58 protein-coding genes and 1 tRNA gene are annotated in these 57,671 nt (G+C 42.1%); 42 read left to right on the forward strand and 17 right to left on the reverse strand.

The window, feature by feature from the left end; translation table 11 throughout:
- Positions 1-251: 251 nt before the first annotated feature.
- The 9 genes from APA_RS04255 to APA_RS04295 all read left to right on the forward strand — a co-directional run bounded on the left by APA_RS04255 (position 252) and on the right by APA_RS04295 (position 8,183).
- On the forward strand, positions 252-3,191 hold the full coding sequence (locus APA_RS04255) for a cyclic nucleotide-binding domain-containing protein (RefSeq protein ID WP_201321079.1): 2,940 nt from the start codon (positions 252-254) through the stop codon (positions 3,189-3,191).
- Positions 3,192-3,302: 111 nt separating this feature from the next.
- Complete coding sequence (locus APA_RS04260) at positions 3,303-4,982, forward strand: FHA domain-containing protein (protein WP_201321080.1); 1,680 nt, start codon at positions 3,303-3,305, stop codon at positions 4,980-4,982.
- Between the two features lie 131 nt (positions 4,983-5,113).
- Positions 5,114-6,373, forward strand: a complete 1,260-nt coding sequence (locus APA_RS04265; RefSeq protein ID WP_201321081.1) for a late competence development ComFB family protein — start codon at positions 5,114-5,116, stop codon at positions 6,371-6,373.
- A complete protein-coding gene (locus tag APA_RS25680; RefSeq protein ID WP_374101341.1) occupies positions 6,373-6,462 on the forward strand; it encodes a DUF4351 domain-containing protein in 90 nt (29 codons plus the stop codon). Before APA_RS04265 ends, APA_RS25680 begins: the two co-directional genes overlap by 1 nt.
- Positions 6,463-6,522: 60 nt before the next feature.
- Positions 6,523-6,897: a hypothetical protein gene (locus tag APA_RS04275; RefSeq protein WP_201321082.1), complete on the forward strand. Its 375-nt coding sequence runs from the start codon at positions 6,523-6,525 to the stop codon at positions 6,895-6,897.
- 5 nt (positions 6,898-6,902) lie between these two features.
- Positions 6,903-7,289, forward strand: a complete 387-nt coding sequence (locus tag APA_RS04280) for a caspase family protein (RefSeq protein ID WP_201321083.1) — start codon at positions 6,903-6,905, stop codon at positions 7,287-7,289.
- Positions 7,181-7,594, forward strand: a complete 414-nt coding sequence (locus APA_RS04285) for an SUMF1/EgtB/PvdO family nonheme iron enzyme (protein ID WP_201321084.1) — start codon at positions 7,181-7,183, stop codon at positions 7,592-7,594. Before APA_RS04280 ends, APA_RS04285 begins: the two co-directional genes overlap by 109 nt.
- A 116-nt stretch (positions 7,595-7,710) precedes the next feature.
- A complete protein-coding gene (locus APA_RS04290; RefSeq protein WP_201321085.1) occupies positions 7,711-7,893 on the forward strand; it encodes a hypothetical protein in 183 nt (60 codons plus the stop codon).
- Positions 7,881-8,183: a type II toxin-antitoxin system RelE/ParE family toxin gene (locus APA_RS04295; protein WP_201321086.1), complete on the forward strand. Its 303-nt coding sequence runs from the start codon at positions 7,881-7,883 to the stop codon at positions 8,181-8,183. The genes APA_RS04290 and APA_RS04295 overlap by 13 nt, the downstream gene beginning before the upstream one ends.
- Before the next feature lie 215 nt (positions 8,184-8,398).
- Here APA_RS04295 and APA_RS04300 read toward each other — a convergent pair whose 3' ends face one another.
- On the reverse strand, positions 8,399-9,106 hold the full coding sequence (locus APA_RS04300) for a Uma2 family endonuclease (RefSeq protein WP_201321087.1): 708 nt from the start codon (positions 9,104-9,106) through the stop codon (positions 8,399-8,401).
- 104 nt (positions 9,107-9,210) lie between these two features.
- Between APA_RS04300 and APA_RS25050 the strand changes: the two genes are divergently transcribed.
- The 3 genes from APA_RS25050 (at position 9,211) to APA_RS04315 (ending at position 12,610) form a co-directional block, all read left to right on the forward strand.
- A complete protein-coding gene (locus tag APA_RS25050; RefSeq protein WP_236579399.1) occupies positions 9,211-9,369 on the forward strand; it encodes a hypothetical protein in 159 nt (52 codons plus the stop codon).
- 94 nt (positions 9,370-9,463) lie between these two features.
- Complete coding sequence (malQ, locus tag APA_RS04310) at positions 9,464-10,993, forward strand: 4-alpha-glucanotransferase (RefSeq protein ID WP_201321088.1); 1,530 nt, start codon at positions 9,464-9,466, stop codon at positions 10,991-10,993.
- 270 nt (positions 10,994-11,263) lie between these two features.
- Positions 11,264-12,610, forward strand: a complete 1,347-nt coding sequence (locus tag APA_RS04315) for a hemolysin family protein (protein ID WP_201321089.1) — start codon at positions 11,264-11,266, stop codon at positions 12,608-12,610.
- 93 nt (positions 12,611-12,703) lie between these two features.
- Here the strand turns inward: APA_RS04315 and APA_RS04320 are convergent, their stop codons facing one another.
- Positions 12,704-13,363, reverse strand: a complete 660-nt coding sequence (locus APA_RS04320) for a cadmium resistance transporter (protein WP_201321090.1) — start codon at positions 13,361-13,363, stop codon at positions 12,704-12,706.
- A gap of 98 nt (positions 13,364-13,461) precedes the next feature.
- Between APA_RS04320 and APA_RS04325 the strand changes: the two genes are divergently transcribed.
- The 4 genes from APA_RS04325 (at position 13,462) to APA_RS04340 (ending at position 15,577) form a co-directional block, all read left to right on the forward strand.
- Positions 13,462-13,653, forward strand: coding sequence for a hypothetical protein (locus APA_RS04325; RefSeq protein ID WP_201321091.1), 192 nt, complete (start codon positions 13,462-13,464; stop codon positions 13,651-13,653).
- 8 nt (positions 13,654-13,661) lie between these two features.
- Positions 13,662-14,396: a cadmium resistance transporter gene (locus APA_RS04330; RefSeq protein WP_201321092.1), complete on the forward strand. Its 735-nt coding sequence runs from the start codon at positions 13,662-13,664 to the stop codon at positions 14,394-14,396.
- 46 nt (positions 14,397-14,442) lie between these two features.
- On the forward strand, positions 14,443-15,003 hold the full coding sequence (locus tag APA_RS04335; protein ID WP_201321093.1) for a hypothetical protein: 561 nt from the start codon (positions 14,443-14,445) through the stop codon (positions 15,001-15,003).
- Positions 15,004-15,148: 145 nt separating this feature from the next.
- Entirely contained in the window at positions 15,149-15,577 is a 429-nt protein-coding gene (locus APA_RS04340) for a YidH family protein (protein ID WP_201321094.1), read from the forward strand.
- A 23-nt stretch (positions 15,578-15,600) separates the two neighbouring features.
- Here APA_RS04340 and APA_RS04345 read toward each other — a convergent pair whose 3' ends face one another.
- The gene (locus tag APA_RS04345; protein WP_201321095.1) at positions 15,601-16,512 is read right to left on the reverse strand and encodes a LysR substrate-binding domain-containing protein; all 912 of its coding nucleotides are present in this window, start codon (positions 16,510-16,512) and stop codon (positions 15,601-15,603) included.
- A gap of 180 nt (positions 16,513-16,692) precedes the next feature.
- Here APA_RS04345 and APA_RS04350 point away from each other — a divergent pair, with 180 nt between their 5' ends.
- Positions 16,693-17,322, forward strand: a complete 630-nt coding sequence (locus tag APA_RS04350; RefSeq protein ID WP_201321096.1) for a cadmium resistance transporter — start codon at positions 16,693-16,695, stop codon at positions 17,320-17,322.
- Positions 17,323-17,458: 136 nt separating this feature from the next.
- Here APA_RS04350 and APA_RS04355 read toward each other — a convergent pair whose 3' ends face one another.
- The 6 genes from APA_RS04355 to APA_RS04380 form a co-directional block, all read right to left on the reverse strand.
- Positions 17,459-18,370: a hypothetical protein gene (locus APA_RS04355; RefSeq protein WP_201321097.1), complete on the reverse strand. Its 912-nt coding sequence runs from the start codon at positions 18,368-18,370 to the stop codon at positions 17,459-17,461.
- Positions 18,371-18,617: 247 nt separating this feature from the next.
- Complete coding sequence (locus APA_RS04360) at positions 18,618-18,812, reverse strand: phosphatase PAP2 family protein (RefSeq protein WP_236579400.1); 195 nt, start codon at positions 18,810-18,812, stop codon at positions 18,618-18,620.
- A 10-nt stretch (positions 18,813-18,822) separates the two neighbouring features.
- On the reverse strand, positions 18,823-19,617 hold the full coding sequence (locus tag APA_RS04365) for a sulfite exporter TauE/SafE family protein (RefSeq protein ID WP_201321098.1): 795 nt from the start codon (positions 19,615-19,617) through the stop codon (positions 18,823-18,825).
- Between the two features lie 61 nt (positions 19,618-19,678).
- Entirely contained in the window at positions 19,679-20,173 is a 495-nt protein-coding gene (locus tag APA_RS04370) for a hypothetical protein (RefSeq protein WP_236579401.1), read from the reverse strand.
- A 126-nt stretch (positions 20,174-20,299) separates the two neighbouring features.
- A complete protein-coding gene (locus tag APA_RS04375) occupies positions 20,300-21,274 on the reverse strand; it encodes a sulfurtransferase (protein ID WP_201321099.1) in 975 nt (324 codons plus the stop codon).
- A 183-nt stretch (positions 21,275-21,457) separates the two neighbouring features.
- Positions 21,458-22,243 carry a prohibitin family protein gene (locus APA_RS04380; protein WP_374101342.1) on the reverse strand — a complete coding sequence of 262 codons (786 nt, stop codon included), beginning with the start codon at positions 22,241-22,243 and terminating at the stop codon, positions 21,458-21,460.
- A 240-nt stretch (positions 22,244-22,483) separates the two neighbouring features.
- Here APA_RS04380 and APA_RS04385 point away from each other — a divergent pair, with 240 nt between their 5' ends.
- Positions 22,484-23,491: a sulfate/molybdate ABC transporter ATP-binding protein gene (locus APA_RS04385; protein WP_201321100.1), complete on the forward strand. Its 1,008-nt coding sequence runs from the start codon at positions 22,484-22,486 to the stop codon at positions 23,489-23,491.
- Positions 23,492-23,536: 45 nt separating this feature from the next.
- Here APA_RS04385 and APA_RS04390 read toward each other — a convergent pair whose 3' ends face one another.
- Positions 23,537-24,106 carry a Crp/Fnr family transcriptional regulator gene (locus tag APA_RS04390; RefSeq protein WP_201321101.1) on the reverse strand — a complete coding sequence of 190 codons (570 nt, stop codon included), beginning with the start codon at positions 24,104-24,106 and terminating at the stop codon, positions 23,537-23,539.
- Positions 24,107-24,238: 132 nt separating this feature from the next.
- Between APA_RS04390 and cysK the strand changes: the two genes are divergently transcribed.
- From cysK to APA_RS04425, 7 genes are all read left to right on the forward strand, one after another.
- Positions 24,239-25,210: a cysteine synthase A gene (cysK, locus tag APA_RS04395; RefSeq protein ID WP_201321102.1), complete on the forward strand. Its 972-nt coding sequence runs from the start codon at positions 24,239-24,241 to the stop codon at positions 25,208-25,210.
- 67 nt (positions 25,211-25,277) lie between these two features.
- Positions 25,278-25,712, forward strand: coding sequence for an Rrf2 family transcriptional regulator (locus APA_RS04400; RefSeq protein WP_201321103.1), 435 nt, complete (start codon positions 25,278-25,280; stop codon positions 25,710-25,712).
- Positions 25,713-25,858: 146 nt separating this feature from the next.
- Positions 25,859-27,022, forward strand: a complete 1,164-nt coding sequence (locus tag APA_RS04405; protein ID WP_201321104.1) for a sulfate ABC transporter substrate-binding protein — start codon at positions 25,859-25,861, stop codon at positions 27,020-27,022.
- A gap of 190 nt (positions 27,023-27,212) precedes the next feature.
- Positions 27,213-28,073 (forward strand): sulfate ABC transporter permease subunit CysT, encoded by an 861-nt coding sequence (gene cysT / locus APA_RS04410; protein WP_201321105.1) that lies wholly within the window; start codon positions 27,213-27,215, stop codon positions 28,071-28,073.
- Positions 28,066-28,947, forward strand: a complete 882-nt coding sequence (cysW, locus tag APA_RS04415) for a sulfate ABC transporter permease subunit CysW (RefSeq protein WP_201321106.1) — start codon at positions 28,066-28,068, stop codon at positions 28,945-28,947. The genes cysT and cysW overlap by 8 nt, the downstream gene beginning before the upstream one ends.
- 75 nt (positions 28,948-29,022) lie before the next feature.
- Positions 29,023-29,292 carry an NIL domain-containing protein gene (locus APA_RS04420; RefSeq protein WP_201321107.1) on the forward strand — a complete coding sequence of 90 codons (270 nt, stop codon included), beginning with the start codon at positions 29,023-29,025 and terminating at the stop codon, positions 29,290-29,292.
- 88 nt (positions 29,293-29,380) lie between these two features.
- Positions 29,381-29,451, forward strand: a tRNA-Cys gene (locus APA_RS04425).
- A 43-nt stretch (positions 29,452-29,494) separates the two neighbouring features.
- On the opposite strand, the gene APA_RS04430 is transcribed toward APA_RS04425, so the two are convergent.
- A complete protein-coding gene (locus tag APA_RS04430; protein ID WP_201321108.1) occupies positions 29,495-30,439 on the reverse strand; it encodes a LysR family transcriptional regulator in 945 nt (314 codons plus the stop codon).
- Positions 30,440-30,555: 116 nt separating this feature from the next.
- Between APA_RS04430 and APA_RS04435 the strand changes: the two genes are divergently transcribed.
- The 6 genes from APA_RS04435 to APA_RS04460 all read left to right on the forward strand — a co-directional run bounded on the left by APA_RS04435 (position 30,556) and on the right by APA_RS04460 (position 37,055).
- Positions 30,556-31,029, forward strand: a complete 474-nt coding sequence (locus tag APA_RS04435; RefSeq protein ID WP_201321109.1) for a phosphate-starvation-inducible PsiE family protein — start codon at positions 30,556-30,558, stop codon at positions 31,027-31,029.
- 153 nt (positions 31,030-31,182) lie between these two features.
- Positions 31,183-31,302 carry a photosystem II reaction center X protein gene (locus APA_RS04440; protein WP_201321110.1) on the forward strand — a complete coding sequence of 40 codons (120 nt, stop codon included), beginning with the start codon at positions 31,183-31,185 and terminating at the stop codon, positions 31,300-31,302.
- A 193-nt stretch (positions 31,303-31,495) separates the two neighbouring features.
- Positions 31,496-32,245: a Ycf66 family protein gene (locus APA_RS04445; RefSeq protein ID WP_201321111.1), complete on the forward strand. Its 750-nt coding sequence runs from the start codon at positions 31,496-31,498 to the stop codon at positions 32,243-32,245.
- Between the two features lie 245 nt (positions 32,246-32,490).
- Positions 32,491-34,119 (forward strand): serine/threonine-protein kinase, encoded by a 1,629-nt coding sequence (locus APA_RS04450; protein WP_201321112.1) that lies wholly within the window; start codon positions 32,491-32,493, stop codon positions 34,117-34,119.
- A 66-nt stretch (positions 34,120-34,185) separates the two neighbouring features.
- Positions 34,186-35,571, forward strand: a complete 1,386-nt coding sequence (locus tag APA_RS04455) for an FAD-binding oxidoreductase (RefSeq protein WP_201321113.1) — start codon at positions 34,186-34,188, stop codon at positions 35,569-35,571.
- A 95-nt stretch (positions 35,572-35,666) separates the two neighbouring features.
- On the forward strand, positions 35,667-37,055 hold the full coding sequence (locus APA_RS04460) for a (Fe-S)-binding protein (protein WP_201321114.1): 1,389 nt from the start codon (positions 35,667-35,669) through the stop codon (positions 37,053-37,055).
- Positions 37,056-37,307: 252 nt separating this feature from the next.
- Here the strand turns inward: APA_RS04460 and APA_RS04465 are convergent, their stop codons facing one another.
- From APA_RS04465 to grpE, 3 genes are all read right to left on the reverse strand, one after another.
- The gene (locus APA_RS04465; protein ID WP_201321115.1) at positions 37,308-39,611 is read right to left on the reverse strand and encodes a serine/threonine-protein kinase; all 2,304 of its coding nucleotides are present in this window, start codon (positions 39,609-39,611) and stop codon (positions 37,308-37,310) included.
- A gap of 197 nt (positions 39,612-39,808) precedes the next feature.
- The gene (locus tag APA_RS04470) at positions 39,809-41,161 is read right to left on the reverse strand and encodes a methylglyoxal synthase (protein ID WP_201321116.1); all 1,353 of its coding nucleotides are present in this window, start codon (positions 41,159-41,161) and stop codon (positions 39,809-39,811) included.
- Positions 41,162-41,275: 114 nt separating this feature from the next.
- Positions 41,276-41,956, reverse strand: a complete 681-nt coding sequence (gene grpE / locus APA_RS04475; protein ID WP_201321117.1) for a nucleotide exchange factor GrpE — start codon at positions 41,954-41,956, stop codon at positions 41,276-41,278.
- A gap of 60 nt (positions 41,957-42,016) precedes the next feature.
- Here grpE and APA_RS04480 point away from each other — a divergent pair, with 60 nt between their 5' ends.
- Positions 42,017-42,676: a DUF2834 domain-containing protein gene (locus APA_RS04480; RefSeq protein ID WP_201321118.1), complete on the forward strand. Its 660-nt coding sequence runs from the start codon at positions 42,017-42,019 to the stop codon at positions 42,674-42,676.
- 23 nt (positions 42,677-42,699) lie between these two features.
- On the opposite strand, the gene APA_RS04485 is transcribed toward APA_RS04480, so the two are convergent.
- Entirely contained in the window at positions 42,700-43,557 is an 858-nt protein-coding gene (locus APA_RS04485; protein WP_201321119.1) for a fructosamine kinase family protein, read from the reverse strand.
- Between the two features lie 338 nt (positions 43,558-43,895).
- On the opposite strand from APA_RS04485, the gene APA_RS04490 reads away from it, so the two are divergent.
- From APA_RS04490 to APA_RS04505, 4 genes are all read left to right on the forward strand, one after another.
- Positions 43,896-44,198 carry a hypothetical protein gene (locus APA_RS04490; RefSeq protein WP_201321120.1) on the forward strand — a complete coding sequence of 101 codons (303 nt, stop codon included), beginning with the start codon at positions 43,896-43,898 and terminating at the stop codon, positions 44,196-44,198.
- A 128-nt stretch (positions 44,199-44,326) separates the two neighbouring features.
- Positions 44,327-44,674, forward strand: coding sequence for a lipopolysaccharide assembly protein LapA domain-containing protein (locus APA_RS04495; RefSeq protein WP_201321121.1), 348 nt, complete (start codon positions 44,327-44,329; stop codon positions 44,672-44,674).
- Positions 44,675-44,776: 102 nt separating this feature from the next.
- Complete coding sequence (locus APA_RS04500) at positions 44,777-45,598, forward strand: segregation/condensation protein A (RefSeq protein WP_201321122.1); 822 nt, start codon at positions 44,777-44,779, stop codon at positions 45,596-45,598.
- An 86-nt stretch (positions 45,599-45,684) separates the two neighbouring features.
- Entirely contained in the window at positions 45,685-46,164 is a 480-nt protein-coding gene (locus APA_RS04505; RefSeq protein ID WP_236579404.1) for a PPC domain-containing protein, read from the forward strand.
- A 63-nt stretch (positions 46,165-46,227) separates the two neighbouring features.
- Here APA_RS04505 and APA_RS04510 read toward each other — a convergent pair whose 3' ends face one another.
- The gene (locus APA_RS04510; RefSeq protein ID WP_201321123.1) at positions 46,228-47,280 is read right to left on the reverse strand and encodes an RNA ligase; all 1,053 of its coding nucleotides are present in this window, start codon (positions 47,278-47,280) and stop codon (positions 46,228-46,230) included.
- Positions 47,281-47,410: 130 nt separating this feature from the next.
- On the opposite strand from APA_RS04510, the gene APA_RS04515 reads away from it, so the two are divergent.
- Both APA_RS04515 and APA_RS04520 read left to right on the forward strand, forming a co-directional pair.
- Positions 47,411-48,067, forward strand: coding sequence for a response regulator transcription factor (locus APA_RS04515; RefSeq protein ID WP_201321124.1), 657 nt, complete (start codon positions 47,411-47,413; stop codon positions 48,065-48,067).
- 112 nt (positions 48,068-48,179) lie between these two features.
- On the forward strand, positions 48,180-48,632 hold the full coding sequence (locus tag APA_RS04520) for a hypothetical protein (protein WP_201321125.1): 453 nt from the start codon (positions 48,180-48,182) through the stop codon (positions 48,630-48,632).
- A gap of 132 nt (positions 48,633-48,764) precedes the next feature.
- Here APA_RS04520 and ctpC read toward each other — a convergent pair whose 3' ends face one another.
- Positions 48,765-50,030 (reverse strand): carboxyl-terminal processing protease CtpC, encoded by a 1,266-nt coding sequence (gene ctpC / locus APA_RS04525; RefSeq protein WP_201321126.1) that lies wholly within the window; start codon positions 50,028-50,030, stop codon positions 48,765-48,767.
- Between the two features lie 766 nt (positions 50,031-50,796).
- Here ctpC and APA_RS04530 point away from each other — a divergent pair.
- From APA_RS04530 to APA_RS04545, 4 genes are all read left to right on the forward strand, one after another.
- Complete coding sequence (locus APA_RS04530; protein WP_374101343.1) at positions 50,797-52,134, forward strand: ammonium transporter; 1,338 nt, start codon at positions 50,797-50,799, stop codon at positions 52,132-52,134.
- 311 nt (positions 52,135-52,445) lie between these two features.
- Positions 52,446-53,978, forward strand: coding sequence for an ammonium transporter (locus tag APA_RS04535; RefSeq protein WP_201321127.1), 1,533 nt, complete (start codon positions 52,446-52,448; stop codon positions 53,976-53,978).
- Between the two features lie 141 nt (positions 53,979-54,119).
- A complete protein-coding gene (gene sir, locus APA_RS04540) occupies positions 54,120-56,045 on the forward strand; it encodes a sulfite reductase, ferredoxin dependent (RefSeq protein WP_201321128.1) in 1,926 nt (641 codons plus the stop codon).
- A gap of 157 nt (positions 56,046-56,202) precedes the next feature.
- A complete protein-coding gene (locus tag APA_RS04545) occupies positions 56,203-57,621 on the forward strand; it encodes an aminotransferase class I/II-fold pyridoxal phosphate-dependent enzyme (protein WP_201321129.1) in 1,419 nt (472 codons plus the stop codon).
- Positions 57,622-57,671 lie beyond the last annotated feature (50 nt).

Here is a 57,671-nt window from a genome sequence, read left to right on the forward strand (position 1 = left end):
CCCCACCAATTCTGGTTTTATATTTGGTACTTTATTTATTCACTTGTCCCTTACTTGTCTAGGACTACCTTGATATTTTTTGTAAGGAACAAAATGCTATACAACATATTCTAAATCAAAGGTTATTTTTAGTTATATTTAGTTACATTTTTGGGCAGTATCTGGGCTAAGGCGCATAACGATAAGTAAATACATCTACATGCTATGAGGATGAAATTAAGTACAAGAAATCATTGACAGGAGATCGCTTCATGTTCCAGAAAATCTCGGAAAAGCAGATGCATTACGTTCGATGGCTACTCGCGATCGGATGGCTAATTCTCATCTTTTCGATGTTTTATGACCCCATCTCCTACCATTTGACCGATCCCAACGATCCAAATATGTTATTTAGTCCATTTCGGATCAAAAAAGAGTTGGGATGCGTGCAATTTCAGGGTACTTGCGATAATCTCGAACCTTACGCTATGGGGGCAAGATTTTTTTGGGGCATAATTGTCCCGCTTATTATTTGTATAGTTTTAGTATTCGGACATGAGGCATGGAGGCGGATCTGTCCGTTAATGTTTATTACACAAATTCCTAGAGCCTTAGGATGGCAACGCCGTCGTCGTGTTGTTGATCCGCTAACTAATACTGTCCGCTCCGAACCTGTAACGATCGCTAAAAATTCATGGCTGGGGCGCAATTCTCTATATGTGCAGTTTGGGCTGTTATTTCTTGGCTTGAATGTGCGCTTACTATTCGTTAACTCCGATCGCCTTGCCCTCGGCATCTTTTTGTGTCTGACCATCCTAGCGGCTTTGACTATAGGATTTCTCTATGGCGGCAAATCTTGGTGTCATTATTTTTGTCCGATGGCTCCAGTCCAAGTAATATACACGGGACCGCGCGGCTTACTGGCAAGCGAAGCTCACCAAAATCAAGAATCTGGGATTACCCAATCGATGTGTCGCACTGTCGATCAAGTAGGCAAAGAAAAAAGTGCCTGTGTAAGCTGCCAGTCACCTTGCTTTGATATTGATGCCGAGCGATCCTATTGGGATGGCATCAATCGTAGCGATCGCAAATTGCTCTATTATGGCTATCTCGGCTTAGTGATTGGGTTTTACGCTTACTTCACTTTATATTCTGGCAATCCCAACTTCTTAGCTGGCGGCGTATGGGACGAAACCAATCAATTTGCCATGCTTTTTCAGCCAGGTTTTTATATCTCAGGGCAGGCAATTCCCATACCCAAAATTTTTGCAGTTCCTTTAACCTTGACGACTTCAACCCTAATTACCTATGTAATTGGAAGACGATTAGAACGCGCTTACAAACGTTATAGCAAGTACCGCAACCTTGTCTTAACTGCCTCTCAAATCCAACACCGCGCCTTTACACTATGCGCGTTTATTTCCTTTAATCTGCTGTTTTGGATGGGAGTAAACCCCACATTAGGCTGGCTACCAGCCTTTGAACAACAGTTTATTGGCTGGATGGCTGTGATTGCTTCGACCATGTGGTTTTATAGAACCTTTGGGCGCACTTCGCAGATGTATGCTCGCGAGAGTTTGGCTACAAGTTTACGCCGCCAACTCAGCAAGTTAGCCTTTGATTTTTCTAAAGTTTTAGAAGGGCGATCGCTTAAAGATCTTAAACCAGATGAAGTCTATGTCTTGGCGAAAACCCTACCCGAACTCACCCATGAAAAACGGGTACAAATGTATAAAGATGTCCTCAAAGAGTCTCTGAGTGCAGGCAATATGAATTCCTCCAGCAGGCTGGAAGTATTCGACCTAATGCGACAGCAGTTAGATATTAATGAGGAAGAGCACAATCAGATTCTTGGAGATATGGGAATTAACGATGCTCAAATGCTCAGTACTTCCAGACAAATTATCCAAGAAAATGAATCTCGACTGGGTAAGTATCGCCGCTCCTTAGAACTGATGTTGCGAGAGTTCGTTGAGAGTAATTTACCTTTAAACAAATTGATGCAACTTAAAGAGGAACAAATTTTAGTTTTTCGGCAAGAATATACTGTCACGGTGCAAGAAGAGACGGCAATTTTAGCTAGTATTTGTGAGCAAGGAAGTCTTTTAGACTCAATTGCAAAAGATGCCTATCAAAAGCTTAAGACGCTCGCTCGCTACGCGCATATTCTGCAAAGAGCACCTAATTTACCAACAGATGTAATTAGTTTGCTGGTTTTCAAATTTCAACAACAGCAGCGATCGCTAGTCATTAAGCTCCTACGTATTCTCGAAATTTTCGGTGATGCGCCTGAAGCCTATAAAATTGCTAACGATCTCGCATCTCTTACCCATAAAGGTCTAGCAGCAAATATTTTGCTCGATTTACTCCAAGACGAAACTGAGAATCCCCCTTGGCACGATCGACTACCGCCTAAAGCGATCAAAATTTTTAACTCGATCAAGGCTCTTACGGAATTTCACTTACCTCCAATAAGTAGAGAATCAGTCTTTACTGTATTAGTTCAATTAATGGAAGATCCTGATACTTTAGTGAAAGCGGGTAGTCTGTATGCTTTAAAGCAAATTGATATACTGAAAGCGACAGAAGAAGCCCAGCATATTTTGAGAGATCCCCATTCTCATGCATTGTTATCTGAAGAAGCAAAAACCTTTGTTACTATTAGACAACCTGCTTCTAAAAGTAAATCACAAAATATATCCAACAAAATATCAAGCGATAACTTAGCAACCAATTTATTAAGCTCTGAGGATAATCAAGTTCTCGATACCTTTGACAAGCTATTGCTATTATTCCGTAACAGTCTATTTCGTCCTCTCCAAACCGATGCCCTTGCAGAAATAGCGAGACAATCAGAGATCAGGATTTATAACACTGGTGATGCGATCTATCAAACGGGCGATTTACCTAAGACAATCTGGGCGATAGTCGATGGTTCCATCGAGATTCGTTCTACGGGTGGCGATCGCCGTCAGTTCTTCAAAAAAATTACGTCCAATCAAACGATTGGACAATTGGAAGTACTAACCCAAACTCCCTTTGCAAATTTAGCGATCGCCACATCACCCCATACCTTGCTCTTAGTGATTAATGCCAAAGTGTTTATGCAAGCACTAAGTGAAGATCCACTATATACAAAACATTTACTAATTTCTGTCAGTACTTCCCTCCAAAGTATGCTTTCGTCACAAATGTCTGTAAATCGACAATAACGATCATTTCCGCTCTAGAAGTTCGGATGTTTAGCGCAAAGTGCCAAACATCCGAACTTCTAGAGCATCACCTTATTACTTGGTTTAAAGATTATTGTTTCAGGAACCTTCATGCTAAAACTTAGAATTTTCAATGTGCGAATTCCTCAAGAACTAGAACCAATTCACCTATCAACTGAAATCAGTAAAAAAAATGATTTTCTAGTTGGTCGTGCGCCTTATTGTGATGTAATCCTCGATAATGCGACCGTTAGCCGCGAACATGGCAAAATTTCTTTTGAAGCACATCAATATCACTTTATCGATCTGAACAGTACTAATGGAGTGCAAATCAACGATCTACAAATCAAACCGTTGCATGCTATTCAACTCTCAGCGACAGATACTATTCAACTAGGCGACTTTGCGATTCTAATCGAAGAAATTGCACCCCCTTATTTGCTAACAAAATCTTCAGAAGAGGAAGAAGATCCCACCGAGTCATCGGTTGCCCACTTAAATAGCCCAGTTAACGCAGACAAAGATCGCGATCTTGCAGAGATTGCTAAAGCACCAGCAGAACCAAGTCAATATATGCCACTTGCCACGCTTGACCCCAGCCAAATCGCTCGCTGGACAAAGGGAACTCTCACCTTGGAATGCTTCAAAATCATTGAAGAAACCGCCGATGTGAAGACCTTTTGCTTTGGCACTACTCCTCCCCATCTCTTTACCTACAAAGCGGGACAGTTTATTACACTGGAACTAGAAATCGATGGTGTAGAAGTATTGCGTTCCTATTCCATCTCGTCATCACCGTCCCGCCCCCATTCCCTAGAAATTACCGTAAAGCGAGTTCCTTCTGCTAATCCTGAAGATCCCGCTATTCCTGCGGGGCTGGCTTCTAATTGGCTGCATGACAATCTAAAAATTGGTAGTCAGATTCAAGCAAGTGGGGCATTTGGCAAGTTCTCTTGTTTTGAGTATCCTTCTCAAAAGTTATTGTTTCTCTCGGCTGGCAGTGGCATTACCCCAATGATGTCGATGTCACGTTGGATTTATGACACACACTCAGACTGTGATGTGGTATTTTTTCATTGTTCGCGAAGTCCCGAAGATATTATCTATCGCCAAGAATTAGAAATGATGGCAGTGCGATCGCCTAAGTTTCATCTAGCCGTAACGATTACTCGCTCCACTCCTCAACAATCGTGGATGGGAATGCGTGGCAGACTGACACCAGCCATGCTGGAAATGATTGCCCCCGATTGGCGCGATCGCACTGTATTTGTCTGTGGGCCCGAAAGCTTCATGCAAAGCACGAAATCTTTGTTAGAAGGAATCGGCTTTCCGATGCAGCAATATCATGAAGAGAGTTTTGGCGGTGCGAAAAAGTCACCAAAATCAGCTAAAGATGAACCCTTAGCAAGCGAACCTTCTCCTGCTTTTGGAATCAAGGCTTGGCTTGGCAAGTTACAAACACCTCAAGAAATAAGTCCCGCCGCTAGTCGCTCGCCAAACACTCCTAAAGCCAGTAAAACTTCAGTTGCCACAGTGATTTTTACTAAATCAGGGAAAGAAATCCCCAGTGATGGCGAAGAATCGATCCTAGAAATTGCCGAGCAAGCAGGGGTCAAAATCCGTAATAGTTGCCGTGTTGGTAGTTGTGGTAGTTGTAAGAAAGTTAAGCTAGAGGGAGAAGTCAAAATGGAAGGTTACGATCCAGAAGCCCTCGAACCGTCAGAAGTAGATGCAGGTTATATCCTCTGCTGTGTCGCTTTTCCCAAAGGCAAAGTTGCGATCGATGTTTAATAGACCTGTAGGTTAATAAGGTAGTATAAAATCAATGGCAAAGGCGTAGATCAAAAATCTAGTCAAGTGACCTGATGGGAGCATTTATATATAAGGGCTATCAAACATAAAATTTCTAGTAGCAAAAACTTATGACTAGCCTCAAAAATGTCCTTGAGGAAATCGTTGTCCTAGAAGTACAAGAACAACTCAAGCACCTCAGCCAACCCGCTCGCGAAGCAATTAACCTTAGCGAGGTAGCTGCGTTTGCGCTAAATCGATTGCCAGTACTTTATGCAAGTACAAGCCGAGGATGGTTGCAGCAACGTAAACGCGCTCACAATGAACTCCAGCAGCAGACTGTCAGCTCTGTTCAGCAGGCTTTATTAGGAGTGAATCGCGATCCATTGCGAAAATCGACCAGAATTGCAGCTAGTAAAGTCGAGACACCTGCTCATATTCTGACTAGATTACAAAAACTTTTTAGCAAACCTACTTTGCAATGGCATCAAGTGCCACAGGCTTTTCAGGAAGCACTCACTCTAGTCAGTCATACACCAGAATATGTAAGTTTGAGCATTAACGATCGCAATCGATTACGAGAAATAAAAGGTTATTTACATCGTAAAGACGTTCATCAGCATGAGCATCGAGATTGGCATAACAACGTTGAGTTACCGAATCCTGAACTTAACTCCTATATCCTTTCGGCTTCTTATTTCCTGACCAATGTTTTAGAAGATTTAGCGAAACAAGAAGTAAAAAATCAATTGATTCATATGGCAAATGTTTTACCGCGTAAAGTTGGTGTTGATGATGTATGTGCATATGTACTGAATCGCCTACCTGCATTGTATGCCACCACTGAACAAGGCGTGATCTGGCAAACTCAAAAAGCAAAAGAGCAGCTATCCAGTCAGATAGAATCAACTGTAATTCAATCACTGATGACCTTGGGCAAAACACCACGTCGTTTAGTCGATCCGATTCCATTACTCAAATTTGAAGGAGAATGTGAACAAGCTATTAGCGAGCTACGCCTAATTTTTCAGAGAGAAGATATTACTTGGCAGAATATTGCAACCCTAGCTGAATATGCGATCGACCATGAGAGGCAAGGGATGACTTATTGGCGGCAGCAGTGGCGAATGCTGGGACAAATTTATAGTGAAATGTACTTAAAGCCTGGAGATGCTGAGCTATCTCTTAGCCATACCGCAGACGGGGAAGTCTTGACTGTGCGAGCGCATACTAAAGAAGCTTTCGGTTGGCTAGCGGATAATCCTAAAAATTTAGGCATCAGTACCTTGCGTCTTTTTCCTGCGGTTGCTGAGATTGAGCTTTACGGCTTTTTCTTAGATTTTTCCATTAACTACACACGCGAAGAAATGGCAGCCGATGGGATTATATAATCACACACAAATTTTTAGAAAATCTTGCTGAGGCAGTTTTGGATTTTGAGAGTTTGGCTGATTTAGAAGCTTGGTTAAATAAGAAATAGGTTTTTGTAGGTTCTAAATGCCACAATAAATTTAATAGTAATTGGTAGCAGCAAAAATTCATGACTCAAGATGCTGGTTTCGAGATGATTACGATCGCAGTGGAGCCTTATGAGGATCAAACTCAGACGGGTAGCTCTGTTGCTAATCCGAGAGGTTGGGGCGGTGAGGCTCAATCCAGCAAGAATATCAAGCAAGAAAAGACCTTGACTGTTGCTGAACTCGAACAAAAGATGTCGGGCTTTTTGCAGATGGTGGGGCGGGTTTTTAGTAGCGCGGAGAAGGAGGCGAAGAAGACTGCGGGAATGTGCCTCGATGAAATTGAGCTGTCGGTGGAGATTGGGGCTGAGGGCGAAATTCGGTTGATCGGTAGTGGCGCTAAGGCTAGTGGCAAGAGTGCGATCAAGCTCAAGTTTAAACGGGTGACGGAAGATTAGAGTTTATGGCGAATTTGGCGATAGCGATCGGGGTAAATCAATATGATTTTTTGCATCCTTTAAAGTATGCGAAAAATGACGCGCTGCATATTTGTCAGTTTTTAGGAAATGAGGCAAAGTTTGATCGCATTTTCTGTTTTTCCGATGATTCGCCCGATCTGGATGGCAAGACTACCAAGCCTTTTCGCAACAATTTGCTGAAGGTATTTAAGGAGCTTTTTGCTCAGCCATTTCTCCATGAAAGCGATAACTTTTGGTTCTTTTTTGCGGGACATGGCATTTTATGCGATGGGATCGATTATCTGATGCCGAGCGATGGCGATCCCGAACCTATGCGGGAAGCAATAATCTTGATGAAGTTGGCTGGTATGACAATAATAGTGGCAATGTAACTCATCCAGTGGGGCAGAAAAAGGCTAATGAGCTTGGTATTTATGACATGAGTGGCAATGTCTGGGAATGGTGCTTAGATGAGTGGCACGATAGTTATGCCGATAAACCAGAAAATCTTAAAAAACAGGGAAATCAAGCATGGGGCGATCTCAATTTAGATGATAATCGTTATCGTCTGCTGCGCGGTGATTCTTGGAGCAGCTACGGTGATGGGAACTGTCGCTCGGCGGGTCGCTACTGGTACATCGCTAGTGAACTGAGCAGCCTCGTTGGTTTTCGCCTGCTTATCGTTTCTTCTTCGTGAGGGCTTCATTTCCCCTTTGTTCATTTCCCCTCTTGCCCTTTGCATTCCCCCTTTCGCCTTTGGCGATCGAATTTTTTGCAATATACTTGAAATCATCAAACGAGAGATGCAATAAGATGACAATTAAAGAAAAAGTTCTAAATGCAGTCACCGAACTTCCTCAAAATGTTGACTTTGAGGAGATATTAGAGCGTCTTTATTTTCTCTACAAAGTAGAGACAGGATTGCAACAAGTTCAGGCAGGAGACACACTTACCCACTCACAAGCCATGCTCAGTCTAAAAACATGGCACAAATAAACTGGACAAAACAAGCACTCGGAGATTTAGAAGCGATCGGCGATTATATTGCTCGCGACTCACCTGCAATTGCCCAAGTATTCGTAAATCGCATAATTAATTCCATAGTTCAACTAGAAACCTTTCCCCTTTCTGGTCGAATCGTACCAGAATCAGGACGCGAATCCATTCGCGAAATAATTTTTCGCAATTACCGCATTGTCTATTCTTTAGAGAATGACACAATCTATATTCTGACAATATTTCACGCTTCAAAATCGCTAACAAATTTAACCGATGACATCAATTGATAAATGAAGACAAAATTCGTAGCTCATTGATCTGCAAATGCTAAACCCTCTTCGCTTTCACCGATAAATTGTCCCTGCGTTGTGAGGTGTTGGGCAGTGCATTCCCAAATCAAAGGAATCTGAGAATTTATAAATTGTTGCGGGAATGCACTGCCCCTACACGATTTTGATTTTACCGATAAATTGTCCCTGCGTTGTGAGATTGAGGGCAGAGCCTATTCGTCTATCTCTACCCCTAGTTGACGTAATTTTTCAGCAAGGCGATTAGCTCTCTGGCTCTCCTGCTCAGCTCTTTGACTCTCCTGCTCAGCTCTCTGCTCTGCTTCTTGAATGGCTGTATCTAACTCTTCAAGGGTTCGCAGCTTTGCACCATTATCGAGACGATAGAAACTAATTAGATATTCATCAGCCTCTAATCTCAGTTGCAGTACCTGACTGCAATGGTCGGTAATTGGCTCATATATACCTGCTGCATTGAGACGATAACCACGCAGTTGTTCAGTTATCCATTCACCATAGGGGTCAAGTAGCCAATATTTCGTGACACCTAGTTGCTCATAGAGGGTTTTCTTGAAGTTGAGATCGGTATCCTTGGTTCCTGCGGATGTCACTTCGATGATAATTGCTGGGTTTTGCATCCCTTCCCAGATCTTGTAATTGCCATAAAGTTTCTTAGTGATGTCAAAGACTACCATCACATCAGGGGCAACTCTTGCCTTAGGATTCCCTTCTATATAGTAGAGAAATTGATCGGCAAAGACGACCGCTTGCTGATTTTGTAAATATAGACGCAACAATCCGAAGGTGAAGAGGATTGCTGAAACATGCTGTTGGGTTTCCGCCAATGGTTCTCCATCTGAACTGGGATAGATGATTTCTGGGGTAGTGCTAGACAGCGATCGCTCTTCGGTGATGGCTACCATAGTTAACTCTTGGCTAAGGGTTTATATAGAATTATAGACTAACAGCTAATAGCCTCTAGCTATTTTAATTAAATCGCTTCCATTCTCTGATTGCTATAATCACCTTGTCGCGCTGCCTAGGAAAACATCATGACTCAAGCGATCGCACCTCCCAATCTCTAAATGGAGTTCTCAAATTAGAAATGACTCTATTTGTTAGTGATACTCTTACTTCACCATTATTACCAGAATTTGCCTGTCCTTTAGTCCAGATTTTTGAATAAGTTTGCTTGAGGAGTTTGCAGATGAGCATATGCTCGTTTGCAAACTTTTCTACACAAGGCGGTAAAGTAAAGCTAGATCTAAAAATTTGTGTTTATGGCTTTTCAACGTTCTAGTGGAATTTTGTTACATCCAACCTCACTACCCAGTAAATTTGGGATTGGGGATTTAGGAGAGACGGCTTATCAGTTCATTGAGTTTTTATCGCGCAGTGGTCAAAAGCTATGGCAAGTGCTGCCCCTTGGCCCCACAGGATACGGTAACTCTCCCTATATGAGCTTTAGCGCGATCTCAGGTAGTCTTTATCTGATCAGCCCCGAACTTTTAGCAAAGCAATATTTACTTAAAGAAGAGGATTGGGCAGATATCCCTGAATTTAATCAAGATCGCGTTGATTTTGAGGCTGTGATGCCATATAAGCGAAAATTGCTTGAGATAGCCTTCATTCGCTTCAAACAAGGATACGTCGATCAAGATCTCAAGAATCATCACGATCTGTATCTATTGCAAGAGCAGTTCAAAAAGTTTTGCCACGAAGAAGCCGATTGGCTCGAAGACTACGTGCTATTCATGGCTTTGCATGAACAAAATCCTAAAATCCTTTGGAATAATTGGGAACCTGCGATCGCCAGACGGGAACCCCAAGCATTAAAACAAAAGCGCGAAGAATTGCACGACCAAATTGAGTTCCAACGATTTGTGCAATTCATCTTTTTTGATCAATGGTTGAAGCTCAAGCAATATGCCAATATGCGAAACATTCAAATTATTGGCGATATTCCCATCTATGTATCGCACAATAGCTCTGATGTCTGGGCTAATCCTAAAAACTTTGTCCTCGATCCTGAAACCTATGAAGTCGCCCAAATGGCAGGAGTCCCACCCGACTACTTCAGCGCCACAGGTCAACTATGGGGCAATCCAGTCTATAACTGGGAATATCTCCAAGAAACTCACTTTGCATGGTGGATCGATCGCTTCAGATTTTTAAATCGTTATGTAGATATTATTCGCATCGATCACTTTCGAGGCTTTGAAGCTTTTTGGCAAGTCCCCGCAGGTGAGGAAACTGCCATCAATGGCGAATGGGAAACAGCCCCAGGAACTGAGCTATTTACAAAGCTGAATGAGGTGATGGGTGAGTTACCAATTCTTGCCGAAGATTTGGGTGTAATCACTCCTGAAGTTGATAAGTTGCGCGATGATTTTGGGTTTCCTGGGATGCGCGTCCTCATGTTTGCATTTGGTGGTGGCTCTGACAATTTCCATTTGCCCCACAACTATGTCCGCAATTGTGCAGTTTATACAGGAACCCATGACAATGATACGGCTGTGGGCTGGTGGCAGCGAGCAAGTAGATCCGAAAAAGAATTGTTCTACAAATATATAGTAGGTTTTGCCGCAGGTGAGCCGATTAACTGGGTGCTAATCCGTATGGCGATGGCAGCAGTATCGGTAATTGCTATCGTGCCTTTACAAGATATCCTTGGCTTAGATAACAGTGGACGCATGAATACCCCAGGGACAGCCACAGGAAATTGGGGTTGGCGCTATAGCGATCCCAATTTACTCAATCAAGATCTTAGCGATCGCCTACTCGAAATTACCCAACTCTATAGCCGCTAGAAAAAAGGGTTTTGCAGCGCCTACGGCGCTAAGTAGATTCCTTAAAGCCCAGAAGTGTGAGTCGCCCGCGTAGCGGGCGACTCACACTTCTGGGCTTGGGTTTTAATTATGCTGAGCTACTTACAAAATCCGAAATTGGTTGTGAAATTAGAATTTTTGACCTTTATTATTAGTCTTAAGAAACTTGACACAAAATTTGGTATGAGAATATATATCTAGTATTAATAAATTTCACAAACGATTCCTATAAAGTCGTTCTGCCCCAAAACAATGTCTTCCGTCGCTTCTGAAGCTTTACTCATCATTTTACTAATTCTTGTCAATGGTGTTTTTTCGATGTCCGAGCTAGCGATCGTATCTGCTCGCAAAGTGCGCCTAGAGCAATGGGCAAAGGAAGGAAATGCGAAAGCCAGAGCAGCTTTAAGACTGATCGCTTCACCCACAAATTTCTTGTCAACCGTTCAGATTGGGATTACCTTAATCGGAATTTTAAGCGGTGCATTGGGTGGTGCAACCGTAGCCCAAACCTTGCAGCAGTCTTTCGAGACGGTTCCTTTGCTCCAACCCTATAGCAAAACCCTCAGCTTTGCGATCGTGGTCGGTATCATTACTTACCTGTCTCTAGTAGTTGGCGAGCTTGTCCCTAAGCGCCTAGCGATGAGCAATGCCGAACGGATTGCCTGTGCAGTTGCCCCGCCTATGCGATTTCTTGCCAATATTGGTACTCCAGTTGTTTATTTGCTCAGCATTTCAACCGAAGCTTTACTTGGCATATTAGGAATACAGGTAATTGAAGAGTCGCAAGTTACAGAAGAAGAGATCAAGGTGATGATTGCTCAGGGAGCCGAGTCGGGCATGTTTGAGGAGGCAGAACATGACATGGTTGAGCGTGTATTTCGTTTAGGCGATCGCCCGATTAAATCTCTGATGACTCCACGCACAGAAATCGACTGGCTCGATGTTGATGCACCTTTTGAAGAAACTCTGCGTGAAGTTTTAGAAAGTGGTCACTCAAGATTTCCTGTAGCGAGAGAAAACCTTGATGATTGTGTTGGCATTGTCGAGATCAAAGCGTTTCTTAATGCCAGTCTGCATGGCAATCCGCTCGATTTAGTCAAAGTCAGTAGTCCTCCTTTATATGTTGCTGAGACTGCCAGTGCTTTGAGTGTCTTGGAGCAGTTTAAACAATCTGGCGATCGCGTAGCAATGGTGACTGATGAGTATGGTGGTGTTGAGGGGCTCGTAACCCTTACGGATCTACTCGAAGCGATTGTGGGGGATCTGCCATCGAATGATCGTCAAGGTGATCCCGATGCTATGCAAAGAGAAGATGGTTCTTGGCTAATCGATGGCATGATTTCTAGCGATCGTCTCAAAGAGATTCTCGAAGTCGAAGAGCTACCCTATGAAAAAGAGCATAACTACCATACTCTTGGCGGGCTGATGATGACTTATCTCCGACATATTCCCCTAGTTGGCGAACACTTCACTTGGGATCGAATGCGCTTTGAAGTCGTGGATATGGACGGCAACCGCGTAGATAAAGTGCTAGTTAATTTATCGCCGCCAATAGTACCCACCGACGAAGAACCAAGAAGTAATTCTAAACGAACATAAAAAATACCTGCAAAGAAAAGACATGCATTGCATGTCTTTTCTTTGTTTATAGACTGCTTACTCCCTTCCCAGTGAAGAATAAAGGGTGAGGTCTTATACAGGAATTATTAAACGGTAGGATTCATTCTTGACAATAATTGATAGCCCTAGCCAAATTAGGACAAATGGAGCGATTTTACGTCCATAGCGAGCGATGAGAACAGAAATACCAGGGAAACGGGTGAGATTATAAGAACAGAAACACCAGAAACCGATAGTCATATAACACATGGTCAAAATTACACCGAGACTAGGTAGGCTGCTACTGGCAAATAGGGGAATATAGACAGCGACATTGTTGCCACCATTAGAGACATGGACGGCGGTGACTCGATGGGTTTTGGGATCGCGGATTGTAGACCATAAAGATTGCTTAATCCGAGGTCTACCAACTTCTGTATGGATTTTTTCTACTTCTTCAATTACATCGCTATTGTCATCATCTTCTTTACTCATTAATTGATGAATTCCAATCATGATTGGCAATACACCAAGTAAACCAACCCACATATCAGAAACTATCATCCCCATAAAAAAGCCAACCAGACTAACGCTGATTAGAATTGTCAATCCAAGGAATTCGCCAACTACGACATGGCGAGGGCGAAAAGTACGACTGACTCTTCCAAAAAAGGAAGTGAGGTATATATTGTCATCAAAGGTAGTTGCTAAGGCTACTGCTGCTCCTGTGGCGATCGCACTCTCTAAATTCATATGTCTCTCTACAACTGATTTATTTCTTTGAGTTCATCGTATCGATTCCTTCTCATAGAAACAAATATTGTTTCTTGTTAAAACGATAACTACAGATTATGACCAAAAACTTAACTAAGGTGGCGCGTTGCACCACCTTAGTTAAGTGTAGCTATTTGATTACTTCAAGTTATCGGTTTGAAAAGAAAGAATATTTGATTTTATTGATGGCGATCGCTATATTCAGTTCATTCCCAATAAAAACTGCAAATCAAATAGATTCCATCATTTTAACGCGAGAATTCCGTTAATTAGCAATATGAACGCAATACTAACTTCCATCCCCACTGCTCTAACAGCTTTTATCGCCACAAACCTCGATGATGTACTTATTCTGTTGCTATTCTTCTCCCAAGTAAGTACCACATTTCGCAAACGGCATATTGTGCTTGGGCAGTATCTCGGTTTTGGAGCGCTGGTGGTGGCGAGTTTGTCAGGTTATTTTGGTGGACTATTGATGCCTCGCGACTGGATTGGCATGTTAGGGATTTTGCCGATCGCCATTGGATTAAATCGCCTATTTATTCCTGAAAATGAAGAAACCGAATCAGAAGAGAATCAACTAGAACCAACAAATTCTTGGTTTTCTAATCTACTTTCCCCGCAAGTTTATAGCGTCGCCGCAGTCACTTTTGCTAATGGTGGTGACAATGTGGGAATTTATGTTCCTCTTTTTGCCAGCGCGACATGGGAAAGCTTGATTGTAATCCTGAGCGTATTTTTCTCAATGGTGGGCGTATGGTGTTACACCGCCTATCGATTAATCCAAGTCCCTACGATCGCTGATGCCCTCAGCCGCTATGGAAATTTACTGGTTCCTTTTGTATTAATTAGCTTAGGTATCCTCATCATGATCGATAGCCACACCCTCGAAAATCGAGGTTTAGCAGTCCTCAGTTTGCTCATTGGCGGATTGGTTGTCTTGAATCTCGGTCGAAATATTGCTGAACTGAACGCGCTAAATGCCGAAGAGCCACTTTCTCCTCAATCCTAGCTTTTGTCCAGAAAAATCCCAAAATAAGAAATATCAAGAGAAAACTATGAAAATGATTCAAACCCTTATTGTTGCTTTAGTAATGCTGCTTAATTTAGCGATCGCCCAACCATCTTTCGCAGATAAGCCACCTGTAACTAGCAATCCTGACTATATCTCTATTACTGAAGAACTTGCCAAGGCAACCGATCCCACGGAAATTGCTAAGCTCCAATTTGAGAAATACATCATCGAGACAGGCGAATCTTTTGCTGAATGCCGCAATCTCACTGCTAACAAACTAGTGGTTTATGGAAAGAAATCAAAACTCGATCAGTCCACCTTTGACAATGCGCTCTATGTATTGCCTAGCGGCAAAACTACTAATGAAGATTGGAACTGTCAAGGAATTTACTTGCCAACTGGCTTAAATAATGATGGCTTACCTGTGGCAGTAAAACTGGTAACTGGCACTCAATTAGTCGCAAAGTCTAATCCTGAAACTGGTGCTGTGGAAATCAATATTCCTGCTGCTAAAGTTTTCAAAGCTGGTGAAGTAAATTGGGCTATTCCTGACAATGCTGAAGCAATTGCAGCGATGCAACTACCTCAAGCACCCTTAGATTAATTTCACGCTTTCAAACCGTAATTTAAATCGAGCAAATCTCCTGTATGAAAGGATTTTAACCCTTTTATATGGGAGATTTTTGCTATATAATTCAGAGGGTACATTCTTGCTAAACAAAACATATCGTAGATCCCAAAATTCAATAATGCAGCTATTATTTAAACCCAAGCAAGATCTAGAAGAAACAGCCTTGTTAGGAAAGAAAAATCCTAACCGCGTGCGCGATCATTTAGCAAACGAAAGAACTTATTTGTCATGGATGCGAATGGCGATCGCCCTACTAGGTGTCGGTGTGATCGTTGTTCGTCTTCGCATTTTGCGTCCACCAATGCAATCTTCTCCGGGTAATGGTTGGAAATTAGGATTAGCCTTTGCCATCATTGGAATGCTGACTGTGTGGTTATCAACTCACCATTATTTTGCTGTACGTCACGATATCGATGCCGATACATTCGAGCCACCCGATCGCTGGGTTGTGTTGTTTAGTCTAGCGATTACGCTCATCGGTGCAGGGGTGATCTATTATGTGTTTGCCGCGCCTTTAGAACAAATGGGGGTACTCATTCCTGATTAGCGATCTCTCTAGCTTATTGATGATTACTGGCGTAAAATCTCACCGAACACTTTTGATATACGAGTTTGAAAGCGTTGGTTATGTTGGAGTTTTAGGAATGGACGGGTGATCTCCAAAGGCTGAAGGCGATCGCGATCTAAAACTTTGACAGGACGTAAAGTTCCTAATTGAAACTCTTTTTGTACCATCAGTTCTGAAATTGCCGCCGCCCGCACACTGCTTTCCAGCGCTGCTTTCACCATTTCGCCACTACTTAGCACTAACATAATTTCCAGATCTGCTAGATTTACTTCCCAACTCACCAAAGCTTGTTCAAATACCTGTTGCGTCCCCGAACCTGATTCACGCATTATCCATGCAGTTTGACTGAGTTCATCAACTGTGACTTCGGCGATCTCGTACCAAGGATGTGCTTGACCAACTACGATCAACAGGCGATCGCTACCAATTTCTTCTTGTTCTAAAGTTTTCTGTAATGAAGATTTGACATCGGCTTCAATCAAGCCTAGATCGAATAAACCTGCTGCGGTTCCATCACAAATTTCTTCAGTATTAGCAAGCGTACATTTGATTTTGATATTCGGGTACTGCTCCTGAAATTGGCTGATTTTTGCGGGTAGCCAATAATTGCCGATAGTTAAACTTGTACCGAGCTTGAGTTCGCCACGCTGCAAGTCATTTAACTCACGCAAGCCACGCTCCATTAATTTAATGCGATCTAGAATATCCTTGGCTTCTGTTTGCAATAATATTCCTGCTTCGGTGATTTCAATATGGCGACCGATACGATGAAACAGTTTTACGCCATACCACGCCTCTAGACTCTGAACAGCAGCACTGACAGCAGGTTGGGTGATATATAGTTCTTCGGAAGCGCGAGTGAAATGTAAATGTTCGGCAACTGCTAAAAAAATGCGTAATTGTTCGAGCGTCATTCAGCTCCTAAAATCATGGATAGATCGATGAAAATCAATCTTACATCACTCTTAAACAACGCAAATTCACCGTAATTTATTGCCAAGAAGGTGTTAGCAGCACTAGCACTTTCTCTATTTTGGCAAACTGGCGATAAAATGGATTTCAATTCTTATTATCGATTTGTCTGAGGTAAAAATATGGAATGGTTTGTCGGTACTGTGGCGATCGCAATTACCGCGTTCACCGCCACTAATATCGATGACATTCTAATTTTGACGATTTTTTTTGCACAGGTTGACAATAAATTTCGTCCACGTCACATTCTCATCGGGCAATATCTTGGCTTTGCACTGGTGATTCTGGCGAGTTTACCTGGGTATTTCGGCGGTTTAATTATTGACCACAAATGGATTGGTTTATTAGGGCTATTACCGATCTCGATTGGAGTTAAGGATCTGTTCCAGAAGCAGGAAGAGATAATGGTACAAAGTTGCGCTGTTCCTGAACAAGGGAAATCGTCTTTGATTGCACCGCAGACCTATCATGTGGCGGCAGTTACTTTCGCTAATGGAGGCGATAATATTGGCATTTATATTCCTTTGTTTGCCAGTAGTAATGCAGTTTCGCTCTCGATCACGATTGCTACTTTTTTGATTTTGATCGCGGTTTGGTGCTATACCGCCTATCAATTTAGTACGCATCCTGTGATCGCCAAATTCCTTACACAATACAGTGATGCGATCGTGCCTTTTGTCTTAATTGCACTAGGTATTTACATCCTCTACGAAAGCAAAACGTACCAATTACTTCCTTTTGTTAAATTATGATTCTTTAGGAATTACAATTTTTCACTTTTGTAAGTTCGCAGATAAAGGCTTTTAAGCTGGGATTTTCTGGGGAAAGCTTTAACAATTGTATTGGCATATTCCATCTGTTTAGCGTAATATTAATGAGCCTCTTGCTCTAGCAACTCTCATCTTCGGATTTGCGAACAGCATCTTCTTCTGGTAACCCGATAAATTTATTTAAATTGTTAACAAATTCCAAGGCTGTCTGGTGATCTTTAATATCGCCTAAGATATACTCATCTTCATAGTTTACTGTGAGTCTGGGAACAAAAGATATGCTGCTATTTTTATCAAGTGAATTAGGTAAAAGATCGACTTTAGTAATATCTGTAAATGCATACTGTTTAACTTTTACATCAAAAAGTGCCCTGTTTGTGTAGGTAAGCTGCATTTCTAATTTATTCAATAATAATTTCTCATAATAAAAAGGAAGTGATATAGCTATAATCAAATTCCATAATCCAAATAGAAGAAGAAATACAAACAAAAAAAATAAAAAATTGTTGTAAAAACTATTGTCATAGCTATAGCGATCATAAGAGTTACTGAAAGATACTTTCTTTGAATACAAAAAATTATTTATGGATTCAAAAGTGCTTTTGCACTCATCTTGATAGTCAAAATTATATGTAAATAAATCATCTTTCTGAAATGATTTAATAACAGTAAATACAACCTTAAATGAGTTTAAGTTTTTAGTCGTACTTACATACAAATCAGCCTTCAAGATTCCTTTAATTTTAACTGAGTTATTTTGTGAAAATTTGGAAGCCCCCGATCTAAGAATCTTGCAATTAACTTCTGTGTTTTTTAAACGATCACAATCAATTTTAATAACTCCAATCTTAGAAAAATACCTAAAAGAAAATGTAGACAGACTTAAGGCTATCATTCCAATCCCCAAGAAACCTGTGAGCAAAGAATATTTAAACTTATTCCATAAGTTTAGTGATGAAAAAAGTATCTTTGCATCGCTCTGTTTTTTTAAAACTAAAATATTTTCGTTTATTTGCTTATTAACTTGCATTGTTATGTCTTTATGCTATTTTCATTTACGATTTATAGTAAAGATAAAAAAAATGCAAATACAAATCAAATGCTGCATTTCCGAGAGGTGATAGCTAGGGGAATGATCCGCTAAAACGTGATCACTGTATTTGCATTTTTTTGTCGGCATGAAATGTGCATTTCAGCACCCATCCCTAATTGAGTTCTCGGGTTGAACTTTGGTAAACATAGGGTTGAAAATTATCTGAGAAACGTGCCTAGTCTACCTATAGCTTAACATTCACCTTGGTTAAGTAACCACCAGCGATCGCCCAAAAGATTGCCAATAAATAGCCACCGAGAATATCACTGGGATAATGCACACCCAAGTATAGACTTGTCCAAGTGATCTCGATCGCCAACATCACACCACAAAACAAAAATAGCGATTGCCAATGACATAGATTAAAAAACTGGTTCAAAAATCAGGCACTAAGCAGCATGGATTAATTTCCAGCTAACTGTAAGTAAAATCGCGAAAATCAGATAGCGTAAAGCTCTTTGTGGCGCTAGTTGGCAGAGTTTAGAACCTAACAACACCCCAGGGACAGAACCAATCCAAATTGGAATGACAATATGCCAAGCCACCGTACCGAGGCTGAGATGTCCTAAGGATGTAAAACCTAGCAAAATTGCCGCTTGAGTAATGTCTGTACCAACTAGTTTACGCGAATCTAGTTTAAAGAATGTCATCAACACCAAAGCAAACAATGAACCAGAGGAAACACTGGTCAAGCCAACCATGCAACCTAAAACCAAACCGATGATGACCGTCTTAATTTTGCCATTGGTAGTTTCTAAATCAAAGTTAGGAAACGATAGCAGAGATAGATTTGGCGCAAAAGTCGCCAGTCCTAATTGAATTAAACCTGCGATCGTCACGAATAAAATCATTGTGCCGATGGAAGGTAACAAAAATGAATCCAAGCTCCATCCATAGGACTGAATTAAATGGAGAATCATTACTCCTAACAATGCCCCTGGGACACTACCAAAGGCTAACCATTTCACTACCCGAAAATCAAGGGTTCCTTGTTTCCAATGACTGATGCTTGCCACTGCCTTCATCATCGTAGCCGCCACAATATCCGAACCCACCGCGATCGCCGCAGGAACATTAAACACAAAAATCAACATTGGTGTAATTAAGGAAGCACCGCCAATCCCCGTTAAACCAACTACTGTACCAACGATAAAACTAAAGCCAGTGAGCAAAAAGTAATTCATAAAATAGAAGTCTTTAAATTTTTGATTTTTTATAAAAATGCTTTCAATTTTTGAGCCAGATTTAGTTTTGAGGATTCATAAAGGCAAGACTAAATTTCTCGTCAATCGGTAAAATCGCACTGAGATCTAGAACATGAAAATAAACTAGCGCCACAATTACGACTGTGTAAGCTGTGGAAGTAAGTACTCCAGAAAAAATTTCCTGCTTGAAACTACGATTCTTTACCGTACTTTGCAGCATATTCTTTGCCCCCATCTGCATCAGTATGATCCCGACTAGATTTGATAGCCAATAACCCGCGATCGCCGCAGGGAAAAACCACTCAGAATGCCAAAAACTAATTACATAGCCAAATCCATAGGCGATCGGGAGATTAATAATCAAGTCATTCCACCAGCAAAGCGGCGACAGCAAATAACCCACCGTCAGCAAAACTCCACCTTTGATTTTCTGCAAAATGCTTACAGAAAAGGGATTTGTAGAATTTAACTCTGGCGATATGGCGATCTCTAGACTTTTCGGAGAAACGATTTCGAGATTTTGTAAGTCTTGCATAAATCTACGATAATTACATGTACTTACCGTATTTTATACTGGCGGTGACAGCTTTTGTCTAAAATAAAAAATAAGGATGACGCTATGCGCCACCCTTATTCATAAAGATTTAAAGATTTATTGAAACTAGGCAGGACGTTCTGCGCCAGTTTCTACAGGTAGATCCGATTGGCTATACTCTGTCCATGAGCCTTCATAAATGCGGACTTTCGGATAACCAAGCAGATGCTTCAGCACCACATATTGCAACGAAGCTTCTCTTCCAGTGGTGCATGTAACGATAATATCCTTGGATTTATCAATTTTCTTGTCAGCCAAAATCTTTTCGATTTCGCTCAAAGGCTTTAGTTTATGGGGATTCTGAGGATCGGTAAAGGTCGGCCAAGGAATATTACGTGCCCCAGGAATATGTCCATTGCGAACAAAATATTTCTCTTCTCCAGCAAAGGCTTTAGGAGGTCTAGGATCGATGAAAACTGCTGCTTTTTTATCGAGTAAATCCTTTACTTGAGCAAGGTTAACACGAATATTTTTATTGTCGCTGACGCTTAATTTTCCAGTCTTATATTTTGGGAAAGCTTGAGTTAATTCGGCATTTGTCTGTTTATAGCCACTCAAGCCACCATCAAGTACCGCAACAGAATTTTTAAATCCAATCCGTTCCAATGCATAGGCGATTTGACTAGATCCCAATACATCCCGACCATCGGAATAAATGAGTACTTTGCTTTTATCAGTTACACCCGCTTTGGAGAGATAACCCGCTAATTTATCGGAATCAACTAGCTGCACTGGTAGACCATCTTTGGGCTGACGCACTAGATTATCGGCAATATGAACGGCATTAGGCAGGTGTCCCGTGAAATAGTCAATGGGACTCCAACGGACATCAAGGATACGTAAGTCAGGATCATTCGCATTGGCGCTTACCCAGCTAGGTGAGACAAACTCGATCTTAGTCTGGGAATTTTGGGCGGCAAGAGGGCTTAGGTAGAAAAAGGCGATCGCCACAACCATAGACATGATGGCGGCGATAAAAGCGAGAGGTTTAAACCCAAATCTAAGCGACTTTGCTCTAGAGGTTTTGCGGATTATAGTCATGGCATTTAAGTTATAAGGAATGACAAAAGCTCGATACGGCTTTTAATCTACTGCAATATCATGTAGATACCGTAATTTATATGCTAACATCCTAAACGAAAATAAAAACAATAAACTTATGAGAAAATATTTTTAGCTTTTACCAAAGTTGAAAACAGTCATTCTATCCCTACACAAAAATATTTACGGAATATTTTTTTCAATCAAGCGATTGATATCTAATACTTTTGAAGTGCTTTCACCAACAACTAAAGGTAAATTGCCATTCCATTTATCGATCGCTTGTTTTTGCAATAATTCAGGCGATAGAGTTTCGCGTAAGATTCTTTGAGCTTCACCTTCACCCCGCGCTAAATTTACTCTCGCTTCCGCCTCTTTAATCGCTTTGAGGGCAACAAAATCCGCCCGTTTAGCATCCTGTTCCGCAATTTGCTTAGCTTCCACCGCATCGCTGAATCGTTTAGAAAAATGCACATGCACCAGAGAAATATCATCGACCGCAATGTGATAATCCGATAGCCTTGAAGTCAAAAGCGTATCCACCTGATTTTTGACATTTCCCCGTTTGGTAATGATTTCTTCGGCTGTATATTCTGCCATCACCGCCTTTAACACTTCTTCTACAGCAGGATCGATGATGCGATCGATAATCGCGACTTTATCACCGATTTCTTGAAAGATCACATTCGCCTGAGCAGGAATAATATGCCAATTCAACGCCACATCCGTAAATACTTCTTGTAAATCCTTAGAAGAAGCCTCGGCTGATATTTCTTGTTTCTGGACGCGGACACTCAATTTTTTCACAGTTTGGGCGATCGGGATAATCGGATGAAGCCCTTCATCCAGAATTTGCGATTGCACTTGACCAAATTGCATCAGTACACCACGTTCGCCAGCATTTACGATCGTAAAAAAGCAGCACACCAAAGCGGTGAATATCATCAAGGCAGCAACTAGCTGAAACATCGCAAAGTCAGCATTTTTGCGATCGCTTTTCTTAACACTTTGCCGATTAATTTGGCTATTTATTTGATTATCAGGCGATCTCAGATCGCTCATAGCATCGCTCTCAGGTACTTTCATTTGTGTGCTAATCAAATTAATTTACTGTAGTCTACCGTATAATCTACGGTAACTACATAGACATAACGTATTTTTAATGCTAGAAATATTTTAAGTTACTCAATTTTGATCATGTGAGGCACAATGAGCATTCTGGTTCAAGATATTTCTAAGAATTTTGGTGATTTTCAGGCAGTCGATCGCGTTAGTTTAGAAGTGGAAAGCGATTCATTGGTGGCGCTGCTTGGCCCTTCAGGTTCAGGGAAATCAACGCTATTGCGGATTATGGCGGGTTTAGAAACGCCCGATCGCGGTCAGGTATGGATCGAAAATGAAGATGCTACTTTCCATTCAGTGCAAGATCGTCAGATTGGATTTGTGTTTCAGCACTATGCCTTGTTTAAGCATTTGACGATTCGCCAAAATATTGGGTTTGGGTTGAATATTCGTAAAGTTTCCAAATCTCAAACCAAACAGAAGGTTGACGAACTTCTCGAACTGATTCAACTTAAGGGATTAGGCGATCGCTATCCATCCCAACTATCAGGCGGTCAGCGTCAAAGAGTTGCATTGGCGCGATCTCTAGCTGCCCAACCCAAAACTCTATTATTAGATGAACCATTCGGCGCTTTGGATGCCAAAGTTCGCAAAGAACTTCGCACATGGCTTAGAGATCTCCACGATCAAGTCCATGTGACTACAATATTTGTTACCCATGACCAAGAAGAAGCTATGGAAATTGCCGATCGCGTGGTGATTATGAACAAAGGCAAAGTCGAGCAGATTGGTACTCCAGCCGAAATTTATGACAATCCTGCTACCGAATTTGTGATGCGCTTCATCGGAGAAACCAATATTATCTCTAGTGCACGTCGCCACTTCCCCCATCTAGGAATTGAAGATCATCACCAAGTATTTCTCCGTCCCCACGATCTTGCGATTAAATCCGAACCAGAAGAAACCTTTGCTCCTGCAACTGTCAGCTATGCTTTCAATCTCGGTTGGGAAGGTCAAGCGGAATTAGTGTTGCCAGACAACCAAAAATTGATTGTCAAATTGGATCGAGATCGCTTTGATCATCTGGGTTTACATCCCCAAAAAGAAGTCTACGTCAAGCCTCTAAAAACTAGAGTATTCTCTGAAGTTGCTTGATTTCGATTCTAGAAAAATAAAAAGCACCCGTAAGGGTGCTTTTTATTAAATTTCATAATGCCATTGGTCAGCACTCTCAGCAAGAAATAGTAACTTACGCCCTTTTCGGGATATAAAACCAACCTTTTCTAAATCATTAATAATGCGTGTCACCGTCACACGAGTTGAACCAATTAAATCCGCAAGTTCTTGATGTGTTAACTGTAACCCAATTAATCTACCGTGGCGATCGTCTTCACCGAAACGATAAGTTAACCAACCTAGTAATTGTCGCAACGCATCATCCTTTGCACGGCAGTGGGAAATCTTTAATAAAAATTCCTTAGTCTGACTATGACGAATAATTTCATCCACATAGTCGCCCCACTGCGATCGCGGAACGTCAGTTAATTGCACATCAGTTAAACACTCCATTTCGTAGGGACGTAAGTTGGTTAGTTCGCTACCAATCACATCGCCATTTGCCCACAACCCAGAGCAAATAACCTGTCCATCCTCTGTCCAAGTAAGCGATCGCACCACACCTGACTCAATTTTCCAGATAAAGCTGTCGCGACGAGGTAGCATTTCACGGCGCTTGTAAACACGAGAAGTTGTTGTTTCGAGATAAATCATCACATACCCAGTCGGAAAACCGTAGATTTTATTTGTATTAGGTTGAAAAGTATTGTATCTTATTAAGTACGGTATTCCCATCAAGATACCGTACTTTTTATTTTTCTTGATTTTCTTTATACCTAACCCACTATGAAAATTGCTCAAAGTATTACCCAGTTGATTGGCGGTACTCCTCTCGTTGCACTGAATAAAATTCCGCAAAGAGATGGATCTCTAGCCAAAATTGTCGTCAAATTAGAAAGCCTAAATCCCACTTCTTCGGTGAAGGATCGAATCGGACTAGCGATGATCGAAGATGCAGAAGAAAAGGGGTTAATTAGTCACGCTAAAACGATTTTGGTAGAACCAACTTCTGGTAATACAGGAATTGCTTTAGCGATGGTGGCTGCCGCTAAGGGCTATCGTTTGATTTTAACAATGCCCGAAACAATGAGTTTAGAGCGTCGTGCCATGCTGCGAGCTTTTGGTGCTGAGCTAGAGTTAACGCCCGCAAGTGAAGGAATGCGTGGCGCTATTCGCAGAGCAGGAGAAATTACGGCTTCTACTTCTAATGCCTACATGTTGCAACAGTTTAACAATCCTGCAAATCCTGCAGTCCATCGCCGCACTACGGCTGAGGAAATTTGGAATGATACTGATGGGCAGGTGGATATTGTGATTGCTGGCGTAGGCACTGGCGGAACGATTACGGGTGTCGCTGAGGTGATTAAGCAACGTAAACCTAGCTTTAAGGCGATCGCAGTTGAACCTTTGAATAGTCCCGTTCTCGCTGGCGGTGTCCCAGGCGCTCATAAGATTCAGGGTATTGGTGCAGGATTTGTCCCTGAAATTTTGCGAACAGATTTGATTGATGAAGTAATTGGCATCTCCGATGAACAGTCCATGATCTATGCTCGTCGTCTTGCCCGTGAAGAAGGTTTGCTATCAGGAATTTCTTCGGGTGCAGCATTGGCGGCGGCGATCGCAGTTGGTAAACGAGAAGAAAATCGTGATCGCCTAATTGTTGTGATCTTGCCAAGTTTTGGAGAGAGATATCTCAGTACAGCACTCTTTCAGAATCCTGATTTTGTCGCTACAGCAACAGCTTCAACTATTCACTAAAGCGCAGGACGGGCAGAGCAAAGCCCTGCCAATCTACAACAACAAATTCTGTAATTTTTTAAATTCTATGGAACTATCCTGTAAGGTTGACTACGCCTGTATTGCCCTGCTGGAACTAGCAACTCGTCACAAACTGGGCAAACCAACCTCTGTTAGTGAAATTGCAATCAGTCAACACATTCCCATTCGCTATCTCGATCAAGTCATGGCAATGCTGAGGCGATCGGGACTTATTAAGAGTCAACGCGGCGCAAAAGGAGGCTATCATCTTGCCCGTGAACCTTGGCAAATCAAGCTTACAGATGTCGTTGCCGCTTTGGATGGTGAACCGATTCAAGAGCAACAAAATCCTGAATCTCTCACAGCCGAAAAAGCCGCAGTTATTGATATGTGGGAAATTGCCAAGGTTGCTTCTTTCGATATTTTGCATAAACATACCCTTGAGGATTTGTTAAGAAAATGTGAGGTAAAACGACAAGCAGATGTCATGTTTTACATCTAGGTCTAAATGCCTCCCTTATAATCTACTAATACCCAACAGATAAACCGTAGATTTTATTTGTATCTTACGAAAAAGTATTGTATGGTATTTAAATACGGTAATCCCACCAAGATATCGTAGATTAATTTTTTTGGAGATATAAGCTCATGAGTTCAAGACAACATTCTTTAAGCACTTCCAAATCAGCGTTCAAGGCGATCGCCAGCCTATTTAGCAGTATATTCAGTCATAAATGGGGACGTAAATTTGTCTCTTTCTTCTTAGCAGGTGCATTAATCAGCGTCACGATGGCATCTTGCACAGCAACTACCGACAAACCCACAGCAGCCACTAGCCCAGCCGCTCAAACTAAACCAGCAGGCGAGCCCAAAAAGGATGTTGAACTAACCCTTGTTTCCTTTGCTGTAACTAAGCAGGCGCATGAAGCAATCATTCCGAAGTTTGTCGAAAAGTGGCAAAAAGAACAAAATCAAAAAGTTACTTTTAAACAAAGTTATGGTGGTTCGGGTTCTCAAACCCGTGCAGTTATCGATGGTTTAGAAGCTGATGTCGTCCACCTCGCCCTTGCTGCGGATACCAGCAAAATTGAAAAAGCAGGATTGATCGATAAAGGTTGGGAACAGGAATATCCTAACGATGGAATTGTCTCTAAATCTATTCCAGTACTAGTGACCCGCGATGGCAACCCTAAAGGTATTAAGGACTGGTCGGATTTAGAAAAGAATGGCATTAGCTTAATCACCGCCGATCCTAAAACTTCAGGTGTAGCGCGTTGGAACTTCCTCGCTTTGTGGAATGCCGCAGTCAAAAAAGGCGGTAGCGATGAAAAAGCTCTAGAAGCATTGACAAAAGTATATACAAATGTGCCAATTTTGACCAAAGATGCCAGAGAAGCAACCGATGCTTTCTTTAAGCAAGGGCAAGGCGATGCATTGATCAACTATGAAAACGAGATCGTTCTTGCATCGCAAAAAGGTCAGAAGGTCAACTACGTAATTCCTGATGTCAATTTTTCCATCGACAATCCGATCGCTATTGTTGACAAGAACGTGGCAAAGCACGGCACAAAAGAAGTTGCGGAAGCTTTTGTAAAGTTCCTCTATTCTCCTGAAGCCCAAACTGAATTTGCTAAGGTCGGTTTCCGTCCAGTAGATGAGACTGTCGCTAAAGAAAAACAATTTGTCGAGCTTTACCCTAAAGTAAAAGATCTTTCAACTGTTAAAGATCTTGGTGGCTGGGATGCAATTAACAAGAAATTTTTTGCTGATGGTGCAGCTTTTGACCAAATTCAATCAAAAATCAAGCGTTAGAGATTAAATTAATTTCACATTGATTTCACATAGACAAGAGGCTTACAGCAATTTGTTTTCAAACCCACCACAAATAAAAATATAAAACCCATTGCGGGGCTTCGCCCTGCGACCCTTTTTGTAGCAGGTTTGATCGACAACTACTGTAAGCTCCTTGCTTAATACAAGCTTTTTCAAAATTAAAGACAACATGGTAACGACACCTTCTTCTCTACCTGAAAGAAAGCAAAAAGCTAATCCTATTCTGAATTTCCTTGGCAAAATACCTTGGGCATGGGTAATTACTTTTACTTATCTTGCATTTTTGCTGATTTTACCGATCGCCGCGTTGCTTACAAAAGCTGCCAGCGAACCATTCGAGAGCTTCTGGAAAACTGCCACTAGTCCACTCGCTCTATCTAGCTATGAGATTACCTTCGTAACCGCCTTTGCCGCCGCCGCCGTTAATGGTATCTTCGGAACTTTGATTGCGTGGGTTTTAGTGCGTTACGATTTCTTTGGCAAAAGGTTTCTAGAAGCTGTAGTTGATTTACCCTTTGCGCTACCAACCGCAGTCGCTGGTTTGACCTTAGCTACTGTCTATAGTGAAAAAGGCTGGATTGGCTCACTAGTTGCCCCATTCGGCATCAAAATTTCCTTCACTCGTTTGGGCGTTTGGATTGCGATGATGTTTATATCCCTCCCTTTCATCGTGCGAACTGTTCAACCCGTCCTCACCGAATTAGAAAAAGAAATTGAAGAAGCAGCATGGTCATTGGGAGCTACCAAATTCCAAACCTTTGTACAGGTAATTCTGCCGCCACTAACACCTGCGATCTTGACAGGGGTTGCCCTCGGATTCTCCCGTGCGGTTGGTGAATATGGTTCTACTGTAATTATTGCTTCTAACACTCCATTTAAAGATCTGATTACCCCAATTTTGATCTTTCAACGCCTCGAACAATATGATTATGTGGGCGCAACGGTTATTGGGGTAGTGATGTTGGGTATTTCCTTTGTCAGTTTACTTGCCATTAACCTATTACAAGCATGGAGCAAACGTTATGGCTAATTTAAATTCTGCTCTTGGCGATCGCCCAAGCAATTTACCCGAACCAATCAAAATCACTCAAAAGAAAAGTTGGGTTCCGACTATCTTAATTGTGATCGCTTTTATTTATCTGACCCTAGTACTATTTTTACCTGCCGCGAATGTTTTTGTGACCGCTTTCAGTAAAGGTTTTGAGCCAATATTAAAAGCTATGGGTCGTTCTGATTTCCAAAACGCAATCAAATTAACAGTTAGTTTAGCGGTGATTGCCTTACCTCTAAATACGATTTTTGGATTAAGTGCAGCTTGGGCGATCGCCCGCAACAAATTCCCTGGGAAGGCTTTCTTACTGAGTATCATCGATTTGCCATTCTCGATATCACCTGTAGTTGCGGGTTTGATGATTGTCCTGCTCTATGGAAGATTGGGCTGGTTCGGATCGTGGCTAGAATCCCATGACATCAAAATCATATTTGCATTCCCTGGGATGCTACTCGCCACCATATTCGTAAGTATGCCTTTTATTGCTCGTGAAGTAATTCCTGTGCTTGAAGAAATGGGTACTGACCAAGAAGAAGCAGCACGTACCCTTGGCGCAAACGATTGGCAAATCTTTTGGCGAGTGGTTGTCCCAAATATTCGTTGGGGCTTACTTTATGGTTTGGTTTTAACCAATGCCAGAGCCATGGGCGAATTTGGGGCAGTATCTGTAGTTTCAGGAAATATCGCTAGTAAGACTCAGAGCTTACCTTTATTTGTTGAAGAATCTTACAAGCAATATGAAACCGAAGTAGCATATTCTGCCGCCGTACTACTAGCATTGTTAGCAGTCGTAACCCTTGTACTGAAAGAGATTTTGGAACGCAGAACTCATAATTCTAATTCTCGTGAATAATAGCAATTTAAAGAATGGCATTGCCATTCTTTAAATCTCAAAAAGATTAAACATTAATAAAAAGGAGGTTTGATGATGACTGTCGATACACGTTCTATAACACTGGATATCAAGATTCGTATTCCCGAAGAATTGCACAGCGAACCCGTGATTTCAAACTTAATTTTGCAACATGGGGTAACGGCAAACATTGTTTCCGCAACTCTGGGTATAAATGCTGGCAGTGGTTGGTTTCACCTCAGTCTTAGAGGTAATCAAGCCCAAATCCAAACCGCGATTACCTATCTCAACGATCTAGATATTGAGATTTGGCAAGATCGTACTGATACAAATACATCCCTTTAATTTGATGCAGAATCTTTGCTAAGAAGTGATTAGTTGCAAATAAAATTTGCAACTAATCACTTTAGTTTGTTATAATCGTTCTCCGTTCGGCGGCATGGCCAAGTGGTAAGGCAGGGGTCTGCAAAACCCTCACCCCCAGTTCGAATCTGGGTGCCGCCTTTTCCAAAAAAGATTGATTGCTAGGCAATCAATCTTTTTTTTATTACCAAGTAGTAGCTTCGGCAATTTGTTTGCCCTCGGTTTGTAAATATTCTAAGAAGGCTTGCGCGACTACCGATAGCTGCTTACCAGCAAGATGAATGACATACCAGTTGCAAGGAATTGGAAAATTCTCCACATCTAAAATCGCAATCTGACCAGAAGCCCCCTCTAGCGCGATCGTATGTCGCGACAAAACTGAGATTCCTAAACCACCTGCGATCGCCTGTTTAATTGCCTCATTGCTAGAAAGCTCCATTTTGACTTTCGGAGTAATTTTGTGTTCATCAAACAACTTCTTAACATATCCCCTTGTCCCAGAGCCAGACTCCCGCGTGATAAACGGCTCATCAGCTAACTTTTGAATGGGAATATTTTTTTCGTTCGCCAAAGGGTGATCGTGATTTGCAAGAACGACTAATGGGTTTGACAAAAACTGATGAGACTTTACATCAGGTTCATCGGGAACTTGACTAAGTATATATAAATCATCTTTATTTTCAGCTAGCCTTTCTAGAATGCCGCTATGGTTAGTTACCTTCAACGATATTTCTACCCCCGGATAACGCTGACAAAAAGGTCCGAGTAACCGCGGGATAACATATTTTGCAGTTGTGACTACTGTAATCTTTAAATATCCCTGTTTTAGTCCCTTCATATCGGCAACACTCATCTCAAATTGGGATATGCGACCGAAAATCTCTTGGCAAGTTGCAAACAACTCCTTGCCAGCCTGAGTTAAAAAAAGTTTTTTGCCAACCTGCTCAAACAAAGGCATTCCAATTGCCTTTGTCAAATGCTTAATCTGCATCGAAACAGTGGGTTGTGTTAGAAATAGCTCCTCAGCCGCACGGGTATAGCTGCCGTGTCGAGCTGCCACTTCAAAGACCTGCAACTGATGCAAGGTGATATGAGTAGCTAATTGAGCATCAGATAAGCGGTAACTCATATGAGTGATAAAAGCATAGATTATGTTCTATGATTTTATCACTCATGTATACTTTTAGTCTATGCATTTAATCTATATAATCTTTGCTATAGCAATTACGTGGTGTGGATATAGCAATGAGATTAAGGCAACAAGTTACAAATTTATTTCGCTTTTTGGCGATCGCCTTTACAGATGAAAGCTTTTTAAAAGCAATTAGAAGAGTCGAAAATATTGTTTCTAAAATAATGGCGATCGCCTTAGTGTTCATTATTTTTATTGCCCTATTCGACTTGTTGCGCCTATTAACCTTTGATCTATTTGTTATTGAACCAAAGGGAACATTCACCGTTCCTTTACTCAAAATATTTGGAATGTTTCTGAATGTGCTAATTGCGCTCGAACTCATGGAAAATGTGACAGCCTACCTACGTCACCATACGATCCAATTAGAGCTAGTAATTGTCACCGCCTTGACTGCGGTTGCTCGTAAAGTAGTTATCTTTGATAGCAAAGCTGATGGTGAAATTGCAGGGCTAGCGATCGCAGTGCTTTCTCTATCAATCAGCTACTGGATCGTCCGTAGCCAAAGCAAAATTCACAAACATTAATGGCACTCCAAATAAAAACCAAAAATGTGGTGGCGGGCGTAGCCCGCCACCACATTTTTGGTTTTTAATGCGAAAAGCTGACTCCATAGCTTTTTAAGCTAAAATTATGTTAAGAATTTAATTTGTATATCAAAACTTTACCTACATATCTATATGACACAATCATTAACTAATTTTCTAGGCAGCCTTGTCGCAGGTGGCGTAGTTCTTGGTCTGATCTTCGCAGCAGTGTTGCTCGTTAGCCAAAAGGATCGCATCATCCGCCGAGGTTAATCAAAACCCAAAAGACAAGAGGCGGCGCTTTGCGTTGCCTCTTGTCTTTTGAGTTTAAATTAGATAAATTTGCGCTAGGGCAAAGCGCTGTATTGTTATACTGAATGACGTAGATAGACTGAAAGCACTGGACTATTTATACATTCAGTGTTCGGGTCAAAAAATGCAGGTACTTTAGGAGAAATATAGAGCCATGATCAACATCGGTGGCAACCCGCTAATGATTCTTTTGGCAATTGTTGCCGCTTTAGGAGGCGTGGGTTTATATTTTGTGCGGAACTTTCGCCCTGAACTAGCCCGCGACCACGACATTTTCTTCTCAGCGATCGCCTTAGTCTATGGCATCATCTTGCTAGCTTTTAATTTTCGGATGGAAATTACCACACAGCTAGCGCAAGTCCTAGTTGTCGGTTTTGCTGGTTGGTTTGCCGTAGAGTCCTTAGTACTACGCCAAGCTCTAGCCAATCAAGCCCGCAGAGCACCTTCCAGTCCTCTTGTTGATGATGATGAACCCATAGGTTCTGATTATCGAGTTGAGATTGATCCCACACGTGAAATTGCGCCTCGCCGCGATCGCGATCCTTCGCGTAGGATGCGCGGTTCTATTTCTAACAGTGCTGAAGCAAGCGAGCTTCGTGGGGACACCACCGATACTCGACGTTCACGCCGCCCAAAACGCAGTAGTGCTGACTCCAATGGCAATGACTCAGTGATTGATATTGACGAAAGTGATATCCGTCCTGTTAGCCCCAAGCGTCGCCCACGACCTAGCGATGATAATATAGGTGGAGAACGTCCCAGAAATCGTAATGGCGAATCTGAGAACTTTGGTAATAGTGAATCTGGCAAAGACAGTGCTGCTGCATCTGGACGCAGACGAAGACCATCAGGTCGTACTTCCCCATATGCCAATAGCGATGGAACAAATACTGACGATTTTTAGATTTATTTGCTAGAGTTAATCACAAATATACTTTTGATATTTATCCAGATACACTTAAATTAAAGTTTCCTAAATAACTTAACAAGAGTTGCAATCTTTCGATGCAACTCATGCAAGTTTCAAAAAATCTCCAGAATTTTTGAAATTGATATAAGCTATGAGTCTCCGTAGGTCAGTCACATATTAAACTGTTACTATCCCTACAACTTGATTTGATCAACCATCACTTGGGCTTTCGATCAACCGTGAGTTATTGCGTTAATCCGAACTGTGCTAATCCGAATAATGAACCATTTGCCATTAATTGCGCTGCTTGTGGTTCTAATTTAAAGCTGCGAAATCGTTACCGAGCTAGTCGTCCACTAGGTAAAGGTGGATTTGGAGCAACATTTTTGGCTGCTGATGAGGGTCTTCCTGGATTCCCATCTTGCGTAGTTAAGCAATTGCGCCCTAACACACAATCCGCCAGTGTGATGAAAATGGCGCGAGAATTATTTGAGAGGGAAGCTTTTACCCTTGGCAAAATCGGTAGTCATCCGCAAATTCCGCGCTTACTAGATTATTTTGAAGAAGATAGTAATTTTTATCTGGTTCAAGAATTTGTCGATGGGGAAACTTTAAAGCAAGAATTTGAGCGGCGGGGTGCATTCAATGAAATTGAAATCCGAAAAATATTAGCAGAAATATTTCCAGCCCTTGGGTTTATGCATGAAAACGGTGTTATCCACCGTGATATTAAGCCTGCTAACATCATGCGTCGCAAACAAGATGGACAGTTGGTATTAATTGATTTTGGTGCAGTTTCTAGCCAAGTTAATAAGCCATCGGCAGATGATGATCCCAGTGGTTTATTAACTAACTTTGCGATCGGAACACCAGGATTTGCGCCACCAGAACAGATGGCAATGCGTCCTGTTTACTCTAGCGACCTATATGCTACGGCGATGAGTTGTCTGTATCTGATGACTGGACGATCGCCTAAAGATTTACCCCACGATCCTTATACAGGTGAAATTAATTGGAAATCGCAGGTTAAGCTAAGCGATCGACTCAGAGTAGTTTTTGAGAAGCTACTCCAGCAATCAGTTTCCCAACGATTTCGCTCAGCAGAAGAAGCTTTGCGTGCCTTAGAGTCTGGTGGCATTTCTGAAGAACCACCGAAAGCGACTACTCCAGCAACAAACTATACACCTCCTAGTGCGCCTTCTTCTGTGACCGTGAGACCTGCCACACAGATACCCAACTCACGTATTCAATCACAGAAACATGGCAATGGTCAGGGTGCACAATTTGATAATAGTGGCATGTTGACATCAGGTAGTACCAGGACAGGTAGTCGGATTGGAACTGGTGAGCTTAAAGGTGGGCGAAGAGTTATTGTTGAATACAACCAAGGCAAGCGTAACTTTGCCAACCAAGATTACTCAAAAGCTGCATTTGGTAGTGCAACGCTTTCGGGCATTGTGATGAGTCGCTCTAGGTTAGTTGAGGCAGACTTTTGTCATAGTGACTTAACTGGTGCTAGCTTCCAAGGTTCAAATTTATCTCAAGCTAAGTTAAATAGTGCCAATTTGCGTGAAGCGAAAATGCAACGCGCTATCTTAGTCAAATCTGATCTTGGTAGTGCTTCGATGATTTTGGCTGATTTACGTGAGGCAAATCTTCAGTCGGCTTATATGAGTAAGGCTGATTTGTCTGGGGCTAATTTAAGCGGGGCTAATTTAAAAGGAGCTTATTTAAGTCAAGCAAATTTAAATGGCACAAATCTTTGCGGTGCAGATTTGAAGGGAGCTAAGATTTCTGACGATCAATTAGCTCAAGCCAAAACTAATTGGGGCACGATTCGCCCTGATGGTAGTAAACGCTTATTTTAAAAATTTAGATATCGGGGCAGAACTTCGTGCTGCCCTAAATAGCATGTATGTACGGACATTAATTTTGTGAGACTTACTGATAATCAACTGATCGCATTATTTACTGACTTGCTTGGAGTCGATAATGTTGTTTTATTCGATCGCTTAATACCAAATTTGCACGATCGCATTGTGATTAGCCTTATACCTGATAGCCTATCGCCAGTCTGTGTGCTTTATCCCCAGACGATCGCCGAATTATCATCTGCGATCGCATTAGCATCTGAACATCGATTACGAGTTCTAACCTGTGGTAATGCTACCAAGTTAGATTGGGGTGGATTGGTGAGCCGAGCGGATCTGGTGATCAGTACATCGAAGTTAAATCGGGTGATTGAGCATTGTATTGGCGATCTCACGGTCACTGTTGAGGCAGGGGTAAAATATCAGGATTTGCAAACTGTCTTAGCAAAAGAAGGGCAGTTTTTAGCGATCGATCCGCCGTATAGAGCCAATGCGACGATTGGCGGGATTTTAGCTACAGGTAGCGCAGGTTCGTTGCGACATCGTTATAACAGTGTGCGGGACATGTGCTTGGGTATTGAGTTTGTGCGAGCCGACGGTGAAGTGGTCAAGGCGGGTGGGCGTGTAGTCAAAAATGTGGCTGGCTATGACTTGATGAAATTATTAACAGGTTCTTATGGAACTTTAGGAATTGCTTCTAGGATTACTTTTCGGCTCTATCCTTTGCCTGAGTATACGCAAATAGTGGTGGTTACTGGTGCTGCCGAGGCGATCGCCCAAGCACAGCAAAAAATTATTACCTCGGTACTTACACCCACTGCTTGCGATTTACTATCGGCAACTATGATCGCAGATCTTGGATTGGGGCAAGGCATCGGCTTAGTTTTACAATTTGCTAGTCTTAAGGCTAGTGTGATCGAACAATGCGATCGCATTGCTGCATTGGCGAAAGAATTAAATTTAGAAGTCCAAATGCTCGGCGCGGCTGAAGAATTCTGGGAATTGGTACAGATGATGATCTGGCAGGATGAGCTGCGTAATTCGGATCAACCTGAAGACGATGCTCCTGTGGTTTGTAAGTTGGCAGTATTGCAATCAGCTAGTGTGTCATTCTTACAAGAATGCGAACAAATTTTTGATGAGCAATCTTATTATTTGCAAATACATGCTGGTAGTGGTTTAGGGGTTTTGCGTTTAGAGGATGTGGAGGATTTAGGTACGATCGCCGATCAGATCGCTAAAGTGAGAAGCATTACTGAATCCCACAGTGGATTTTTGACTATTATTGAAGCGCCCCATGAATTGAAGTTTAAAAAGAATGTTTGGGGATATATAGGTAATGCAAGCGACGTGATGGATAAAATTCGCCAACAATTTGATGCGCGTGGCTTACTAAGTCCGAACCGAATGTTTTCTGACAGCGCTTTGCGCTCAAGCCCAAACAAATAAACCAATTAAAAGTGTTGCTTTGCAACACTTTTAATTGGTTTATTTCTGTAAATGATTCTTTTTTTTCGTAGATTAAGTTAAGAAATCAAGTAAATATGCAAGTTTCTGATAAGCCCAACTCTGAAAACCCAACTCCAAGTTTGATTGCGCCAGACTCTCAAATCTTCTTACAAACCTTTGATGCTAAGAATCCACCAAATCCACAACTAATTGATGCTTGTGTACATTGTGGATTTTGTCTATCGACTTGTCCTAGTTATCGTGTCATAGGCAAAGAGACAGATTCGCCACGCGGACGAATTTATTTAATGGATGGAATCAATGAAGGGGATATTCCTTTGTCTCCTGCGATCGCGCAGCACTTTGATACTTGTTTAGGATGTCTTGCCTGTGTGACCACTTGCCCTTCGGGTGTGCAGTATGACCAACTCATTGAATCAACTCGCGCTCAAGTTGAAAGAAATCATCCTCGATCGCTACCTGAGAAGCTATTACGCCAATTTATCTTCTCAACTTTCCCCTATCCCAATCGTCTGAGGATTTTACTTGCACCTCTATTAGCCTATCAAAAATTAGGCTTACAAAAATTAGTGGGATCGACAGGATGGCTGGAAAAGTTTCTGCCCAAGCAAATAGCAGCGATGGAATCGGTACTACCCGAACTAACTCCTCAATCTTTTCAGGACATTCTGCCTGAAGTGATTCCTGCAAAGGGAGAAAAGCGCTATCGAGTGGGAATGCTCTTAGGCTGCGTGCAACGTGTCTTTTTGCCAGAGGTGAATAATGCGACAGTGCGCGTATTGACGGCAAATGGTTGCGAAGTCGTAGTTCCTAAATTGCAGGGCTGTTGCGGAGCTTTATCGCATCATCAAGGGCAGGAGGCACAAACTCTGGAACTAGCCAAGCAAACTATCGATACTTTTGCTAACTTAAATCTTGATGCAGTGCTGGTTAATGCTTCGGGCTGTGGACATACATTGAAAGAATATGGTCATATTTTGAAGGATGATCCAAACTATGCCGAGAAAGCTAAGCTCTTCTCTCAAAAAGTAAAGGATGTTCAAGAATTTCTTGATCATGTGGGATTGACTGCAAAACTCTCTCCTTTGCAAGATCAACCTTTAGCGATCGCCTATCAAGATGCTTGCCATATGCTCCATGGACAAAAGATCAGCCTCGAACCACGTCGCTTATTGCGTCAAATTCCTAATGTACAACTAAGGGAATCGGTTGATGCTTCTTTATGCTGCGGTAGTGCAGGAATTTATAACATTTTGCAACCAGAAGTTGGACATGAATTGGGAGAGATGAAGGTAACTAATCTCACGGATACTGGCGCTCAAGTAATAGCTTCGGCGAATGTTGGCTGCATTACCCAAATTCGCAAGCATTTGAAATTGCAAAATAAAAATATTCTCCTTAAACACCCAATGGAGCTATTAGATTATTCCATTCGCGGAAAAAAACTGGACAAGCAACCATAGTTTTAGAAAGACTTAACCAAATTTGTGACCGATTCCTCGCCTAAGTAGATGGGCAGAATAACTTACCCAAAACCGTAAGATCGTGCCCCATACGGGGCGTAGCCTTACGGTTTTAGGTGATTATCAACGATTTGAGTGGATCGTGATTATAGTGGTCAAGCTTTCATTTTATGACAAAATCCACACCCAAAAGAGAGTGGTGGCGCTTTTCGCCGCCACTCTCTTTTGGGTTTAGCTATAGTTGGGAAAATGTCAAGCAAACTGGCAAGTATCATCATCACTGCTACGAGAGAGCACACTTGGTTGTGTAAAGTCAGTATCTTCAGATGCGGCTTGTTTTCCTTCCGCAGGGTGTAGCATTGATTTAGATTCAAGCTGATCGTATAGAGTCTTGACTACTTGGAGAATATAACTAGCTGCCTGATCGTAGGCGCTGGGTTCACTTAGCGATCGCGCTATTTGCCAGATCGATTTTTCGACCTTCTCAAAGGAAGGATAGGCATAAAATAATTGCCGTAGCAATCCATCTAGACGATGCGATCCTAAGTCATGCCAATTATCGCGATCGGGGTCAAAGGGATAGTAAAGTACAGAAAACAGGAGTATTTTCGCTCGCATAGAACTCGTAAATCGCATTAGTTCTAATCGCAAGTCAAATAAATCGATGGCAATGCGTGGATCAAAAGGAATTTTGCTGCGACTTTGATTGTTTAAGGGAAGGCTGTATTGATTGATAATTGGTACGATCGGTGGCACGATCGCTTCTAGATTGTTCTCTTCATTGCGATCGGGATAAAGAGGCTCTAACTTAGTGAGTAGCAAATTGCCGATCGCAATATATTCCGCAGGTTTTGAAACTCTTTGAACTGCTTCTTGCAGTAAAGCTTGCAATTGCAGAAAAGTGGGCATAAACGAGACTAGTTCTCTTAATAGACTTGCCCAGTCAATACTGTTTAATTGACGCAGATCGCTTTCCCAAACATCTTGATAGGTATAAAACAAGAGCTTTTTTAGGCGCATTTGTTGAGCATCTATATCAATGTTATGAGCGACCCATGCATAAATATCAGAGTTATCGTCTAGATAGGGGTCGTCGAAAAGTGATAATTCATCTTCTTTAAAACTAGACTGTTGCTCCGATGGCAATTCTGCATCCAAAGATTCGTTTAGTGGTTCATCTACTAAGCTATTTTGAGAAGTATTGAGAGGAGCAATTAGTTGCGCTGAACCTGCATTAATTACTAGATGGCTTACTGAATAAGAAAGTGGTTGACTAAATTTTTGAGAATTTGAATTAAATTGAGAAGAAGTTATCGGCTCGGCAATGACTGATACTGGTGATTTTTGATAGAATTTGGAGGCTGCATTAAAAACTATTTTGGCAACAATCAAATATTGGCGCTGTTTTTGGACAGAGATGGTTTTGACGGACTTTACCAAGTTCTCTTTGAGAGCTTCAATAGTTGGATATTGTTGATATAAATCTTCCAGTAGTTCCACAAAACTGAAGTTGTTTAAACGATTGAGATCGTTTTCTAAAATACCCGTACATACTAAACACACTAGTTTCTTCGCCCGAACAGGGTCTTCACTCATCTCAAGATCGTCTGAGATTTCATCGATAAGCTTTGCCTGAGGACTCTTAGTATTCTCCTCAGGAGGATTAATCGGTGGCAACTCGCCAAGGTTTAGCGGGTTAAGTTCGCTAAAAATAGTCTGCGCTTGAGATTGCATTAGTAGAGGTTGCAGTGCGTCCAATACTTCATTAGCTGATTGATAGCGTTGTCGAAAATCAAAGCGCACCATTTTATCAATCACATCGGCAAATCTTGGCGTGACTTTAGCGCGATCGCGCCAGCAAAACTCACTAGTAATTGGATCTTCGGGAATCTGGTTTGGCAATATTCCCGTTAGGGCTTGGATGGCAATCACCCCGATCGCATAGATATCACTAGCAAACATGGTCTTGCCGCTATATTGCTCGTTCGGCATATATCCAGGTGAGCCAATCACCAAGCTTGAAGTATGTCCTAACTGACTAATCGGCTGAGTGCTAACTTCTTTGACTGCACCAAAATCAATCAAGACAATTTTTTTGTCACTAGCGCGACGAATCAAATTGCTAGGCTTAATATCGCGATGAATTACTTGCTGGCGATGTACAAAATCGAGGGTGTGCAAAATATCTGTGAGAAAATCAATCGTGTACTGCTCTCCCAAACATTCACCACGCTTAATTTCTTGAGTCAATACATCGCCTTCAATCAATTCCTGAGCCAGAAAAAACTCTTCATCTTCTTCAAAGTGAGCCAACAAGCTGGGAATACATTCATGTCTGCCTAATCGATAAAGTACCTTTGCCTCGTTATCGAATAGTTCGCGTGAGATTTTTAAAATTTCTGCTTGCGATGACGCAGGCTTAAGCTGCTTAATCACGCAGGTAGGGCGATCGGGCAGATATCCATCTTCGGCAATAAAGGTTTGGCTAAAGCCGCCGCCCCCAAGTTGTTTGACGATTTTATAGCGCCCAGTCAGGGTTTTACCGAGCATAGTCATTTCAGCCAGTACTAACTTGAATATTTTGGCATTTCCTTAACATCCTAGCAAGTTAATTTTCGCAAGTGCTTACAAAATATTTAGAATTATGGATCTAATTATTATAGCGATCGCCATAGCGTAGTTCTATGGCTACGCACTAGAACTACGCTACGACAGAAATTTCTTCTACGTAACATTGCCTTTTTGGCTTTAATCTAGTTACTTAATTCAACTGCTTTTCTTACTGGAATCAGACTGTTAACCAATGGAGCAAAAAGTGTCAATCCGTCTGGGATACATACTATTTCTACTGGAGTTGTCCCAATTATCTCGCCATCCACTACTACTTTTTGGGGCGGGGTTGCCGTAACCTTGATTTTATTAGTTCTAAAGCAGACTAAGACTTCGTTCTCGATGGGGGTTTTTACTAACGCAGAAGTAAACAGCTTGCCGATTACATCGATCGCTAATAGGCGATCGGAAAGGTTGAGACTCTCATTCTTGGAAATGGCGATCGTCACGTCAAGTAACCCATCGTTGGGAATTACCTCTCCAAATCCTTGAGCCAGCACTGAAGTCGGAGGCGCAGCATTGGCAATAGTCATCGCCCCACAGTGAAATTGAGTGATAGAGCCATCAATCTCAACTTCGACAGCAAAGAGCTTCTGTTCTAAAAGTTGCTGGGCTCCCGCGATCAGATAAGCAAAAGCTCCCAAAAGATTCTTCATGTCTCGATCGGCTCGTTGGACAGTTTCTGCTTCAAATCCAATACCAGCAAGCAAAATCATCGGGAAATCATTACAACGAGCTGCATCGACAATGCAAGTATTGCCAGTGAGAATGTTCTCACAAGCTGGCTTAAGTCCTGTCGGAATTCCCAATGCTACAGAGAACGCATTGGCAGTGCCTCTGGGAATAATACCAAGGGGAATGTCCGTACCAATCAGAGCATTTGCAACTGCGGAAATTGTGCCATCGCCACCAGATGCGATAATGAAATCAGTGTCAGGGGATGTCGATTTACGCGCCTGAATTGCCGCGATCGCAGCTTTTGCTTGGTCAGCAGGATTAACATCGGGCTTTGTAAAAATAACCTTCAGTTGAATCTGAGGCTCCAAAGTTTGACGAATCATGGCAAGATCCCAATCGGGATTTCCTTGTCCTGCCACTGGATTAAATATCAGATGGGCGACAAGGCGTTTACCTAGGGATTGCAGTACAGCATCTGCTGTTGCTATGTTAGTAGCTAGAGGAACGTTATAGATTTTGCATACTCGCAGCAAGGGTAGAAGATTAGAACCAAGCAATTGAGTATGATCTGGATCGAAGAGCCAAATAACACCAGCAACTTCTCCCTCAATTACACGAGCAGCAATTTCAATATCCCCACCGTCATGCTGCGATCGCATTAGCTCAATCTGAATCCCTGTCGAGGCTTGAATCTGCTTACCTGTATTGGCTGTTGCAATGGAATGATAACGAGACAATGTTGCTTGGTGTTTTTGCGCCAAAGTAACTATGTCTGCTTTTTGGGTGTCATGGGCAATGAAGGCAATAGAGATTGACATGTTATTGTTCTTTACAGCAATTTTTGATCAAAGGAACCACAAGAAAATTTTTTAAAACGTTGCAAAGCAACGTTTTAAAAAATTTTCTTGGTTTGGGTTTGAGCGCAAAGCGCTTTAAATTGCGATAGAAACCCTAGCCCGATACAACAACTTTTCACCTTGCATATAACCAACATATCGCACGATCGCGACATCTCCTTCTTTGATCTCATAACTTCCTTCCATTAATTGATGTTTATGGGAATCGTAAGCAACTTCTTTACCAACAGAATCGATCGCAGTAATCCCCCATTTTTGCAAAAGTATGTCCAAAGGACGTAAGAGAGGCAGAATATTTTTCGCTAGCATATTTGGATTTTGCTGAGCCGCATGAGCTGCCGATGGTAATTGCAAAATTAGAGACTCTAATTGTTGAATAGTTTCTCGTTCAAATTGCGATCGCAACTCAAGTTTTTGCTGCTCAAGTTTTTGCTGCAATCTTTGATATTCTTCGCGTAAGGCAGAGATCGCTAAACTTGGAGATTCTGGATTGTTTGAATCGCCGATAAACTTAGCAATCACTTCTGTTACTTCAATTTGGAGTACTTCCGCTAACTTCGTTAAATCAGCATATCTTAGAGTCGCCGCATTACCTTTGCGAAGCGTGTCGAAAGCTCGCCGTGATATACCTGTGCGATCGCTTAGTATTTGAAAGCTAGATATACCGACTTGCTTCATGAGCTGACGTAATATTTCCGTGCGATCGTCCATGGTCTGATTTGATAAATTAGTAAAGAAGATGCTTGTTCTCAGCATCGCAGATCTATGCTGACTATTGTACTATCATCATTTTCTTAGCTTTTTGAATAATTATCTATGCCTAATAATCTTGGATTCTGGTTAATTTGGATTTTATTTGTGGTTTATGCATTCATTTTTGCTCCACCAGATCGCCCTGACACCATAACCCTGATCCAGAAACTGATTGCAGGTGATTGGCAAGGTACTAATGCTTATATTGTGGCGCTTTTTAATTTGATGGGTGTTTTTCCTTGCATTTATGCTTGTATGCTGGCTAGCGATGGACAAGGACAGAAAATACCAGCTTGGCCGTTTGCAGGACTGTCATTCTTTTTAGGTGCATTTGCACTGTTGCCTTACTTTGCTTTGCGGGAGCCAAATCCTACATTTGTCGGCAAAAAAAGCTGGAATGTGAAGATTTTAGATTCACGCTTTGCAGGAATCGCGATTAGCGCGATCGCCATTTATTTTTTGGTGTACGGATTTGCGAATGGTAATTGGGCTGATTTTATCCAGCAATGGCAAACCAGTCGATTTATCCATGTGATGAGTTTAGATTTTTGCATGTTGTCGCTGATGTTTCCTTGGTTGCTTAGTGACGACATGGATCGGCGTGGCATGACTGATGATCGATTCTTTTCATTTATCGCCCTCATCCCTTTAGTTGGCGCATTAATTTATCTCTGTTTGCGATCGCCTTTGATCGAGAACGAGCAAGAGTTAAAACCTCAATAAAAAAGGGCGCAAAGCGCCCTTTTTTATTTGCAAATAGTCTCAATCATGCGATTAGCTTGAGAGCCATAGCCGCCGCCAAAGAGATGGAAATGATTGAGAATGTGATAGAGATTGTAAAGAGTTTTACGTTGTTGATAGCCTGAGTCTAGAGGATATGCATCCTGATAAGCGCGATAAAACTGCGATGGGAATCCGCCAAATAATTCGGTCATAGCAAGATCAACTTCGCGATCGCCAAAATACAGAGCAGGGTCAAAAATCACAGGTTCGCCATCCACAAATGCGGCATTTCCACCCCAAAGATCGCCATGTACCATTGAAGGCTGTGGTTGGTAATTATCAAAAAATCTTGACAAGGACTTATAAATTTTTTCTTCAGGAATATTGGATTGCCACCCCTTTCGTCTGGCTAAACGGAACTGAAAGCCTAGCCGATATTCGATCCAGAAATCTAGCCAACTATTTGTCCAATTATTAATCTGCGGCGTTGAGCCGATCGCATTATTTTGATCCCAACCAAATCCGCGATCGCTATTTACCCGATGTATCGCCGCTAGATTTCGTCCCATCGCTTCCCAGTCTTGTCTGCCGCCTAATTCGAGATTTTCCATCACCAAGTAAGCTGCATCATTAGCTATTCCCCAACAGATCGGCTGTGGTACGCGGATTGTATGGGTAGTATACATTTGCTTTAAGGCGATCGCTTCAGCGACAAACATATCTAAACTGCTGGCAATATTAGTTTTAACAAAAAATTGGCGCTGACTATCGGATATTCGAGTTGTCTGATTGATGCAGCCGCCAGACTGCGCTTGGCGGAGATCGCAGGTAAACCGTTCTCCCGTTGCTTGTGAAATAGCGATCGCAATTTCATCCCACATAATTACTTCCTGCCAAGTGAATAATTAGTGTTGCGCAGCGAAGCCGTGCACCACTAATTATTCACTTTACAACACCCATTCTTTCGGTGGAAAGGGAGTAATTAACCAAAATTGATAAGGGATTCAGTTAGCTTTCTCAATAAAACGTAACCCTAAAATTTAAGTACGGTTCGTATACTGAGAGCTAAGGGTCTAACATTAAAATAAAGAACCAGTTTTTTTATGGCGCGGCGAAGCCGCGCCATAAAAAAACTGGTTCTTTATTAAATTGCAGAACCCTAACAAAATAAATTGATTAATTAAAAAACTTTAAAAATCATCCTGATAGGTGGAATATGATGAATGACATTGGTAAATACCGCTTTGTTTGTACCCTTACCCTCAGCGATATTTTGGGTCAGGTAATTGTCTGGTTAGGTGTAATTTTTCTAGCTCTAGCATCAGCTCTTTCGCTAATGAGTAAGCCGATTTATTCCTTTGGTGCAGTGGGTTTGATCGTGGTAACTTCTCTGCCTTTTTTACTATTCACCTTCGTCACAACATTATTTAATCACATTGATATTGTGCCTCTGACCGAAGAAGAGATTAAGCACAATAATTCCAAAATATCAGGTGTTCGTAAAACTGCGATCAAAGCTTAAGTTAGTGAAACTCACTTTACAAAAAAAGGGGAGTGGACGCTTTGCGCCACTCTCCTTTTTACTGTAGACATTATGAACATTGTTTGATAAACCATTAGCTAAGAATTTAGAAATGAGGTCTAACTACTATGCGCCAGCTTAATTTTGTTGTCTTTTTTATCGTTGCTCTTGCATTAGTATTGTTTTCCTTGCAAAATACTTCCCCAGCCTCCATCCAAATTATCCCGCAGATTAAAGTTGCTGCCCCAATCTCGGTCGAACTGATTTTGGCAATGGGCTTAGGTGCGGTTTTAGCTTGGATATTTAGTGTCTGGTCTGGATTACAAAAATCCATTGACATGCGTAATAAAAATGTTCAGATCCAGAATTTGCAAGAAACTGTCCAGAATTTAAGCGTTGAGATTGAGGAGCGCAAACGCTTAGTTTCTGCCTCAGCGATCGATGTTGAGATCGACGAAGACAAGTCTAAAAACTAAAATAAAAGGCGCAAATGCGCCATTTATTTTATCCAAATCAAATTTTCCGACTATTTCACCGCAATCGATGATATTTTTAAACATCCGCTTCTCGTAAGCTCCATGACCTTATCGATCGCCGAATCAGTTACCAAAGATGCCATTGCTCTCCTGATCGATCTTGCAGAACGCGGCGAGATTGATCCTTGGGATGTGCAGGTGATCGATGTCGTCGATCGCTTTTTGTCGCGGTTAATTGTTAGCGATCGGCGCGATTTATATGATTCTGGGCAGGCGATGCTCTACGCATCAATGTTGGTATTACTCAAAGCAAACTCATTATCAGACAGTCAAGCTGTCTATGAGCAAGAATCCGTTGATGATGAACTGGGGGAAGAATCTGAGGTTGTCGCCGATGCGATGCGCTTACCAACTGACTTTGATAAACGGTTGCGCCGCTTGCCTGTGGCTTTGCCCCCTAAAGCGCGACGGATAACCCTAGAAGAGTTAATTGCACAGATCGAGGCGATCGCAGAAGTAGTCGATCGCAAGACTAGTAAGCCAGCCAAGCGTCCTAGCCAAGGCAAAATGGCTCGTAAAGCAGCGATGAAAGCGATCGCCCAGTTAGCTCACAAAGAAAATTTATCGGAGATGGTCGAAGAAATTGAGCGCTATTTTTTACTCCATCCCGACGAGGAGATTGAGATATCTGACTTAGCAGCAGTATTTAACGATCGCGTGGGCGTATTTTGGGGCTTATTACTAATGTCTTCACAATCAAAAGTGGAATTATTCCAAGAAGAGTTTTATGGCAAAATTCAAATTGTTCCAACTATTAAACCTCCATTAATCAAAGAATTACCATTTCCTAATAGCTTAGCTAATTCCACAGTAGAATCTAGTCAGTTACAATTGAAATTCGGCGAATTAAAAGAAGTTTCGTGAAGTACCTAATCTTGTTTGACTATCATCACTCTGAATACTTACAGCAAACCATGAACAATCGAAGCATTAAACTTTTTGTAATAGCCTTGCGAAGCAAGGCTATTACAAAAAGTTTAGCTTTAGTTTTATTGAAATTTGCTGCGGGAGTAGGTGCGATCGCGATCGGTTTAGCTACTTTTGCGCCTTTGTCATTAGCACAGGTGCGTACATCCATCTATAAACCAACCGCGATCGCTAGTGGTGTAGATGTTAACGATATTCTCACTGATAAAGATATTCCGACAGGGCAGAAAGGGTTTGCGCGTGACTATGCAATTAATGTTCAAAAAGATGAGCGTTTGGAAATTTCGGTAAGTGCTGGAGGCTTTGATACAGTCTTAAGCCTGTTAGATAGTGCTGGTGAGGTTGTTGCTGAAAATGATGATTCTGTTGGCGATAATACCAATTCCCTCATCTTTTTTAAAGTGCGTCAATCAGGCAATTACATTGTGAGGGTTTCGTCATTTGGTGGTAGCAGTGGTGGTAAATTCACACTGAGAGTCAACAAACTCCAAGTTGTAAAATAAAAAACAAAAATCGTTGCAAAAGGCTTCACCTTTCGCAACGATTTTTGTTTTTATTACAGTGCTTTAAGCTTCATCATTGTCCATGAAAGGTTTTTCATGGGCAGGTTTAATACTTCGCCAAATATAGTCGCTGTAATCTTTCCCATCTAGAAGAGAGAATAAAATCGTGTGATTTTGGCAAGTTAAGATATGTTTTGCCATTTCTTTGCGATCGCTGCGATCTACAACAGCGATAATCCGCTCAAAGTTAGCCTTGGCAGTATCTTCAATTTGTTGATATTGAGCAATGAGATTAGCCTTCGTCTCTTTTACCCAATTGTAAAACTCGTCGGGAACCCGCTCTAAAATATCCTCAAAAGGAGTTTGATCGCGCAACATCTCCCAAATTACTTTGCTAGTGACTTGAGTGAGCACACGATGCAATTTCACATAATCAGCAAACTTAAATTTAAGTCTCAGTCCACTCGCAAAGCGGATTACAAAGCCCTCTTGATTCTGCTCATTGAGATTGCTAATTGATTCTAGATCTTTTAATCCATCATATTTTTTAGCGATCGGGAATCCCAAATGTGTAAACGACTCAATTTCATGTTCTCTTCCCGATTCTGTTTCAATTACTGCCAATAATACCAAACCTTCAAACTCCCCATAATCAACAACAATACGATTCGCAGGATAGACAATTTCAAATAAATAGGTTAGCGATCGCTCCAGCAATGGAATTGATTCGGGATAAATTGATGTCAAGATTTGATTAGCTTTAACTGCTTGATCGGAGTTAAAGCTCCCTCTAGAAGCGATATAAGGCTGATCTTGATGCCAATACATAATCCCTAGAGAACCATCAAGCTTTTCATAAACATCAAAAGGTTCTGAGGGAAGAGCTTCTTTATGTTCTTGGAGGTTAAAGAATTTTGCTAAAGGGCGAGCCACGATCGCCCCATCGCAATCAAGAATTAAACCTCGACATTGAATTGTTTCAGGAGTCCATAGGCGATCGTACTGAGCTTTGGCAGTGTAGTTATAAATAAATAAATCACCGCTAGAATGAGGGCGTTTGGTGATGTATCCTTCACTAATTAGTTGATCGATTTTCTCCAAATTGATAGCACTCATTCCATGTTCCTTGGTAATTTTAAATCATCGCAATCATTCCGATGAAGAGAAGTAGGCGCTTCGCGCCCCCCACTTCTCTTTTTACTATATAATCAACTCAATCAAACTAAATTTAGAGAAATTTAGAATTATGACTGTTGCTACAGCATCGAAATCTTTAAAAGTCCTAATTGTTGAGGACGATCCACTCATCCAACTCGGACTAGAGCAATCCCTCTCTCAACAGCCAAATATCACTGTAATTGGCATCGCAGAAGATGGTTATATCGGTGTAAAAATGGCTCAGGAATTACGCCCTGACATTATTGTGATGGATATTGGATTGCCAAGGCTGGATGGAATTTCGGCAACCCAAAGAATTAAGGCGGCTTCACCTAATGTTCATATTGTGATGCTTAGCTCCCATACCGATGATACAGAAATTATTGCTGCACTATCAAGTGGAGCCGATGCCTACTGTGTCAAAGGGACATCTACCGAAAGTCTTTTGGCAGCTTTTACGGCAGCTATGGATGGTGCTACTTATCTCGATCCTCAAGTTGCTCGCAAAGTGATGGATCATCTCAAGCCACCAAGGCAACCTGAAAATACCTCACACCTATCGCAACGAGAATTAGAGGTGCTGAAATTGATTGTTGAAGGCAAAAGTAATCCCGAAATTGCCAAAGTGCTATATCTTAGCCCAAACACGATTAAAACTCATGTGCGGGGCATCATGAACAAATTATCTGTTGACGATCGCGTACAAGCAGCAGTTATAGCTTTACGATCGGGTTTAGTAAATTGAGCAAGGTCATCGCAAGGCGATGACCTTGCTTTTGGGATCATATTGGGATTGGTAATAACGCTATATAATTAAGATTGAATCTGCTGAGCAACAAAACAGAGCGACAAAAATTGTGGCGCATACCTTTTTAGTGCAACCTGGGAAATGGACTCTCGAAGGCAATTGGATAGATCGAGATTCCATGCCAACTCAAGTCAAGGGTAGAACATTGGTAGGTTGGTCAAGGGATAATTTTTGGTTCACGATGGTCACAAAGTTGACTTTCCCCGATAGCGATCGCGAAGAATTAACCATGGCTTATAAAGGTCGAATTGACTCAGATGAGCGCCGTTTTACTTTTGTTGTTGACGATAGTTCTTTGGGTAAAGTTGAGGGTGAAGGCATAATTGGACCAGATTCAATTATTCAGCGTTACTGGGTAATGGGTGACAAAAAAATGCGAACAGGCTTTCAGACTCTTTACCGTCGGGATAATAATATTTACGCTTTAGCTAGTGGCATTCTTACAGGTCAAAATCTCGAAAGCACTATGGAAGCAGTACTAACACGCCATATGGATTCCTAGTAAAAAAGGCGAACTTTGTCCGCCTTTTTTAAAACTTAAAAATAGTGCGGTGGGCGTAGCCCACCGCACTATTTTTAAGTTCGATTATTCTGTGTAAGCTTCTACAGGGCTTTGCGCTGCAAGATATATCCTTTAGCGGGAGCTTACACTTTTAATCTCAGCCGATAAAATATCGATCGCTTTGGCAAACTGTGGGTCAGAGATTGTGCCAACTAGATCGCGATTTTTATTCAACTTTTCAAGATCTTCTTTGGTTAGTTCGACTACACGGTCAGGAATGATACCCAAATGATTGATATCGCGTCCGCTGGGGGTGTAATACTTAGCGATCGTTACTGCCATGCCCGAACCATCACTTAGGGAATGCACTGACTGGACTAGTCCTTTACCAAAGGTTTTAGTACCGACAATCACAGCACGTTTATTATCTTGCAAAGCACCAGATAGGATCTCACTAGCACTTGCCGAACCACCATCGACTAAAACCACGAGAGGTTTATTGGTGATAGCTTGACGATTAGCCGTTAGGCGCTCACTTTCACCCTTACGATCAATTGTGGAAACAATGGTGGCGTTATCGAGCCACATCCGCGCAATTTCAGCACTGGAATATAGCAACCCACCAGGGTTTGAGCGCAAATCTAATACAAATCCAACCGCGCCTTTACTTACATGGTCTTGGATTGCTTTACGCATGTCACTTGCTGCATTGGCATTGAACTGACGCAAGCTGATGTAGCCAACCTTGCCTATATTGGTATCACGAAGCTCAGCTTTGACTGGATGGATCTCAATCTTGGCGCGTTCTAGCTCAATGTCAAACTGCTTATCGCCACGCTTGATCCCCAATTTAACTTTTGTGCCAGCAGGACCACGAATTAAAGCTACGGCTTGGTTGATATCCATGCCTTCAGTAGACTTATTGGCGATCGAAGTAATTATGTCTTTAGTCAACACGCCAGCACGAGACGCTGGTGAATCTTCAATTGGGGCAACAACAGTCAGTTGTTTGGTTGCATCATCCATTCCAAGCTGAATACCAACCCCTGTGAGTTCCCCCGAAGTATCAATTTGCATACTCTTAAACTGCTCAGGGTCCATAAAGCGAGTATATGGATCGTCGAGTAGCTTAAGCATTTCCCGAACTGAACGATAGGCTTCAGCCTTAGAAGAATAATCGCGATTTTCAACATATTGTCGTCTGACTTGCCGCCAGTCAACTTTATTGAACGCCCCATCGACATATTCTCGGTTTATAAGCTGCCAAGCTTCATCAACGATTTCTTTGGGGCTATCCCGAAATGCGGCGATGCTAGGGTTTGCTAGCTGAAAACCAACAACTGCCACAGCCGCAGCCAATGCTGCTGTTGTACCAAGTACAAATCCGCCTTTTGCCATGTCAACTTCCTGAAAAGTGAGGTGTGTGAGGAATATATCTAAAAGTACACCAACTCTAGCACAGCCGCTTTTAAGCTTGTGATCGAATTAGCAAAAGATAGAGTGAAGTCATCCTTTCGGGTTCAGCATTAATACTTAAAGTTACTGAATATTCTAATTTTTGCTACTAAATTTCAGCTTTTATCTTGCGTTCATAGTTTTAGTAATTACCTTGGCGTAATTTAAAGTCCAGAGGCATAGCCTGTGATGTCTACGCAGTAGGTGGTACAGGCTTTTAGAGTTCATATTTAATTGCGCATAATTACTTACCAGTATTGATAATCTTGTTGTCTCCAAAATCAGAAATGTGATTTCTAATACAGATTGATGACTTATAACTTGATGAAATCATTCTTGAATAATTTCTCTATGGTAACTATAAAAATGAGCATGTGAGCGCTATAAGAGATTAGCTTTTTAGAGCTATTTAAAAGCTGCTTAACTAAACTCATGTCGCCTTATTCTGATGACAAGAAAAATTTGTGAAAGGATAGAGTCTGTGATCAAAAAATTTCTACTGAGTTCGTTGCTAGTTCTGTGGTTGGTGAGTTTTCCTTTTACAGGTCAGACTTGGGCGCAAGCAACTACTTCTCCTTCTCCAACAGCTAGCCCAACAACAACCTCCCCTGCGGCTACAGCGAGTCCTTCTCCCAGTGTTGCTCCTTCCCCGACATCCGCTCCAGCAAGTGGTGACGTTGTAACTCTAACAAAAGAGCAAAAGGAAGCACTGGACAAATTACTAGCACCTGCTCCTGCGGCTTCGCCAATTAATTCTGGTGATACTGCATTTGTACTAATTGCTGCGGCTTTAGTATTGCTAATGACACCAGGCTTAGCATTTTTCTACGGCGGCTTAGTAAGAACCCGCAACGTTCTGAACACGATGATGATGAGCTTATTGCTTATGGCAGTTGTCGGTGTAACTTGGGTGTTATGGGGTTATAGCTTAGCCTTTGATGTATCCGTCAAAGTTCCAGAATTTGGTCAAGGGATCGAAAAGTTTATTGGTGGGCTTGATTGGGCTTTTCTCAATGGAGTTAAGTTTACTGAGCCTGACCCTGTTGGCTATGCAGGTACGATTCCCCATGCTGTGTTCATGGTCTATCAAATGATGTTTGCGATCATTACCCCTGCTCTGATTTCTGGGGCGATCGTTGAGCGGATGAGCTTTAAGGCTTATTTCTGGTTTATTTTGCTTTGGTCTACCTTGGTTTATCCTCCTCTCGCCCACATGGTGTGGGGACGTGGATGGTTGCAAGAACTTGGATCGTTAGACTTTGCTGGCGGTACGGTTGTACATATCAGTTCTGGTGTTGCCGCAGTAGTTGCGGTTTTGATGATCGGATCGCGTAAAGACTTCGCAACTAGACCACATACTCCGCACAACGTTCCTTATGTCCTATTGGGAATTGGAATACTATGGTTTGGTTGGTTTGGATTCAATGGAGGTAGCGCTCTTGCTGCTGGACCTCTTGCGGCAGTTGCAATTGTGGCAACGACAGTTTCGACTTCGGCAGGTGGCTTGACATGGCTATTGGTTGAGTGGGTTCTGCGTGGTAAGCCAACGGCCGTTGGAATTGCCAGTGGATTTCTGGCTGGACTAGTGGGCATTACACCTGCGGCTGGCTTTGTCATGCCAATTGGCGCGATTTTGATTGGTTCGATTACAGCAGTATGCTGTTTCATTGCCGTTAGTTTGCGAGCTAAGTTCAAGTTTGACGATTCGCTTGATACTTTCTCTGTACATGGTGTGGGCGGGACTGTCGGCGCAATGTTGACGGGCGTATTTGCTACTAAAGTTGCCTTTGGAGGAGATGCTCCACTTGGCCTTTTAGATGGAAATCCCATCCTGATTTGGAAACAGTTTGAGGGCGTTGCCATAACCTATGTATTTGCTGGTGTAGCTACATTTATCATTCTTTTCGTCCTTAAGTTGTTTATGGACTTGAGAGTTCCTCAATCCGTTGAAGAACAAGGTATAGACTTACCTGTTCATGGTGAAGAGGGTTATGGTAGCGAGTTTGGCTCTGGTGTATTTATCAGTCAAAGTTCAACTGAAGGTTAAAATCTCAAAATAATCTCAGACTCAATATCATGGACGGCGCTTTGCGTCGTCTTTTTTATAGATGTAATATCAAGATTTTGACATGGGCTTAGAAAACCTTAAAACCCCAATAAGACTGCTCGCTAATCAATCGCGTAGTTATCCCTCTGCAATTTTTAATTGATATTCCTTATGAAAAATAAGAGCAGCTTATAAAAACTGTATAAAGTTACACAAAACCTAGGTGCTTGAATCTGTTGTTATGAACATAATTAATCCTTGCATTCTTAGTATTTGCATTGGTATGTTACTTCGCTGAGGAGAATTTAAAGGTGTTGGTCTATAAGTCAAATCAAAAGAGGAGACTCAAGAGTTCAGTAAACTGGACTGCTTGTATTCCCCTAGCGGCAATTATCGGTGTTTTTTGGGTGTATGCAGCCACTGCTCAAACTGCTACCCCTACTCCTGAACCTCTAACTGCTGACAAGGTTCAGGCAAACGTTGCTGCTCTCAAAGTTGGATTAGATACTCTTTGGGTAGTAATAGCTGCATTTCTAGTATTTTTCATGAATGCAGGCTTCGCTCTGGTGGAGTCTGGATTTTGTCGCCGCAAAAATGCGGTTAACATTCTCACCAAAAACTTAATCGTATTTGCGATCGCTACCATTGCTTACTGGGCGATCGGTTTTGGTTTTATGTATGGCGATAGTAGCGGGAATATGTTTATTGGCTTGAAAGGATTTTTCCTTAATGGCGCAGATAACAGTCCTGCTACTCTTGCGGATTACAAGGGCGACTTCCCTGGGCTTAGTTGGACAGGCGTACCCCTAGAAGCTAAGTTTTTGTTCCAATTAGTATTTGCAGGAACTGCTGCAACGATTGTTTCAGGTGCAGTCGCTGAGCGGATTAAGTTTGTTTCGTTCTTGCTGTTTAGCTTTGTTTTGGTTGGTGTTGCCTATGCGATCACAGGTCATTGGATCTGGGGTGGTGGCTGGTTAGCCAACATAGCCAAGGACGCTTCAGGTGCAACTACGGGTAGTTTCTTTGATTTTGCTGGTTCTACAGTCGTTCACTCTGTAGGTGGTTGGGCAGCTCTTATTGGCGCAGCCGTACTTGGTCCACGCATTGGACGATATGGCGAAGATGGCAAAAATCGTGCTATTCCTGGACATAACATGGGTCTTGCGACTTTGGGTTGTTTGATTCTATGGTTAGGCTGGTTCGGATTCAACCCAGGTTCTACCATGGCTGCTGACGGTCGTTTGATTTCTCACATTGCCTTGACGACTAACATGGGTGCTTCCGCAGGTGGCATTGCTGCAACTATTGTGGCTTGGCTATATCTTGGTAAGCCTGACCTCTCGATGATTGTTAACGGTATCTTGGCTGGATTAGTCTCTGTAACTGCTTCTTGTGCTTGGATCACCCTACCTAGCTCGATTATCATTGGGGCGATCGGTGGCGCAATAGTTGTGTTTGCAGTTGGCTTCTTCGATAATCTAAAAATTGACGATCCTGTAGGTGCGACTTCAGTTCACCTATGTTGCGGTATTTGGGGGACTCTGGCTGTCGGCTTATTTGCTGTTGGGCAAAAAACAGACGTTGGTGGCGGTTACATCTTACAAGCTGGAGCTGGACCTAAGGCTGGTCTATTCTTCGGCGGTGGATTTGACCAACTCCTTTATCAATTGATCGGTGTCGCTGCGGTTGGTGGTTTTACTGTTGCTTTTAGCTTTATCGCTTGGTACGCAATTTCTCTGATTTCTGGTGGTATTCGCGTCGAGCCTGAAGAAGAGTTCAAGGGACTTGATATTTCTGAACATGGCATGGAAGCTTACGCTGGTTTTGCTAAGGAAAGCGAATAAGGTTTTCTAAACCAAAAAGAAAAGGCAGTCCAATGGACTGCCTTTTCTTTTTGTAAAGTTCATCTTAATTCCGATGGGGTTATCGGGGTATAATGGTGGGGCAAATAAGTTAAAAATATACGAAATTTCGATAGTTGAACCATGACAAACACTTTGACAAATCCTGTAAAAGTATCAAAGGTTGAAGTCCTTAAGCAAAAAAGTAACTTTTTGCGAGGTCCTATCAACACTGAGCTAACTGATGGCAATCCTTTTTTCAGTCAGGATGGTATTCAAATCCTGAAGTTTCATGGTTCCTATCAACAAAAAGAGCGCGATTTTGAAAAGAACAAGATTAAAGGCGAAGAAGCGCAATACAGCATGATGTTGCGTACCCGTAGCCCAGGTGGGGTGATTCCTTGGCAGTTGTATTTGGCTCTGGATAAGCTATGTGATAAGTATGGCAACCATACTCTGCGAGCGACAACGCGGCAAGGTTTTCAGATTCATGGCATTCTCAAAGAAAATCTGAAGACAGTCATTGCTGATATCACTAGAAACATGGGATCAACGGTAGGCGCTTGCGGCGACATCAACCGTAACGTGATGGCTCCATCGGCTCCCTTTAAAAACAAGCCTGAATATGTCTATGCCCGCGAATATGCTTTTAAAATTGCGGATTTACTCGCTCCGCAGGCTGGGGCTTATTACGATATTTGGCTAGATGGAGAAGTGGCCGTGACTTCGACCGAAGCCACAGAGGTGACTGAAGCTCGTAATCGTCAGGGGACGGGGACGGCTAAAACCAATATCAGTGATGTCGAGCCGATCTATGGTGTGCAGTATTTGCCACGCAAGTTTAAGATTGCGATCGCAGTTGCTGGTGATAACTCAGTTGATCTCTATACCAACGATTTGGCGTTGGTGGTAATTACAAATGCTCAGAAAGAGCTAGAAGGCTTTAATGTCTATGTCGGTGGTGGCTTGGGACGCGCCCATAATAATGATGCAACCATTGTCAGAATGGCGGACAGCATCGGCTTTGTGCCAGTTGACAAAATCTATGATGTGATTAAGGCGATCGTTTCCTTACAACGAGACTATGGCGATCGCCACAATCGTCGTCATTCTCGCTTCAAACATATTTTGCATGAGTGGGGCGTGGAAAAATTTAAGCAAGTTTTGTTGGATTATTATCCAACAAAACTTGAAGATTCTCGTGAATTGCCAGATTTCAAATATCAGGATTATTTGGGCTGGCATGAACAGGGCGATGGCAAATATTTCGTGGGGGTCTCGATTGAAAATGGTCGAGTTAGCGATCGCGAGGATTTGCAACTAAAAACGGCTTTACGCGAGATCAGCGAAAAGTTTCATCATGATTTTGTGCTGACTCCAAACCACAATTTGCTGATTACAGAAATCGCCGCCGATGAAAAAGAAGAGATTCAGAAGATTCTCGATCGCTGTGGGGTACTTGCTCCTGACAAAATCGACTCTCTAGTGCGTTACTCCATGGCTTGCCCCGCTTTCCCCACTTGCGGACTAGCGATCGCTGAGTCCGAACGAGTCTTACCAAGTGTATTAGCGAGAATCCGTAGGCTATTAGTCCGTTTGGGCTTAGATCGGGAAACCTTCGTCACCCGCATGACAGGTTGCCCCAATGGTTGTGCCCGTCCTTATATGGCTGAACTTGCCTTCGTCGGTAGTGCCGTTGATGAATATCAAATTTGGTTGGGGGGTAATTTTGCCTCAACTCGGTTGGCTCAACCCTATGTGCAACGTTTGCATATTAATAATTTGGAAAAAGGTTTAGAGCCGCTATTTGTTTATTTCAAAAATGAACGCATAGATGGCGAAGGGTTTGGTGATTTTTGCGATCGCAAAGGCAATGAAGATTTACGAAAGTTCGCTGAAGCCTATGTCCCAGAGATCGATGAGAACGACCTCAAAGGCAAACGTAAAGATGTCCGCCATCGAGTCACCCTTTCAGCGAAGTCCTTTGATCTGCTCAAAAAAGCTGTTGAAGAAAAGGGTGCTTCGATGAAAGATATTGTCGAAATCGCTTTGGAGAAGTATTTGGAATAAGGAGATTTCTTGTAAAAAATCTTCCATCTTCTAGACATAAGTCGGACTTACCCCCTTTAATTCTTCCTTGTAAAGGGGGAAAACTAGAAATCTTGTTCCCTCCCCTTTGCAAGGGGAGGGCTAGGGTGGGGTAAATTTTAAATCACCTAAGTAGGCTTTGAATCAAGATTTTTCTCCATTATTAGAAGCGGCGCGGCGATATTTAGATATCGATGACGCACCGTTTTATATGCCAGGACATAAACGCGGTCAGGGTATTGATCGCGAATTTATGTCAATCATGGGTGAGAATATTTTTCGCCTCGATTTGCCTGAATTACCCGATCTCGAAGAACCGATCGCTGAAGCCGAAGTTCTAGCTGCCGATGCTTATGGCAGCGATCGCGCATGGTTCTTGACCAATGGCTCTACCTGCGGTGTGCAAGCGATGCTATTGGCAACTTGCCAGCAGGAAGACAAGATTTTAATTGGGCGTAACTGTCATAAAGCCACGATCGCAGGACTAGTTATTAATGGAGCTACTCCTGTTTATTTGCCAACTGACTATTTACCAGAATTTGATTTAGACTTGGGCGTGAGTCCTAAGACCTTAGAATTATTTCTGAACCTGCATCCTGATGCGAAAGCGGTAATGCTAGTTAGCCCTAATTATTTTGGAGTTTGTGGCGAACTGGCAAAAATGGTAGCGATCGCCCATTCTTTTAATGTTCCCCTATTAGTTGATGCTGCTCACGGAGCGCACCAAGGATTTCATCCCGATCTACCGATTTCAGCTCTGCAAGCAGGAGCCGACTTAGTTGTGCAATCCACTCACAAAGTTGCAGGTAGCCTCACCCAGTCTTCGATTTTGCATTTACAAGGCGATCGCATTGCTGTTGAACAAGTTGATCGTGCTTTGCAAATATTGCGATCAAGTAGTCCCAATTTATTACTAATGATTTCTCTGGATGTGGCGCGGCGACAAATGGCAGTTAATGGCAAACAACTCTTAACTTACACATTGGGATTAGCTAAAGCAGCGCGATCGCAATTAAATCAAATTCCTAAGTTGCGAACCTTTAGTCAGGTAGAAGTTCCCAATCTTGACGATACTCGCCTCACGGTAATGACTGATTGCTTAGATATTACAGGCTTTGAAGCTGATGAATATTTGCATTCTCAATTAGACGTGATGGCAGAAATGCCCACCAGATCGCAATTAGTATTTAGTCTCAGCTTTGGTAATACTCAAGCTGATATTGATCGGCTAGTGAGTGGATTGCAACAACTTTCTCAGGAAACCAATGATTGTTGGTCGGCGACTGCCGACCAACAATCATTGGTTTCCATTCCAAAATCTAGACTTACTCCTCGTGAGGCATATTTTGCAAAATGCGATCGCATTTCTATCGATAACGCGATCGGGAGAATTAGTGCTGAATCTCTTTGTCCTTATCCTCCAGGGATTCCTCTAGTTTGTATTGGTGAAGAAATCACGTTTGAGGTCGTGGAAATGTTGCAAGCTATTTTGCGATCGGGCGGTGTTATTAATGGGGCAAGTGATGACAGCCTCAAAACAATTTTAGTTGTACAGTAATGCAACTTAACCAAAAAAGAGAAAGGTGGCGCTTTGCGCCGCCTTTCTCT

The organism is Pseudanabaena sp. lw0831, assembly GCF_016584665.1.
Classification (GTDB): Bacteria; Cyanobacteriota; Cyanobacteriia; order Pseudanabaenales; family Pseudanabaenaceae; genus Pseudanabaena.

Excerpts from the sequence above, each read along its gene's own strand:
- APA_RS04465 (WP_201321115.1), bottom strand. The coding sequence starts at position 39,611 with ATGACTATGCTCGGTAAAACCCTGACTGGGCGCTATAAAATCGTCAAA.
- APA_RS04315 (WP_201321089.1), top strand. The coding sequence starts at position 11,264 with ATGTCTTCCGTCGCTTCTGAAGCTTTACTCATCATTTTACTAATTCTT.
- APA_RS04495 (WP_201321121.1), top strand. The coding sequence starts at position 44,327 with ATGCGCCAGCTTAATTTTGTTGTCTTTTTTATCGTTGCTCTTGCATTA.
- APA_RS04440 (WP_201321110.1), top strand. The coding sequence starts at position 31,183 with ATGACACAATCATTAACTAATTTTCTAGGCAGCCTTGTCGCAGGTGGC.
- APA_RS04285 (WP_201321084.1), top strand. The coding sequence starts at position 7,181 with ATGCGATGGGATCGATTATCTGATGCCGAGCGATGGCGATCCCGAACC.
- APA_RS04265 (WP_201321081.1), top strand. The coding sequence starts at position 5,114 with ATGACTAGCCTCAAAAATGTCCTTGAGGAAATCGTTGTCCTAGAAGTA.
- APA_RS04325 (WP_201321091.1), top strand. The coding sequence starts at position 13,462 with ATGACCAAAAACTTAACTAAGGTGGCGCGTTGCACCACCTTAGTTAAG.
- malQ (WP_201321088.1), top strand. The coding sequence starts at position 9,464 with ATGGCTTTTCAACGTTCTAGTGGAATTTTGTTACATCCAACCTCACTA.
- cysK (WP_201321102.1), top strand. The coding sequence starts at position 24,239 with ATGAAAATTGCTCAAAGTATTACCCAGTTGATTGGCGGTACTCCTCTC.
- APA_RS04350 (WP_201321096.1), top strand. The coding sequence starts at position 16,693 with ATGGAATGGTTTGTCGGTACTGTGGCGATCGCAATTACCGCGTTCACC.
- ctpC (WP_201321126.1), bottom strand. The coding sequence starts at position 50,030 with ATGGCAAAAGGCGGATTTGTACTTGGTACAACAGCAGCATTGGCTGCG.
- APA_RS04510 (WP_201321123.1), bottom strand. The coding sequence starts at position 47,280 with ATGAGTGCTATCAATTTGGAGAAAATCGATCAACTAATTAGTGAAGGA.
- APA_RS04340 (WP_201321094.1), top strand. The coding sequence starts at position 15,149 with ATGCAGCTATTATTTAAACCCAAGCAAGATCTAGAAGAAACAGCCTTG.
- APA_RS04330 (WP_201321092.1), top strand. The coding sequence starts at position 13,662 with ATGAACGCAATACTAACTTCCATCCCCACTGCTCTAACAGCTTTTATC.
- APA_RS04380 (WP_374101342.1), bottom strand. The coding sequence starts at position 22,243 with ATGTTTCAGCTAGTTGCTGCCTTGATGATATTCACCGCTTTGGTGTGC.
- APA_RS04515 (WP_201321124.1), top strand. The coding sequence starts at position 47,411 with ATGACTGTTGCTACAGCATCGAAATCTTTAAAAGTCCTAATTGTTGAG.
- APA_RS04500 (WP_201321122.1), top strand. The coding sequence starts at position 44,777 with ATGACCTTATCGATCGCCGAATCAGTTACCAAAGATGCCATTGCTCTC.
- APA_RS04400 (WP_201321103.1), top strand. The coding sequence starts at position 25,278 with ATGGAACTATCCTGTAAGGTTGACTACGCCTGTATTGCCCTGCTGGAA.
- APA_RS04470 (WP_201321116.1), bottom strand. The coding sequence starts at position 41,161 with ATGTCAATCTCTATTGCCTTCATTGCCCATGACACCCAAAAAGCAGAC.
- APA_RS04280 (WP_201321083.1), top strand. The coding sequence starts at position 6,903 with ATGGCGAATTTGGCGATAGCGATCGGGGTAAATCAATATGATTTTTTG.
- APA_RS04345 (WP_201321095.1), bottom strand. The coding sequence starts at position 16,512 with ATGACGCTCGAACAATTACGCATTTTTTTAGCAGTTGCCGAACATTTA.
- APA_RS04375 (WP_201321099.1), bottom strand. The coding sequence starts at position 21,274 with ATGACTATAATCCGCAAAACCTCTAGAGCAAAGTCGCTTAGATTTGGG.
- APA_RS04405 (WP_201321104.1), top strand. The coding sequence starts at position 25,859 with ATGAGTTCAAGACAACATTCTTTAAGCACTTCCAAATCAGCGTTCAAG.
- APA_RS04300 (WP_201321087.1), bottom strand. The coding sequence starts at position 9,106 with ATGGTAGCCATCACCGAAGAGCGATCGCTGTCTAGCACTACCCCAGAA.
- APA_RS04335 (WP_201321093.1), top strand. The coding sequence starts at position 14,443 with ATGAAAATGATTCAAACCCTTATTGTTGCTTTAGTAATGCTGCTTAAT.
- APA_RS04275 (WP_201321082.1), top strand. The coding sequence starts at position 6,523 with ATGACTCAAGATGCTGGTTTCGAGATGATTACGATCGCAGTGGAGCCT.
- APA_RS04390 (WP_201321101.1), bottom strand. The coding sequence starts at position 24,106 with ATGATTTATCTCGAAACAACAACTTCTCGTGTTTACAAGCGCCGTGAA.
- cysW (WP_201321106.1), top strand. The coding sequence starts at position 28,066 with ATGGCTAATTTAAATTCTGCTCTTGGCGATCGCCCAAGCAATTTACCC.
- APA_RS04420 (WP_201321107.1), top strand. The coding sequence starts at position 29,023 with ATGACTGTCGATACACGTTCTATAACACTGGATATCAAGATTCGTATT.
- APA_RS04370 (WP_236579401.1), bottom strand. The coding sequence starts at position 20,173 with ATGCAAGACTTACAAAATCTCGAAATCGTTTCTCCGAAAAGTCTAGAG.
- APA_RS04460 (WP_201321114.1), top strand. The coding sequence starts at position 35,667 with ATGCAAGTTTCTGATAAGCCCAACTCTGAAAACCCAACTCCAAGTTTG.
- APA_RS04445 (WP_201321111.1), top strand. The coding sequence starts at position 31,496 with ATGATCAACATCGGTGGCAACCCGCTAATGATTCTTTTGGCAATTGTT.
- cysT (WP_201321105.1), top strand. The coding sequence starts at position 27,213 with ATGGTAACGACACCTTCTTCTCTACCTGAAAGAAAGCAAAAAGCTAAT.
- APA_RS04255 (WP_201321079.1), top strand. The coding sequence starts at position 252 with ATGTTCCAGAAAATCTCGGAAAAGCAGATGCATTACGTTCGATGGCTA.
- grpE (WP_201321117.1), bottom strand. The coding sequence starts at position 41,956 with ATGCTGAGAACAAGCATCTTCTTTACTAATTTATCAAATCAGACCATG.
- APA_RS04385 (WP_201321100.1), top strand. The coding sequence starts at position 22,484 with ATGAGCATTCTGGTTCAAGATATTTCTAAGAATTTTGGTGATTTTCAG.
- APA_RS04365 (WP_201321098.1), bottom strand. The coding sequence starts at position 19,617 with ATGAATTACTTTTTGCTCACTGGCTTTAGTTTTATCGTTGGTACAGTA.
- APA_RS04490 (WP_201321120.1), top strand. The coding sequence starts at position 43,896 with ATGAATGACATTGGTAAATACCGCTTTGTTTGTACCCTTACCCTCAGC.
- APA_RS04480 (WP_201321118.1), top strand. The coding sequence starts at position 42,017 with ATGCCTAATAATCTTGGATTCTGGTTAATTTGGATTTTATTTGTGGTT.
- APA_RS04295 (WP_201321086.1), top strand. The coding sequence starts at position 7,881 with ATGGCACAAATAAACTGGACAAAACAAGCACTCGGAGATTTAGAAGCG.
- APA_RS04430 (WP_201321108.1), bottom strand. The coding sequence starts at position 30,439 with ATGAGTTACCGCTTATCTGATGCTCAATTAGCTACTCATATCACCTTG.
- APA_RS04355 (WP_201321097.1), bottom strand. The coding sequence starts at position 18,370 with ATGCAAGTTAATAAGCAAATAAACGAAAATATTTTAGTTTTAAAAAAA.
- APA_RS04485 (WP_201321119.1), bottom strand. The coding sequence starts at position 43,557 with ATGTGGGATGAAATTGCGATCGCTATTTCACAAGCAACGGGAGAACGG.
- sir (WP_201321128.1), top strand. The coding sequence starts at position 54,120 with ATGACAAACACTTTGACAAATCCTGTAAAAGTATCAAAGGTTGAAGTC.
- APA_RS04290 (WP_201321085.1), top strand. The coding sequence starts at position 7,711 with ATGACAATTAAAGAAAAAGTTCTAAATGCAGTCACCGAACTTCCTCAA.
- APA_RS04435 (WP_201321109.1), top strand. The coding sequence starts at position 30,556 with ATGAGATTAAGGCAACAAGTTACAAATTTATTTCGCTTTTTGGCGATC.
- APA_RS04320 (WP_201321090.1), bottom strand. The coding sequence starts at position 13,363 with ATGAATTTAGAGAGTGCGATCGCCACAGGAGCAGCAGTAGCCTTAGCA.
- APA_RS04260 (WP_201321080.1), top strand. The coding sequence starts at position 3,303 with ATGCTAAAACTTAGAATTTTCAATGTGCGAATTCCTCAAGAACTAGAA.